Genomic DNA, 55923 nt, shown 5'->3' on the forward strand with positions numbered 1-55923 from the left:
CTGGGTGGGATGAGCGAGGACGGGACGACACCACGGTCGAGCGACGTACCGGGCGCCACCGACGCCGACTCCCCCCTGGCGGCGATGCGGCTCACCGAGCTGCTCGAGGAGGTGCAGGACCGGCTCTCCACGGTGGCCAGCAGCCACGCCCGGGTGCAGGACCTGCTGGACGCCTTCCTCAGCGTCTCGGCCGGGCTGGACCTGGACACGACGCTCCGCAAGATCGTCGAGGCCGCCGCCCGGCTGGTCGACGCCGAGTACGGCGCCCTCGGCGTGCTGCGCCCGGAAGGCGGCCTGGGCCAGTTCATCACCGTCGGCATCGACGAGGAGCAGCGTGCCCGGATGGGGCACCTGCCCGAGGGCAAGGGCGTGCTCGGCCAGCTGATCACCGACCCGCACCCGCTGCGCATCGCCGACCTGGGTGAGCACCCGTCCTCGGTCGGCTTCCCGCCCGGGCACCCCCCGATGCGCACCTTCCTCGGCGTGCCGGTGCTGGTCCGCGGCACGGTGTTCGGCAACCTCTACATGACCGAGAAGCACGGGGGTGGCCAGTTCACCAACGAGGACAAGGCGGTGCTGGTCGCCCTGGCCGGAGCCGCCGGCATCGCGGTCGACAACGCCCGGCTCTACGCGGAGGGCGAGGTCCGCCGACGCTGGCTGACCGCGGTCGGCGACGTCCGCTCCACGCTGCTGGGGGGCCTGGCCCCGGAGCAGGCGCTGCAGCTGGTCGTCGACCGGGTCGCCGCCCTGACCGCGGCCGACGGCGCCTGGTTGCTGTCCGGCCCCGACCCGGTCGACGGCGGCTACGAGGTCCAGGCGCAGTCCGGCACCGAGCTCGCCGACGTCACCGGACACCGCCTGCACCTCGCGGACCCACCCACCCGGCAGACGGTCGTCGGCCGGCGCGCGCTGACCCCCGTGGACCTGACCGGCTTCCCGCTCGCGGGTCCCGACGCCGCCCCCTGGGGCCCCGCGATCGGTGTGCCGCTGCCCAGCACCGACGCGCAGGCCGCCGTGGTGATCGCCGCCCGCCGCGGCGGGCGCCCCGGTTTCGACCCCACCATCGGCCCGCTGATCAGCGAGTTCGCCGACCAGGTGGCGCTGGCGCTGGACATGGCGGCCCGTCAGCAGGTCGCCCGGCGGCTGGACGTCTACGCCGACCGGGACCGGATCGCCCGCGACCTGCACGACCACGTCATCCAGCGACTGTTCGCCGCCGGCCTCAGCCTGCAGGCCGCGGCCACCCGGGTGTCCGACGACGTCGTCGGACAGCGGCTGCGCCAGGTCGTCGACCAGCTCGACGAGACGGTCCGCGACATCCGCACGACGATCTTCGACCTGCACACCACCGACGGGACCGAGCACGCCGAGAGCCTGCGCCGGCAGGTCCTCGACATCGTGACCGAGACCGCCGGCGACGACCTGCAGTCGACCGTGCGGATGTCCGGTGCGGTCGACAGCCTGGTGACCGGCGACCTGGCCGTCGACGTGGCCGCGGTGGTCCGCGAGGGGGTCAGCAACGCCGCCCGGCACGCCGGCGCCCGGCACGTGACGGTCACCCTGGACGTCGCCGACGCCGTCGTCGTCGAGGTCCGGGACGACGGCCGCGGCATCGACCCGACCGTGGCCTGCAGCGGTCTGCGCAACCTGGCCGAGCGGGCGCGGCGGCGGGGCGGGGAGTCCGTCGTCCAGCCGCTGCCCGAGGGCGGCACGCTGGTGCGCTGGCACGCCCCGCTGCCGGTGCGCGCCTCCGGCTGACCGGCGGCCGGGGTCAGCCCCGGGACGTGGTGGGGCCCGATCCCCGGAGCTCGGTCGCCAGGATCGCGGCCTGGGTCCGCCGCTCCAGCCCCAGCTTGGCAAGCAGGTGCGAGACGTAGTTCTTCACCGTCTTCTCGGCCAGGAACATCCGCTCGCCGATCTGCCGGTTCGTCAGCCCCTCCCCGATCAGCTCGAGCACCGTCCGCTCCTGGTCGCTGAGCTTGGCCAGCGGGCCGCTGGGCTCGGCCGCCCGGCGCATCCGCTGCATGACCGCGGCCGCCGCGGCCGGGTCCAGCAGCGACCCGCCACCGGCCACCGTGCGCACCGCGCTCACCAGGTCCTGCCCCAGGATCTGCTTGAGCAGGTAGCCCGAGGCCCCGGCCATGATCGCCTCGAACAGCGCCTCGTCGTCGCTGTAGCTGGTGAGCATGACCGCCTTGAGGTCGGGCAGCCGGGACCGCAGCTCCCGGCAGACCGAGACGCCGTCACCGTCGGGGAGCCGCACGTCCAGGACGGCGACGTCCGGGCGGAGCGCCGGCACCCGGGCCAGTGCCTCGGCGGCGTTCTTCGCCTCGCCCACCACGGTGATGCCCGGGTCGGTCTCCAGCACGTCAGCGACACCGCGCCGGACGATCTCGTGGTCGTCGAGGAGGAACACCCGGATGGGGCCGGACGCAGCGTCCGTGGTCACGCGGTACCTCGTGCTCTCCGCCGGGTCGTGGCGACGCGGCTGGGTCGTCGTTGCCGGCGCGCTCCGACGCACGCCTCCGGAGCGAATCTAGGCGGCCGGGCCGGTGGCCGGTGCAGGGCCCACGGTCCTGCGGCGGCATCGGACGGTGCCGGATGACGACTTCATGACGCACGTGACCACGTCGTCGGTGGCGGGTAGGCGGCGGGGAGCGAGTGGCGGCAACCGGCCGCCCGGACGACCGGGAGGAAGCGACATGACCGCAGCAGCACAGATGCTGGAGACGTACCCGCAGGACCTCGGGGGCATCGACCGGGAGAAGCTCATCGCCTGCATCGAGGCGTGCCTGGAGTGTGCGCAGGCCTGCACCGCGTGCGCGGACGCCTGCCTGGCCGAGGACATGGTCGCCGACCTGCGGACGTGCATCCGGACGAACCTGGACTGCGCCGACGTCTGCGAGGCCACCGGGCGGGTGCTGTCCCGGCACACCGGGTACGACGCCAACCTCACCCGGGCTGTCCTCGAGGCATGCGCGGCCGCCTGCAAGGCGTGCGGGGACGAGTGCAGCGGCCACGCCGAGATGCACGAGCACTGCCGGGTCTGTGCGGAGTCCTGCCGCCGCTGTGAGCAGGCCTGCCGCGAGCTGATCAGCTCGCTGGGCTGACCGTCCGGGCACGCCGCCGACCGGGGACGGTCAGGAGCGGGCGATCCACTCGTGCCCGCAGGCGCGACACAGCATGGTCGCCCACCAACTGTGGTCCTCGGTCGGCTGCGTGGCGTCCACCAGGTCGCGGGAGGTGCAGCCGGGACACCGCAGCAGGACGGCGAGCGCACCGCCCAGCCGTCCCCCGCTCCGCCGCCCACCGTCGGTGGTGGTCGGGCCCGCCGGTGCGATCGAGAGGGTCATCGCCGGCTCACGCGTCGGCCAGCGGCGCACCGGCCGCCACCAGCTGGACGTCAGTGGAGGTCGGGGGTGCGACCTCCCGGACGGTCGCCGTCCGGGCGTGGCCGCGCTGCTCCCGGTGCGCGTACAGCTCGTGCCGGCTGGGCAGCGGGTGCCCACCCCGGCAGCACAGCGTGCCGACCTCTCCCACGAGGACCGGGCGCGGGCGGCCGGGCACGTCGAACCGGCCGGCGCGCTCGATCAGCCGGGTGTCGCACTCCGGGCAGTGGAGGTTGTGCAGAGAGAGGATCCAGACGGAGACCATGCGCACACCCTGAGTGACGAACTCCCTCCGCGGTAGGTCAGCCACTGCGTGTCCGGAGAACCGTCACAGGATCGCAAAACGGCCCGCCGACGCCCAGCGGTCAGGCCGACTCGTCCCCCGCAGCGCCGGCCTCGGCACCGGCGACGCCCTCGAACGCCGACCAGTTCCCGATCTTGCTCCGCGGGATGACGCTGAAAGAGCCGTCGGTCTCCAGCACCACGGCGGCGACGTCGGCCAGGTCGCCGGAGCCGGTGGCCCGGACGGCCTGCCGGATCTCGTCGACCGTCACCCGCTGCTCCTCCATGGGCCCCGGCAGCGGCCGCCCCTCGCGGAGCAGCAGCGTCGGCCGCGCGGTCAGGACGCTGCGCACCCCGCCCCAGCGGGCCGAGGCCCAGGCGACCAACGCCTGCAGTGCGGCCAGCAGGGCCAGTGCGGTGAAGCCCTCGGCCCAGGAGACGTCGGAGCTCAGCAGGATCGTGGCCAGGGTCGAGCCGAGCGCGACGGTGACGACCAGGTCGTAGGCGTTCAGCTTCGCCAGCGTCCGCTTGCCGGAGAAACGCAGCACCACCACCAGGGTGACGTAGGCCGCTGCCCCCACCGCCAGGATCCGGCCCAGGTCCGCCCACGAGTCCCACCACATGCCGCTCTCCTCGTCCTGTTCGCCCGCTCGGCCCGCTCCCCTCCAGCCGTGGGGTTCGCAGGGACGCAGCAGCTGCGCCCGACTGATCCCGCCCCCCGTAGCCAGACCGCCCCGGCCGGAAACACCCCGGCCGGCGCCCCTCGATGACGCCGGTCGACGGCGGCAATGTGACGGGTCCGTGACGGTCCACCCGCAGACCTGTCGGCCACACCGGTCGGGTGCCACTCTCAGATCCCGGCGCGGGTCCGGTGGCCACCACCACTCCCTGCGTCGCCTGCCATCCGCCCCCGCGACCCGTTCCAGACCAGCCCGATGCCGACACACCCGGAGGACGACGTGACCGCCCAGCGCTCACCGCACCCGCTCCCCGGCCCCTCGCTCACCGAGGTGGTCGACGGCCACACCGGCCGGGTCCGGGTCAGCGGGCACCTCACCCCCCAGGGCGCCGACCTGCTCCGGGGCACCGTCGAGGGCCTCCGCCGACTCGGGCACTCGACCGTGGTCCTGGACCTGGCCGACGTGCAGGCCGCCGACGCCGTCGGTCTGCACGTCCTCTCCGACCTGCGCACGACGATGCGGGCCTCCGGTGACGAACTGCTCGTCCGGAACGCACCGCGGGAGGCCGCCGTCCGCTGACGCCGGGGACGGTCAGCCCACCTCGGCCGGCCAGCTCCCGGCCAGCGCCTGGCGCACCTTCTGCCGCCAGGCCCGGGTCTCGGACTCGGGGACGCTGGTGGACTCCAGCGCCCGCTCGGCCACCGCGTCGACGTACCGGCACACCAGGTCGTCGACGCCGCGGCCCTGGGCCCGCCAGGCGAACTCCCGCAACAGCCCCGCCAGCCGGCGGAGCACCGTGGGCTGGCCCTCGGCGAACTGCAACGGCTCCTCGACGGCCAACTGCAGCAGCTCCGGCAGCTGCCACGGCGGCACCACCAGCCGGATGCGCTCCTCCTCGTCCCGGCAGGTGCGGGGCGGCACGGGGCAGTCCGCGAACCGCCCCAGCAGCGACGAGGCGTGCGAGAGGGCATGCACCGCGGTGGTCGGGTCGTTGGTTCCCGGGGACAGCGCGCGGACACAGATGTCGACGACCTTGCGCAGTCCGTAGGCGAGGTCCTGGTCGGGCGTGCGCTCGTAGTGCAGCTGGAAGCTGCGGTGCAGCGCCGCCTCCAGGGGTGCGGTGTCCGGGGCGCCCCCGGGTGCCAGCGCCCAGGCATGGGCCACCGGTGTCCCCTCGACGACGGAGTCACCGATCCGCACGGCCAGCTCGACGGTCACACCGGCTTCGCGGGCCGCGGCGACGGCCACCCGTTCGTCGACGCCGGTCAGGAAGCCGCTGGAGCGCGCCACCAGGGGAAGCGGCTGACCGCCGCCGCGCGGGCCCACCGCCTCGCGGTCGGCTTCCCCCGGGTCGTCGAGCTCCCGCGCGATGGTCTGGGTGGCCTCGTCGTGCACGTCCCGCAACATCGTCTCGACCCGCAGCAGCCGGGACAGGTGGCCCAGGAAGAGCACCAGCCCCAGCACACTGCCCAACGTCAACAGGTAGGCCACCGTGATCGACAGCCGGGGCACGAACGCGCTGTCGTCCTCGGTGGCGCTCTCGGCCCGCACGGTCCGCAGCACGGTGAGGGCGTAGACGAAGGTCAGCACCAACTGGGCCAGGGTCAGCTGTACGACACGGTCGGTGACGAACGTCTGGAGCAGCCGCGGCGTGTACTGGCTGCTGCTCAGCTGCAGCGCGACGACGGTGAGCGAGAAGGTCACGCCGGTCACCGAGATGAGCGAGCCGGCGATCGCGGCCAGCAGGTCCCGCGCGGCCGAGGCGCCGCCACCGAAGGCGAAGGCCAGCGGGTGCCGCCCGGTCGCCCAGTGCTGGTCGAGCTCCGGGAGCGTGGTCCCCAGGACGATGGCCAGCAGGACGCCCAGCGCCGGGATGGGCCACAGTGCACCCCGCAGCTTGCCGGCCAGCCGGCTCAGCAACCCGCCCCGCCGCGAGTCCGAAGTCCGCATGCCGGGAGTCTCCCGCACGTCGCCGTCCCGCGACGGCAGGGACCGACGCGGTCAGTGCCCGGGGTGCTCGGCCGGGTCCTCCAGCTGCATGACCCGCCACAGACCCGTGCGGTGCAGGAGGTCCTCGGTGCGCCGGTTCACCCCGCGCAGGACGACGGCGCCGCCGCGGGCCCGGCAGGTCCGGTGCGCCCACAGGAAGCTGGCCACCGCCGTGCTGGACAGCTGCCGGACGTCGGTGAGGTCCACGACCAGCCGGCGCGCACCGGACAGCAGCGCGTCGTGCAGCAGCCAGCGCAGGTCGGCGAGCCCGTCGGCCAGCAGGTCGTCGGAGAGCCGCACGACCACCTGCCCGTCCCGGCCGGGACGCGCGGGTGCGGCGTCCGAGCCCGTCGGTGGACGGTGGACGGCGGTGGCGGTCATCGGCAGTGCTCCCCGCGGCTCTGCGTGGTCGGGTGGACCCCTCCGAGGATGGGTGTCGCACCTTGCGATCCCCCGCTCGTTGGTTTGCGATCGTGTGACGGGTCCCCGACCGGTTCGGGGCGCGCACCGCGGCGATGGCAGCATGGGCCGCGTGTCGCCGCGTCTGCTGCTGGTCGAGGACGACGACCACATCCGCATGCCCCTGCGCTGGGCCCTCGAGGACGAGGGCTACGAGGTCGCCGAGGCGGCCAGCGGCGAGGATGCCTGCCGGCAGGTGGCGATCGCCGCGCCCGACCTGATGATCGTCGACCTGATGCTCGGCGCCATGGACGGTTACGCCGTCATCCGCGAGGTCCGCCGCGCCAACGACCTGCCGATCGTGGTGGTCAGCGCCCGGGCCGACACGCACGACATCGTCGCCGCGCTCGAGGCCGGCGCCGACGACTACGTGACCAAGCCGTTCCAGGTCAAGGAGATCACCGCCCGGCTGCGCGCTCTGCGTCGCCGGATCGGCGCCAGCTCGGGTGCGGACGAGCGACCGCAGGAACTGGTGCTCGACGGTGACCCGGCGGCACCGCTGGTCCTCCGGCCGGACCGCGGCACGGTGCACCGCGGCACCGAGCAGCTGCACCTGACCCTGACCGAGTTCCGGCTGCTGTGCGAGCTCGCCGCCTCCCCCGGCCGGGTGCTCAGCCGGCAGGCGCTGCTGGAGCGGGTGTGGGAGCACGGGTTCTTCGGCGACGAGCGGCTGGTGGACGTGCACGTGCGCCGGCTCCGGACGAAGGTGGAGCGGGACCCGGGCGCACCGACGCTCGTGGTGACCGTGCGGGGCCTGGGCTACCGGCTGGACCCGCAGTGAGGCTGGCGCTCGCGCCGAGACGGCTGCGGGCGCGGATCGTGCTCGCCTTCGCCGTCGGCGCGCTGCTGGTCTCCGCCGTCCTGGTGACCACCACCTTCGCGCTCGCCCGCAGCTACCTGCTGGACCAGCGGGAGAGCGCCGCCACCCGGCAGGCGTTCGCCGACGCCAACGTGCTGGCCAGCCGGCTCTCCACGGCGGGCAGCGAGGTCGGTGACGAGCTCGACGACCTCGTCCCCTCCGGTGGCGCTGACGTCGTGGTGCGCAGCGGCGGCGCCTGGTACTCCTCACGGCTGGACGTCGGCGCCCGCGACGTCCCGGGTCCGTTGCAGGAGCTGGTGGCCTCGGGGACGGCCAGCACCACCCGGGTCAGCAGCCCGACCGGACCGCACCTGGTGATCGGCATCCCGATCGCCGCGGCGGGTATCGAGTTCTACGAGGTCGCCCCGCTGGTCGAGCTGCAGACCGCGCTGCGCACGCTGGCCGCGGTCCTGGGCGCCGGCGCGGCGACCGCCACCGCGGCCGGGGCGCTGTTCGGGGCCTGGGCGAGCCGGCGCGTCGTCCAGCCGCTGGAGCAGGTCGCCGGGGCGGCGACCCGGATCGCCGGGGGTGAGCTGGACATCCGGCTACCGCCCACGGAGGACCCCGATCTGCTGGCCATCGTCGCGAGCTTCAACAGCATGGTCGATGCGCTGGCCTCCCGGATCGAGCGGGACACCCGGTTCGTCGGCGACGTCAGCCACGAGCTGCGCAGTCCGCTGACCAGCCTGGTCACCAGCGTCGAGGTGCTGGGTGCGCGCCGCGAGGAGCTCTCCCCACGCGGCCAGCAGGCGCTGACGCTCATCCAGGGGGAGCTCGGCCGGTTCCGCCGGATGCTGGACGACCTGCTGGAGCTGGCCCGGGTGGACGGGGACCCGGTGACGGCGCTGGACGAGCCCGTCTCGCTGTCCGCGCTCGTCCGCGAGGTCCTGGCGCACCGCGGCGGGCCGGAGGTCGTGCTCTCCGCCGACCCGGACGAGGAGACGGTCGTGCAGGGTGACAAGAACCGGCTGGAACGGGCGGTGACCAACCTGCTGGACAACGCCGACCGGCACGCCGGCGGGGCGGCGGCGGTGCTGGTGGAGCGTCGGGAGGGCTCGGTGGTCGTGATGGTCGACGACGCCGGCCCCGGTGTGCCCCTCGTCGAGCGGGAGCGGGTGTTCGAGCGGTTCGCCCGGGGCCCGCGGGCGGCCCGGGGCTCGCTGCCCGGCGCCGGTCTGGGGCTGGCGATCGTGGAGGAGACCGCGACCGGGCACGGCGGCGGCGCCTGGTGCTCCGAGAGCCCGTTCGGCGGCGCGCGCTTCACCCTCTCCCTCCCCGGCGCAGCGCAGTGAGCCGGGTCCGCACCCTGCATCGGTCCGGCCCGCTGCGCTGGCCCGGCGCGCTGCTGCTGGCCGGCACGCTGGCGGCCTGCGGCGTCCCGACCGGCGGCGCGCCCGAGCCGATCCCCACCTCGCAGGTGCCCTACGACCTCGGCTCCCCCAGCCCGACGGCCACCGGCGCCCCCTCTGCGTCCGCGCGGATCGACGAGCCGCGCGTCTACCTCGTGGCCGAGGACGGTGCCCTGGTCCCGCGCGGCCGGTCGCTCAGCTCCGGGGCGCTGTCGGAACGGCTCGACCAGCTGCTCGACGACCTGGCGACCGGTCCGACGACCCGTGAGCTGACCGACCGGCTGTCCACCGCGCTGCGGCCGGAGACGTCGCTGTCGGTGGACGAGCTGTCAGACGGGACGGTGACGATCGAGCTGGGTGGGGACGCCGAGGCGCCGGCCGGGCAGGAGAGCCGCCGGGCGGTGGCCCAGATCGTGCTGACGGCGACCAGCCTGCCGGAGGTCGAGGAGGTCCTGCTCACCCGGGCCGGGCAGCCGGTCGAGGCCCCCCTTCCCTCGGGTGAGCTGACCTCCCGCCCCCTCTCAGCCACCGACTACCAGCCCCTGCTCACCCCGACGGCCTCACCCACCACCTGACCGTGCGCCGGCGTCACAGCTGCGGACGGACGCCGGCCTCCTCGGCCAGGGACGCAGGCTCCAGCGGCCCGTCGCCGTCCATCGCGGCCCGACCGGGACCCCGCCGACCGACCGGCAGCACCGTGCTCTCCTGCGCCCCCTCCAACTCGAGGGCCAGCGCGGTGTAGAAGGCCACCGCGGCCAGCAGGATGCCGACCCATCCGGCCACGGCCTCCCAGGCGGCCGAGCCGGTCATCTCGTACACGCCGGTCGTGATGAACCGCGTGCCCGCGACGGTCATCACCAGCGCGGGCATGACCTTGCTCTTGATGGCGGCGGCAGCGGGCACCAGCATCGCGATGCCGGCGACCACCAGCAGCACCCCTAGCCCTGGGCTGGTGCTGCCCGGCGGGATGGTCAGCGTGGTGAAGCCGGCCACCGCCCACGTACCGCTGAGCACGCCCATGCCGGTCGCGGCGACCGGGTCCCGGGTGAGGACCCGAGGGCCGTGCGGGCCGGTGCCCGCCTCGTCGGCACGGGCCTGCCGACCGACGGGCCCGTCCGTCGGCGGATCAGCGGCGCAGCGCCCGGGCCAGCCGTCGGACGACCACTGCGCCGACGCCGGCCCCGGCCACCCACGGGCCGGCCACCAGCAGCGGGTCCACCAGGTGGTGGCGCCGGTCGGAGCGCCCGGCACGGGAGCGCAGGCCGCCGTGCGACACCTCGGTGTGCACTCCGGTCGCCGGCACGTCCGGTCGGGTGGAGCCGAAGGACCGCAGGTGGCTGCCCCAGGCGTCGACCCGGTCACCGGCGACCAGCAGCAGCCAGTGCGCCAGCCGCGCCTCGCTGAACCGCTCGTAGGCCAGCCGCCGGATCGCCCCGGACGGGCCGTGCAGTGGTTGTGCGGTGCCGAACACCGGGGTCACGAACGCGTGCTCGACCGAGCGCTCCCGCCCGGCGGACCCCGGCTGCCGGTCCGGGAAGTCCCAGTGGGCACCGGTGTCGGCGGAGTACTGCAGCTTCGGGGACGACGGCCGGTCGGCGGGATCGAGGTCGACGCCCCAGCCGGGGATGCGGGCACGCAGCTCCTCCCGGCTGGGGGGCGGGGTGCGCCTGTCCCGGACGTAGGCACTGGGGATGTCGGGCTCGGTCATCGTGGTGCTCCCTCAGTTCGCGTTCGGCACGACGAGCGGCTTGATGCAGCCGTCGAGCTTGGCGGAGAAGACGTGGTACGCCTCGGCGATGTCCTCCAGCGGGAACCGGTGGGTGACCATCTGCCGCGGGGTCAGGTGACCGTTGCGCACGTGCTCGAACATCCGGGGCCACTGCCGCTTCACCGGGGTCTGGTTCATCCGCAGGGTCAGGCCCTTGTTCATCGCGTCGCCGAACTTGACCGCGTTCGGGATCGGGCCGTAGGCGCCCACCACCGCGATGGTGCCGCCCTTGCGTGCGGCGTCGATCGCCCAGTTCAGCGCGGTGGCCGACCCGCCCTGCAGCTTGAGCTTGGGCCCGGTGAACTGCTGGAGGGCGTTGCCGTCGGCCTCCGCCCCCACCGCGTCGATGACGACGTCGGCGCCGAGGAAGTCGGTCTGCTGCTTCAGCTCGACCACGACGTCGTCCAGTTCGTCGTAGTCCAGCGTCTCGGCGTGGGCCATCTCCCGGGCCTTGGCCAGCCGCTCGGTGAGGTGGTCGACGACGATGACCCGGCCGGCGCCCATCAGCCACGAGGACTGGGCGGCGATCAGGCCCACCGGCCCGGCGCCCAGGACCACCACGGTGTCGCCCTCGACGATCTCGCCCAGCTGCGCCCCGAAGTACCCGGTCGCGGCGGCGTCGGTGAGCAGCACCGCGTCCTCGTCGTGCATCCACTCCGGGATCAGCACCGGCCCGACGTCGGCGAAGGGCACCCGCACGTACTCCGCCTGGCCGCCGTCGTAGCCGCCGGTGGTGTGTGAGTAGCCGTAGATGCCCCCGACCGCGGTCGCGTTCGGGTTCACGTTGTGGCAGTTGGAGTAGAGGCCGCGGGCGCAGAACCAGCACGAGCCGCAGAAGACGTTGAACGGCACCATCACCCGGTCGCCGACCTGCAGGTGCTGCACCGACGGGCCCACCTCGTCGACGACGCCGATGAACTCGTGGCCGAAGGTGTGGCCGATCCGGGTGTCCGGCATCAACCCGTGGTAGAGGTGCAGGTCGGAGCCGCAGATCGCGGCCAGCGTCACCCGGACGATCGCGTCGTTCGGGTGCTCGATCCGGGGGCGGTCCTTCTCCTCGACCCGCAGCTTGTACGGGCCTCGGTACGTCATCGCGCGCATGGTGCCTCCTGGGGCGGCTCGTCCGCCCGTGGTGCCCCGCGCGCGGCGCCGGCAACCGCCGGGTGTGTGAGGGTGGCCGGCATGCACCTGCTGCTGGAGTACACGCTGGCCGAGGACTACCTGGAGCGCCGGGCGGCCCTGCGGGACGACCATCTCGGCCTGGCCCGGGCTGCCCACGAGCGGGGTGAGCTGCTGCTCGCCGGCGCGCTGCCGGACCCCTTCGACCGGGCGCTGCTGGTGTGGACCGCACCCCGCGAGGTCGTCGAGCGGTTCGTCGAGGCCGACCCCTACGTCGTGCACGGCCTGGTGACCGGGTGGACCATCCGGCCCTGGAACGTGGTCATCGGCGGCTGAGCCGCACCGCGACCTGGCGCGTTCACGGGCTCATCACGGGACGGTCACAGGGACGCCGGGCCCCGTCCGTCTCACCCCGGCACGGTCAGCGGGCCCCACCCCCGCCGCCCGATCCAGGGAGACCCCGTGCGCCGTCCATCCCGCCGTGCCGCTCTGACCCTCACCACCGCCGGCCTGCTCGCCGCCGTCGCCGTCCCGGCTCTCGCCGGCCCCGCCCCCACCGTGCCCCAGGGCAACGGCACGCAGCAGGCCGAGCTGGTCGGCCGCTCGGTCCTGCCGTCGGCCACCTTCGGGGAGCAGGTCCCCTCCGGCGCGCTGGCCAACCCCGCCAACGGCGTCACCCCGCCGTTCGCCGCCCAGCCGATCCAGGGCTTCTCCGGCCTGCTCCGGGACGGCGCGGACTGGCTGGTTCTGGAGGACAACGGCTACGGCACCAAGGCCAACAGCGGCGACTTCCTGCTCCGCGTCATCCGCGTGCACATCGACACCACCACCCAGCAGACGACGGTGCTCGAGGGCGGGTTCAGCCTCTCCGACCCCGACCGCAAGCTGCCCTTCCCGCTGACCCGCAGCGACCGCCGGCTCACCGGCGCCGACCTCGACCCCGAGTCGTTCCAGCGGATGCCCGACGGCACCTTCTGGATCGGTGAGGAGTTCGGCCCCAGCCTGGTGCACGTCGATGCGCAGGGCCGGGTGCTCTCGGCACCGGTCCAGCCCGACGGCGTCCGTGCCCCCGAGGCATGGGACCTGGGCGGCGCGGCCCCGACGCTGGGCGGCAGCAAGGGCTTCGAGGGCATGGCCCTCGGGGTCGACGGCCACACGCTCTACCCGATGCTCGAGGGCGCCGTCGCCGGCGACGACCCGGCCACCCGCCGCATGTACAGCTTCGACACCCGGCGCGGCACGTACACCGGTCTGAAGGCCAAGGTGCGGTTCGAGGTCCCGGGCGACGCCCTCGGCGACATGGTCGCGCTGGACCAGAACCGCTTCCTCATCCTGGAGCGGGACAACGCGCAGGGCCCGGCCTCGCAGCTCAAGGCCGTCTACCTGATCGACACCCGGGACATCGACCGGGACGGCTACGCCGACAAGCGGCTGCTGGTGAACCTGATGGCCATGCCCGACCCGCAGGGCGTGGCCGGCCCGAAGGGCACCTTCGCCACCTTCCCGTTCGTCACCATCGAGCAGATCGCCGTGCTCGACGACCACCACATCATCGTCGGCAACGACAACAACTACCCGGGCTCGGCCGGGCGCACCGCCGGCGTGCCCGACGACAACGAGCACGTCGTCATCCAGGTGGACGAGGACCTGCAGGTCGACCCGGCCCTGGCGTCGATCACCGCCCGCGGCAGCCGCCGCTGACCACCCGCCGTCCGGTCCCGCTCCCCCGGGACCGGACGGCAGGAGGACCTGCTCAAGGCACCTGCACCGTCGTCGTCACCCGCACCACCGACGGCCGCGGGGGCACCGAACCGAACCCGAAGGTGACCGGCGGCCGCACCGGCGACACCGCGCCCAGCGGCTCGCCGTCCCACGTCGCGTCGACCGCGGCCAGGGTGTGCAGGTCCTGCACGCCGTACCACTCGGTGCGCCCGTTGCCGGCCGACCCCGTGGTGCGCAGCCCGGTCAACAGCCGCGCCGGCCGGTCGAGCAGCCCGACCCAGCCGGGCCGCCGGGCCAGCGGCGCGGGCACCGCACGCAGCAGCCGGCCCAGCCCGGGCCGGCGGCCGACCCGGACCGACATCGCCAGCGGGCCGGCGTGCACCGTCCAGGCCGCGCCGTGGTGGGTCACCACCACGTCCACCAGCCGCACCTCGTCGAAGGCGTAGGTCGACCCGACGAACTCGGCGACCTGTCCGCTCGGCGCGAGCAGCACCCGGTGCCCATCGGGCCGCTGCACCATGACGTCGGAGAACGCCCCCAGCGGCGAGGACGGCCAGTGCCCGAGCACGATCCGGGTGCCCGAGGTGGTGCCGGTCCCGAGGATCCAGCCGTCGAACCGCAGCCGCGTCGTCACCGGTGGTCCCTGTCCACGGCCGCGTCCGCTCAACCCGCCGGCAGCACCTTCCCGGGGTTCATCAGCCCCGCCGGGTCGAGCAACGCCTTGACCCCGCGCATCAACTCCAGTTCCAGCGGGTCCTCGTAGTCGGTGAGCAGGTCCCGCTTGGCCACCCCGACGCCGTGCTCGGCGCTGATGCTGCCTGCGAAGGAGGCGGTCGAGTCGTAGACCACCCGGGCCAGTTCGTCGGCCCGGGCGCGGAACGCCGCGTCGTCGGTGCCCTCCGGCTTGCTCAGGTTGTAGTGCAGGTTGCCGTCGCCCACGTGCCCGTAGGCGACCACCCGGACGCCGGGGACGGCGGCGGCCAGCGCGCGGTCGGTCTGCTCGACGAACGCCGGGATGCGGCTGACCGGCACGGTGACGTCGTGCTTGAGGCTGGGGCCCTCCTGGTTCTGCGCCTCGGAGATCCCCTCGCGCAGCGCCCAGAGCGCGGCCACCTGCGCCGAGCCCGAGGCGATGACGGCGTCCAGCGCGAGGTCCCGCTCGAACGCCTCGCCCAGCGCGGTCTCGACCACCTCGTCCAGCCCGGCGTCGGGCAGGGTGTCGCTGAGCTCGACCAGCGCGTACCAGGGGTGCACCTCGGCGAACGGGTCGCGGGCACCGGTCGCGTGCGCGAGCACGAACTCCACGCTCTGCCGGCTCATCACCTCGAAGCCGGTCAGCCGGTCGCCGGCCAACGCGCGCACCACCTCGATCAGCTCGACCGCCGCCGCCGGCCCGGGCAGCGCCACCCAGGCGGTGGCCCGGCTGCGGACGGCGGGGAAGAGCTTGAGCACCGCGGCGGTGATGATGCCGAGCGTGCCCTCGGCTCCGACGAACAGGTGCTTGAGGTCGTAGCCGGTGTTGTCCTTGCGCAGGCCTCGCAGCCCGTGCCAGATGCGCCCGTCGGGGAGGACCACCTCCAGACCCAGCACCAGGTCGCGCATGGTGCCGTAGCGGAGCACCGCCGTGCCGCCGGCGTTGGTGGCCAGGTTGCCGCCGATCGTGCAGCTGCCCTCCGCGCCCAGCGACAGCGGGAACAGCCGGTCGGCGGCCGCAGCGGCCTCCTGCACCGACTGCAGCACCACGCCGGCCTCCACGGTGATCGTCTGGTTGGCCGGGTCGAGCTCCCGGATCCGGCGCATCCGGGTCAGCGACAGCACCACCTGCCGACCCGAGGCGTCCGGCACCGCGCCCCCGCACAGGCCGGTGTTGCCGCCCTGCGGCACCACGCCGACCCCGGCGTCCCGGCACAGCAGGACCACCGCGGCGACCTCGTCGGTGCTGGCCGGTCGGACCACGGCTGCGGCCTCGCCGGAGTACGCGCCGCGCCAGTCGGTCAGGTGGCTGCGCACCTGGTCGGGGTCGGTGACCAGGCCGGCCGGGCCGACGGCGTCGTGCAGCGCCGCGAGCAGGGCCGGGAGGGCATCCGGCGTGGTCATGCGGTGGCCTCTCCGGGCCGGACCGGGGTCAGCTGCAGGACGGCGCGGGCGTGGTGCACGTTCGCCGCGAGCTGGGCGGAGTCCCAGCCGTGCACGGTGTCCGCCGACGGGGCCAGCTCGCGGAGCCGGGGCCCCCACGCCGCCGTCCGCGCCGGGAAGCTCGCCGCCAGCACGTCCACCATGGTCGCCGCGGCGGTCGAGGCCCCGGGCGAGGCGCCGAGCAGCGCCGCCAGGGAGCCGCCGGCCGAGGTCACCAGCTCGGTCCCGAAGCCGACCATGCTGCCGCGGCCCTCCGTGGTCTTGAGCACCTGCACCCGCTGCCCGGCGGTGATCAGCTCCCAGTCCTCGGCACGGACCGACGGGACGAACTCCGCGAGCGCCGCGATCCTGTCCTGCGGGGTCTGGCGCAGCTGTCGCACCAGGTAGGCCATCAGGCTCCGGTTGTCCCGGGCGGCGGCCAGCAGGGTCGGCAGGTTGCCCCGCCGCACGGAGCGCACCAGGTCGGTGAGCCGACCCTGGGTGAGGAACCGCGGGGAGAAGGCGGCGAACGGCCCGAAGAGCAGGTGGTCGCGGCCCTCCACGACCCGCCGGTCCAGGTGGGGCACCGAGATCGGCGGCGCACCCGGCGCCGCGTGGCCGTACAGCTTGGCCCGGTGGGCGGCGACCAGCTCGGGCCGGTCGGTGCGCAGGAACTGGCCGCTGATCGGGAAGACGCCGTACCGGCGCACCTCGGGCACCCGAGCCGCCTGCAGCAGCGGGAGGGTCCCGCCGCCGGCACCCACGAAGACGTACGGGGTGCGCAGCTGCCGCCGTGCCCCGGTGCGCCGGTCGCGCACGTCCAGGTGCCACCGGTCCCCGCTCCGCCGCAGCCCCCGCGTCTCCCGGCCGAACCGGACGTCCGCGCCCCGTGCGGCCAGCGCGGACAGCAGCCGGCGGGTGAGCACGCCGAAGTCGACGTCGGTGCCCTGGGCCGAGCGGGTCGCCGCGATCGGCTGACCCGGGGTCCGCTGGTCGAACACCAGCGGCAGCCACCCGGCGAGCACCGCCGGGTCGTCGGAGAACTCCTGGCCGGCGAACAGCGGGTGGTCGCGCAGGGCCTCCCAGCGCGCCCGCAGGTACGCCACCCCCTCGTCGCCCCGCCCCAGCCCCAGGTGCGGCACCGAGCGGATGAAGTCCCCCGGTGCGCCGAGGAGCCCGCGCTCGACCAGGTGGGCCCACAGGGTCAGCGAGGTGAGGAACTGTGCGCCGATCTGCACCGCGGCCGACACGTCGACGGTCCCGTCGGGACGGAGGGGCGTGTAGTTGAACTCGCAGAGCCCGGCGTGCCCCGTGCCGGCGTTGTTCCAGGCGCTCGAGCTCTCCAGGCCCGCGGCGTCCAGCCGCTCGACCACGGTGATCGTCCAGTCCGGCTCCAGCTCGCTGAGCAGCACGCCCAGCGTCGCGCTCATCACCCCGCCACCGACCAGGACGACGTCCCGGTCCTCTGGTCCAGCGTCGGTCATCGTTCTCCCTCTCATCTCAGCAACACCGCCACACCGAGCAGCACCGGCACCGACAGCACGGTGGTCAGCAGCACCACGTCGCGAGCCACCGCACTGCCCCGGTCGTAGGTCGTGGCGTAGACGAACACGTTCTGCGCGGTGGGCAGGGCGGAGGTGAGCGTGACCGCCAGCAACGGCACCCCCGCCAACCCGACCCCCCAGCGGCCCAGCGCGTAGGCCAGCGCCGGCTGCACCGCCGTCTTGAGCGTGACGGCCAGCCAGACCTGGCCTCCGCCGTCCCCGGACGCCGGCCGCGGCGCCCCGTGCAGACTCGACCCGAAGGCGAGCAGCGCCGCGGGGACGGCGAGGGCGGCGAGCAGCTCGACCGGCTGGAGCACGACCGCGGGCAGCCGCCACCCGGTCTCGGCCAGCAGCAGGCCGACCAGGCAGCCGAGCACCACCGGCGTGCGCACCGGCTGGGTGAGCACCTGCCAGCGGGACGGCGCGCCCGCATCCGGCCCGCGCGAGCCGGCGAGCACCGCGAGCCCCACCGGGGCCATGACCAGCACCTGGAAGAGCAGCACCGGCGCCACGTAGGTGGCGTCACCGAGCACGTAGACGGCGATCGGGAGGCCGAGGTTCCCGGCGTTGACGTAGGAGGACGCGAGCGCGCCGGTCGTCAGCGAGGCCGGGCGCAACCGCCACCACCAGCGGGCGAGCCCGGCGTACAGCGCAGCAGCGAGCAGGGCACTGCCACCGGTGGCCACCAGCGCGGCGGTGAACAGCCCGGCCGGGTCGGCCTCGGCCAACGTCAGCAGCAGCAACGCCGGCGTCGCGACGAAGTAGGACAGCCGGGACAGCACCCCGGCGGCGTCGGGGCCCAGTGCACCGGTGCGGCCGGTGAGCCAGCCGACGGCGATGACCGCGGCCAGGGCGGCGAACCCGCTCAGGACCGCGGTCACGTGGCCGCAGGCCGCACCGTGGCGGTCACCGGATCGCGTCCTCCACCGCGGACACCAGCTGGGCGAGGGCGCCGTCCGGGGCCTGCGGGAGGAAGAGGCTCGGCTCGGCCAGCTCCAGCTCGAGCACCACCGGGGAGCCGCCCGCATCGGCGACCAGGTCGATCCGGGCGTACAGCACCGGGGCGGCGCCGGGCACGAGCGACGGCACCGCGTCGAACACCGCCTGGGCGACCGCCCGCTGCTCCGGGGTCGGCTCGACCGCGCGCAGGTCGCCGCGGCTGTCCCGGTCCTGGCGCACCCCTTCGCCGCGCTGCAGCAGCGGGCCCTTGCGCACGGCGTGGGAGAACCGTCCGCCGAGGAAGAGCATCGCGGTCTCCCCGGCGTCGTCCACGCTGGCCAGGTAGGGCTGCACCATCGCCGTCCGGCCGGCCGCGGTCAGCTCGGCGACGTGCCCGAGCACCGCCGTCGGCTCGGTCCACCGGGCGGTGTCCCGGGAGCCGGCCGAGATCGACGGCTTCACCACCCACTCCCCCGCCTCCGGCAGCGCGGCGACGTCGGTGGGGTCCCAGACGGTCGGGACGACGGGCAGCCCGGCGGCGACGAGGTCCCGCAGGTGGGCCTTGTCGGTGTTCCAGGCCAGCACCTCGACCGGGTTGCGCAGCCGCGGGACGGCGGCGGCCCAGGCCAGGAACTCCGCCCGCCGCCAGGCGTAGTCCCAGCACGAGCGGACGACGGCCAGGTCGTAGCCCGCCCAGTCGACCTCCGGGTCGTCCCAGCGCACCAGGTCGACGGCGAGCCCCGCCGACCGCAGCGCAGGCGCCGCGATCGGCAGGTCGGGGTCGACCCGCAGCCCCCGCTCGCTGCTGACCAGCGCGACCCGCGCGCTCACGCCGGCAGCTGGAGGACGCCGTCGATCCGCCGCGGGATGCTCGTGTGGTCGTCGGTGAGCTCGGCCGGGAGCACGTCGGCCGGGGCGCCCTGCCAGGTGACCGGGCGGAGGAACCGGCGGATCGCCGAGGTGCCGACCGAGGTGTGCTGGGAGTTCGTCGACGGCCACGGCCCACCGTGGTGCTGCGCCCAGGACACCGCGACACCGGTCGGGTAGGCGTCGTAGACGATGCGGCCGGCCCGGGTGCGGAGCTCCTGGGAGACCGCCAGCGGCAGCTGGGTCTCCCCTGCGCCCCGCAGCACCGTGGCGGTGAGCGAGGAGGGCATCTTCGCCAGCGCGGCGAAGAGGTCCGGCTCGCCGTCGTACCGGGCCACGACCGCGACCGGGCCGAAGACCTCCTCGGTGACCTGCTCGGGCAGCCCGGCGGCCGAGGTGCTCAGCAGCAGCGGCGTCGCGGCGAAACCGGTGCCGTCGCCCTCGGTGCCACGGGCGACAGCGGTGACCCCCGGCGCCTCGGCGATGGCGGCGGACAGCTTCCCGAACGACGCCGCGATGCCCTCGTTGAGCAACACCTGCGGGCTGCTGCCGCGCACCGCCTCGGCCATCGCGTCGACGACCTGGTCCCCCTCCGGACCGGTGGGCACGAGCACCAGGCCGGGCTTGGTGCAGAACTGACCGGCGCCGAGGGTGAAGGACCCGACGAGCTCCTGCCCGAGCTGGCTGCCGCGCTCGGCGGCGGCCTGCGTGGTGACCACCACCGGGTTCAGGCTGCTCAGCTCACCGAAGAACGGGATCGGGTCCGGGCGCTGCTCGATGATCTGCAGCAGCGCCCGGCCGCCGTTCACCGAGCCGGTGAAGCCGACCGCGCGGATGGCCGGATGGGCGACCAGGGTCGCGCCGGCCTGCAGGCCGTGCACCAGGCCGAGCGTCCCCTCGGGGGCGCCGGCCTCGCGGGCCGCGGCCACGAACACCTCGAAGACCAGCTGGGAGGTGGCCGGGTGCGAGCCGTGCGCCTTCACCACCACCGGGCAGCCGGCCGCCAGGGCCGAGGCGGTGTCGCCGCCGGGCACGGAGAAGGCGAGCGGGAAGTTGCTGGCGCCGAAGACGGCGACCGGGCCGATCGGGAGCAGCATCCGGCGCAGGTCCGGGCGCGGGCCCATGGGGGTGTCACCGGCGTGGTCGATGGTGGCCTCGAGGTAGCTGCCCTCTCCGAGCACCTCGGCGAAGAGCCGCAGCTGGTAGGCGGTGCGGGTCAGCTCGCCGTTCAGCCGGCCGGTGCCCAGGGCGGTCTCCCGGTCGGCGACGGCGACGACGTCCTCCCGCCGGGCCTCCAGCGCGTCCGCGAGGGCCCGCAGCAGGCCGGCCCGGCCCTCCCGCCCCATCTCCTCCAGGGCCGGGGCAGCGGCCAGGGCCGCCTCGCACAGCCGGGCCACCTCCTCGGGGGTGGTCTCCTGCGCGACCACCTCGGCCGCCTGTCCGGTGCGCGGGTCGATGCTCACGACGTCGGTCATGGGTGCTCCTGTCGGTTCTGGGGGCGGGTCAGTGGGGCAGGTCAGTGGGGCGCGTCGACGTGGACGCGGTCCACGGTCCAGGCGCGCGCCTGCTCGGTCAGGGTGACACCGAGACCGGGGCGGTCGGACAGGTGCATCCGGCCGTCGCGGGTCTCCAGTCGCTCGTTGAACAGCGGGTGCAGCCAGTCGAAGTGCTCGACCCACGGCTCGTGCGGGTAGGCCGCGGCCAGGTGCACGTGGATCTCCATCGCGAAGTGCGGCGCGATCTGCAGGTTCGCGTCGTCGGCGAGCGCGGCCAGCTTCAGGAACTGCGTGATGCCGCCGATCCGGGGGGCGTCGGGCTGCAGGATGTCGACCGAGCCGGCCCGGATGAGCTCGCGGTGCTCGGCGACGCTGGTGAGCATCTCCCCGGTGGCGATCGCGGTGTCCAGCGAGCGGGCGAGCTGGGCGTGCCCCTCGGCGTCGTAGGCGTCCAGCGGCTCCTCGATCCACACCAGGTCGAACTCCTCCAGCCGGCGGCTGACCCGCATGGCCGTGGGCCGGTCCCACTGCTGGTTGGCGTCGACCATGAACGGCACGCCGTCACCCAGGTGCTCGCGGACGGCGCGCACCCGGCGCAGGTCCTCCGCCGAGTCCGGCAGCCCGACCTTGATCTTGATGCCGCCGACGCCGCTCTCCAGCGTCCGCGTGGCGTTGTCCTTGACCTGCTCGACCGTCTCGTGCAGGAAGCCGCCGGAGGTGTTGTAGCAACGCACCGAGTCGCGGTGCGCGCCCAGCAGCTTGGCCAGGGGCAGCCCGGCGCGCTTGGCCTTGAGGTCCCACAGCGCCACGTCGATCGCGGCGATCGCCTGCGTCGAGGCCCCGCTGCGGCCGACCGACGCCCCCGCCCAGACCAGCTTGGTCCACAGCCGGGCGATGTCGTTGGGGTCCTCGCCGATCAGGCCGGGGGCGACCTCCCGGGCATGGGCGAACTGGGCGGGCCCGCCGGCCCGCTTGGAGTAGCTGAACCCCACGCCCTCGTGGCCGGCCTCGGTACGGATCTCGGCGAACAGGAACGCGACCTCGGTCATCGGCCGCTGCCGGCCGGTGAACACCTTCGCGTCGCTGATCGGGTTGGGCAGCGGCAGCGTGACCGAGGAGAGGGAGATCGACTCGATCCGGTCCAGGACGGCCGGGGCGGAGGTGGTCGGGGTCGGGGCGGATGTCGTCGTCATGTCAGCTCCAGGCATCGGGGTCAGCGCACCAGGCAGGGACGCTTGGGGTCGAAGCCCCAGTCGGGCACGAGGTACTGCATGGCGACCGCGTCGTCCCGGGCGCCGAGCCCGTGCTCGCGGTAGAGCTCGTGGGCCGCGGCCAGGGCGTCCCGGTCCAGCTCGACGCCGAGCCCCGGCGCGGTGGGGACGGCGATCGCCCCGTCCCGGATCTGCAACGGCGACCGGGTGAGCGCCTGGCCGTCCTGCCAGATCCAGTGGGTGTCCAGCGCGGTGATCTCCCCCGGCGCGGCAGCCCCGACCTGGGTGAACATCGCCAGCGAGATGTCGAAGTGGTTGTTGGAGTGCGATCCCCAGGTCAGGCCGAAGTCGGCGCACAGCTGGGCCACCCGCACCGAACCGCGCATGGTCCAGAAGTGCGGGTCGGCCAGCGGGATGTCCACGGCGTGCGACCGGACGGCGTGTGCCATCTGCCGCCAGTCGGTGGCGATCATGTTGGTGGCCGTCGGCAGCCCGGTGGCCTGCCGGAACTCCGCCATGACCTCCCGCCCGGAGAAGCCGCCCTCGGCCCCGACCGGGTCCTCGGCGTAGGCGAGCACCCCGTGCAGGTCGCCGAGCAGCCGGACGGCGTCGGCGAGCAGCCAGCCCCCGTTGGGGTCCAGCGTGATCCGGGCGTCGGGGAACCGCTGCGCCAGTGCGCGGACGGCGGCGACCTCCTGCTCGCCGGCGAGCACGCCGCCCTTGAGCTTGAAGTCGGTGAAGCCGTAGCGGGCCTGGGCCGCCTCGGCCAGGGCGACGACCGCCTCGGGGGTGAGCGCGGGCTCCCGACGGAGCCGCTCCCAGTCGTCGGCCGGGGTCGGCTCGGCGACGTAGGGCAGGTCGGTCGCCGTCCGGTCCCCGACGTAGAAGAGGTAGCCCAGCATCGGCACCGCGTCGCGCTGCTGCCCGTCGCCCAGCAGCTCGGCGACCGGGACCCCCAGGTGCTGCCCGAGCAGGTCCAGCAGCGCGGACTCCAGCCCGGTCACCGCGTGGACGGTCGTCCGGAGGTCGAAGGTCTGCAGACCCCGGCCGCCGGCGTCCCGGTCGGCGAAGGTGTCCGCGACCGAGCGGAGCAGCCGGCCGAAGGCGGCCACCGGCCGGCCGACGAGCAGCGGGCCCGCGTCGGCCACCGTCCGCCGGATGTCCTCACCGCCGGGCACCTCCCCCACGCCTTCGCGGCCCTCGCTGTCGGTGACGATCACGATGTTGCGGGTGAAGAACGGGCCGTGCGCGCCGCTGAGGTTCAGCAGCATGCTGTCGTGCCCGGCGACGGGCACCACCTCGACGCGGGCGACGGTCGGCGTGGTGCCGGTCATCGGGTTCCTCTCAGCAGACGGCGGGCAGCGGGTCCGGGAGACCGGGGTTCAGGAGAGCTTGGAGACCAGCGTGGTCAGCTCGCCGAGCTCGGCCTCGGTCAGGTCGGTGAGCGGCGGGCGCACCCGGCCGCCGTCCCGGCCCACCGCGGTGAGACCGGCCTTCACGATCGAGACCGCGTAGCCGCGGGCCCGGTCGCGGATGTCCAGGTACGGGAGGACGAAGTCGTTGAGCATCCCGTACACCGCCACGCGGTCCTGCGCGCGGACGGCGGCGTAGAACCGGAGCGCGAACTCGGGCACGAAGTTGTACAGCGCCGAGGAGTACGTGCTCACGCCCAGCTGCAGCAGCGGGAGCGCGAACGTCTCGGCGGTGGGGAGGCCACCGACGTAGATGAGCCGGTCGCCGACCTTGGCGTAGGTGCGGGTCATCTGCTCGATGTCGCCGACGCCGTCCTTGAGCCCGATGAGGTTGGGGTTCCGGTCGGCGAGCTCGGCGACGGCGCCGTCGGTGAGCACGGCGTTGGCCCGGCTGTAGACGACCACACCGAGGTCGGTGGCCCGGCAGACGGCGCTGACGTGCTCGACCAGACCGGCCTGGCTGGCCTCGGTGAGGTAGGGCGGGAAGAGCAGCAGGCCGTCTGCGCCGGCGGCCTGGGCGGCCTGGGCCTGGGCGATCGAGACGGCGGTGCCGCCGGTGGCCGGGGCGATGACGGGCACCCGGCCGGCCACCTCGTCGACGGCCACCCGGACCACCCGGTCGATCTCGGCGGGGGTGAGCGAGAAGCCCTCCCCGGTGCCGCCCGCGGCGAAGAGGCCGGCCACGTCGAAGCTCGACTGCCAGGCCAGGTGCTCGCGGTAGCGGGGTTCGTCGAACTGCAGCTCGGCGTCGAAGTGGGTGACCGGGAAGGACAGCAGACCGGACTTCAGCCGGTCAGCGAGAGCATCCGGGGGCAGCAGCGTCACAGGTCGTGTCCTTGGGTTCGACGGGTCCGCGCACTGGTCGACCGGAGGTCGCGGGCGGTGGTCGACGTCACCCTAGAAACGGCTGGCGATGCCTGTCCAAGAGCAGTTCCGCATCGCTCGATGCGCGCAGGGCATCATGAAAGCGCTTGCCCGCCCGCCAGGACGTCCAGCGCGCGCCACAGCGCCGGGTTCTTCGACTCCCGAGCCCAGAGCAGGTGCAGCTCGACCGGCTCGGGCACCGGGGTCTCCAGGCGCACGAGCCCGACCCCCGCGATGGTCAGCCCGGCTGCCGACTCCGGGACGAACGCGATCCCCCGGCCGGCGGCGACGAGCCAGAGCATGGTGAGCACCTGACTGACGGTGTGCACCGCGTTCTCCGAGGCTGCCGGCACCAACCCGACCACCAGGTCGTAGAAGTACCGCGCCTGGGTCGGCGAGTGCATCACCACCGGCTCACCGGCCAGGTCGGCCGCGGTGACCGACCGGTCCAGTGCGAGCAGCCGGTGCCCCAGCGGGGCGGCGACCAGCAGGGACTCGCAGTGCAGCAGCCGGGAGCCGAACCGCTCGGCGTCGAACGGCGGCCGGGCCAGCCCGAGGTCGATCTCCTCGGCCAGCAGGCCCGCCACCTGCTCCCTGGTCACCATCTCGGCGAGGTCGACGTCCACGTCGGGCAGGGCGGCACCCAGGTCGTCGAGCAGCCGGCCGAGCACGCCGTAGGCGGACGCCGCGGTGAAGCCGATCCGCAGCACGCCACTGGACCCGGAGGAGACCCGGCGCGCCAGCTCCGGCGCGACGTCGGCCAGGGTGAGCAGTCGGCGGGCCTCGACCAGGAAGACCTCACCGGCGGCGGTGAGGTCGACCCGCCGGTTGTCCCGCTCGAGCAGCTGCGCGCCGACGACCCGCTCCAGCTTCTGGATCTGCCGGCTGAGCGGTGGCTGGGTCATCTGGAGCCGCTCCGCCGCGCGACCGAAGTGGAGCTCCTCGGCGACGGCGACGAAACCGCGGAGCTGCTCCAAGGTGAACGCCATGCAGCCAAGGTATCAATCAATGCCGCAATGGATTTGGACAGGCATGAGCGGGCGTTCCTACTCTTCGGTCGTCCCCGCGTTCGTGACGGCACTCACAGCACCCCAGGCCGGACCGACGGCTTCTCGAAGAGGAGAACCACCATGACCACGAACCACCGCGCCCGTCGTTGGGCTCTGTCCGGCGCCGGACTCACCCTGGCCCTCTCCCTCACCGCCTGCGGGGGGAACGTCGGCGGCGGGTCGGACTCCGACGAAGAGTTCCCGGGCGGCGACCCGATCACGATGCTGGTCGGGCAGGACCCCGGCGGCAGCACCGACCTGATCGCCCGCGCGGCGGCCGACGGCCTCTCCGACGAGCTCGGCGTCCCGGTGACCGTGGAGAACCGGCCCGGCGCCAACGGTGCGCTGGCCGCCCAGCAGCTGGCCGGCGAGGACCCGGACGGCCACACCCTGATGGTCTACAACGGCAGCCTGGCCTACATCACCCCGCTCGCGGTGGGCGAGGGCGAGGCCCCCGACATCGCCGACTTCGACATCGTCACGGGCCTCTCCCTGGACGACTACGTCCTGGTGACCGCGCCGGGCTCCGGCTTCAGCTCGGTCGAGGACCTGGCCGCGGCCGGTCGCCCGATCACCTTCGGCACCACCGGGGTGGGCACCGGCAGCCAGCTGTCCCAGGAGCTGCTGTTCGCCCAGGCCGACATCGACGCCACCGCCGTCCCGTTCGACGGCGGTTCGCCCACGCTGACCGCCGTGCTCGGCGGGCAGGTGGACGTCGGCTCCGTCCAGCTCGGTGAGGCCATCGAGCAGATCGAGTCCGGCGGCCTCACCCCGATCGTGACCTTCGCCGAGGAGCGTCCGAGCTACCTGCCCGACACCCCGACCGCGGTCGAGGCCGGCTACGACGTGCCGGTGCAGCAGTCGCGCGCTGTCTTCGCCCCCCAGGGCGTGCCGGACGACGTCATGCAGACGCTGCGCGACGGTTTCGAGGCCGCGTTCGAGACCGAGGCCTACCAGCAGCTCAACGAGGACAACCTGCTCACCCCCCTCGAGGTCGACGGTGAGGAGATCCGGGAGCGGTGGACCGAGAACCTGGACAACTACCGTGCCGTGGTCGAGGAGTACGGCATCGACCTCGGTGGAGATGCGTGATCCTCGGGTCCCCGATGGTCCGGGACGCGACCTGCGTCCCGACGACCCCGAGCAGGAGCGAGGAGAACTCGTGAGCTCTGCGCACGACGGGGCGCACACCCCGGGGAGCCCCGGCGGCCGCACGGCCGCCGGGGCCACCCCCCAGGGGAACGTGGCCCCCCACCCGACCGACACCGCACCCGCGACCACCGACACCCCCTCGACGCTGCACGACCTCGAGGACCTGACGCAGGAGGTCGAGGAGGAGGCCGAGCACCGCCCGCCACCGGCCGGCCCGGCCACGAACCTGGTGATCGCGGCGCTCGTGGTCGCACTGGGGGCGGCTGCGGCCGTCGGCGCCCTGGCGCTCGGCGCCGGCACCGCCCGCACGCCGGGACCGGGCATCTGGCCCTTGATCCTCGGCGTGCTGCTGGTCGTGCTGGGTGTAGGACTGGCGGCCACCGCCCGCCGGACCAGCGACACCGAGCAGTTCTCGAGGTCGTCCTGGCTGGTCCTCGCCGGGCTGGCCACGATGCTCGTCTTCGTCGCCCTCATCGGCACCATCGGCTTCGAGATCCCTGCCGTGCTGCTGGCCTTCGTCTGGCTCCGCTTCCTGGGCGGCGAGAGCTGGCGGACGTCCGCCATCGTCAGCATCGCCGTGGTGGTCGCCTTCTACCTCGTCTTCGTCGCGGCCCTCTCGGTCCCCGTCCCGCACCTCTTCTGAGGAGAGTCCGTTGGACCTCGCCCCGGTGCTCGACGGCTTCGCCGTCGTCCTGGAACCGACCAATCTGCTCTACTGCCTGATCGGCGTCGTCGTCGGGATGCTGGTCGGCGTGCTGCCGGGCCTCGGCCCCGCCGCCACCATCGCGATCCTGCTGCCGATCACCATCGGCATCGAGCCGGTGACCGCGATCATCATGCTGGCCGGCATCTTCTACGGCGCCCAGTACGGCGGCACGATCACCTCCGTCCTGCTCAAGCTGCCGGGCGAGGCGTCGTCGGTGGTCACCGTCTTCGACGGCTACGCCATGGCCCGCCAGGGCCGGGCGGGGACCGCGCTCGGGATCGCGGCGATCGGCTCGTTCGCCGGCGGCACGATCTCGATCGTCGCCCTGTCCTTCCTGGCTCCGCTCGTGGCCAGCTTCGCGCTGGACTTCGGGCCGCCGGAGTACACCGCCCTGGCGCTGCTCGGCATCCTGCTGGTCGCCACCGTCAGCAGTGGCAGCCGGCTCAAGGCGGTCGTCGCGGCCTGTGTCGGCCTGCTGCTCGCCACGGTCGGCCGCGACGGCTTCACCGCCACCGAGCGGTTCACCTTCGGCAACCTGAACCTGGCCGACGGCCTGGACTTCGTGCCGATCGCGATGGGCCTCTTCGGTCTCGGCGAGATCCTCTACAACCTGGAGCAGCGGCACAACGCCACCCAGGCGCCGACCAAGGTCGCCAACGTCTGGCCCTCCCGCCAGGACCTGCGCCAGTCCTCGGGCGCGATCGGCCGCGGGTCGGTGATCGGCTTCTTCCTCGGCATCCTCCCCGGGGGTGGTGCGACCCTCTCCTCGCTCGCCGCCTACGCGGTGGAGAAGCGGCGCTCCAAGACGCCGGAGCGCTTCGGCAAGGGGGCGGTCGAGGGCGTGGCCGGGCCCGAGACGGCGAACAACGCCGCCGCGACGTCGTCCTTCATCCCGCTGCTCACGCTGGGCATCCCGGCCAACGCGACCATGGCGGTGATCTTCGGCGCCCTGCTGGTGGTGGGGGTCACCCCCGGCCCGCAGCTGGTCACCGAGGAGCCGGAGCTGTTCTGGGGCGTCGTCAACTCGATGTACATCGGCAACATCCTGTTGCTGATCATGAGCATCCCGCTGGTCGGGCTGTTCGTGAAGATCCTCCGGGTGCGGCCGGCCATCCTGGCGCCGATCACCGTGCTCATCACGTTGATCGGCGTCTACACGGTCAACAACAGCGTCTTCGACATCGTGCTGGTCATCGTCTTCGGCGTGCTCGGCTACCTGATGAAGAAGGCCGGCTTCGACCCCGGCCCGCTGTTGCTGGCCTTCGTGCTGGGTGCTCTGCTGGAGGACGGGTTGCGCCGTTCGCTGCTGATCTTCGACGGCGACGCGACCGGCTTCTTCACCCGTCCCATCTCCGGCACCCTGCTCGTCGTCTTCCTGGTCGTGGCGGTGTACCCCTTCGTGGCGAGCCTGCGGAGCCGCCGGCGGCAGGAGCCGGCCCAGGACACCTCCGACCCGAACACCAAGGAGCTCGTGTGACCGTCCTCGTCGGTTTCGTCCCCACGCCCGAGGGCGAGGCGGCCTTCGCGGCCGGTCTCGCCGAGGCCCGCCGCCGGCAGGAGGGGCTGCTGGTGCTCAACACCCCGCGGGGCGGGGCACCGGTCAGCGCGGACGTCGCACCACCGGAGCTGGTCCGCTCGCTGACCTCCCGCGCCGAGGCCGACGGCGTCGCCCTGGAGCTGCGGCAGACCCCGCACACCGGCGACCTGGCCGACGAGCTGCTCCGGGTGGCCGAGTCCGTGGACGCCTCGGTGATCGTGATCGGCCTGCGCCGCCGCTCCCCCGTCGGCAAGCTGCTGATGGGCAGCAGCGCCCAGCGGATCCTGCTGGACGCCGACCGGCCGGTCCTGGCGGTCAAGCCGCACCCCACCGCTGGCTGACCCACCCGGGACGGCACGAGGCCCGCCAGGAGATCTCCTGGCGGGCCTCGTGCTGTGTGGGGCCGGTCTGTCAGGCGGCGGCCTGGAGCGCGCGCCGCACCTTCGGGCCACCGGTGGTCATCTTGTACAGCTTGACGACCTGGGCCGGGGCGTTCGCCGGGGTGGTCTGGGCCAGCCAGCCGTTGGGCAGCGAGAGCCGGATGACCTTGTGCCACGCCGAGCCGACCTGACGGGGCAGGGACGCGGAGTGGTACCGCAGCCCGTAGCGGGCGAAGAGGTCGCGGATCTGCGGGGCGATCTCGGCGTACCGGTTGCTCGGCAGGTCCGGGAACAGGTGGTGCTCGACCTGGTGGGACAGGTTGCCGGTCATGATGTGCATGGCCTTGCTGCCGGAGATGTTGGCCGAGCCGAGCATCTGGCGCAGGTACCACTCACCGCGGGTCTCCCCGTCGATGGACTTCTTCTCGAAGGTCTCCACGCCCTCCGGGAAGTGCCCGCACATGATCACCGAGTGCGACCACACGTTGCGCACCACGTTGGCGGTGAAGTTGGCCGCCAACGTGGGCAGGAACGACGGACCCGACAGCGCCGGGTGGACGACGTAGTCCTTGGTCATCTGCTTGCCGATCTTCTTCAGCACCTGCTTGCCGCGGGCCCGGAAGCCCGGGTCGGCCCGCCGCTCCTTGGTCGCCAGGTTCTTGCCCAGCTCCAGGTCGTAGGCGGCGATCCCGTACTCGAAGAAGCAGGCGTTGACGAAGTTCCACACCGGCTGCAGCAGGTACAGCGGCACCCACTTCTGGTCCTCGTCGACGCGCATGATGCCGTAGCCGAGGTCGTTGTCCTTGCCGATCACGTTCGTGTAGGTGTGGTGCAGCACGTTGTGCGAGTGCTTCCACTGCTCCGACGGGCTGGCCATGTCCCACTCCCACGTCGTGGAGTGGATCTTCGGGTCACGCATCCAGTCCCACTGCCCGTGCAGGATGTTGTGCCCGATCTCCATGTTCTCCAGGATCTTGGCGACCGACAGCCCGGCGGTGCCGAGGACCCAGGCCGGCGGGAACCTGGAGAACAGCAGCACGGCCCGGCTGGCCAGCTCCATCTTGCGCTGCACGTCGATGACCCGGCGGATGTAGGCCGCGTCGTCCTCGCCACGGCTGTCCACGACGGTCTGCCGGATGGCGTCGAGCTCGCGGCCGATGGCCTCGATGTCGGCCTCGGAGAGGTGGGCGATCGGGTTGTGGGACTTCTTCTGCAGGACGGTCATGTGCAGCTCCTCAGCTGGTGGGACAGCGGTTCTGGATCAGTGGTCGATGTCGCAGGCGTCAACGGCGGCGCTGACGCAGGTCTGGATCAGGACGCCGTCACCGGGGGCGGCGGTGGTCAGCTCCCCGTTGCGCAGGTCTCGGACGGCACCCTCACGCAGCGGCAGCACGCAGCCGTAGCAGATGCCCATCCGGCAGCCGCTGGGCATGAGCAGCCCGGCCTCCTCGGCGGCGTCCAGGATCGGGGTCGCGCCGTCGACCTCGAGCGTGCGCTCGGACTTGGCGAAGGTGACGGTGCCGCCCTCGCCGGTGACCAGCACCCGGGGGCGGAAGCGCTCGGTGTAGAGCCGGTCGGCGATGCCCTGGTCGGCCCAGTGCTCCTCCAGCGCCTCGAGCAGGCCGACCGGGCCGCAGGCCCAGGTGGCCCGCTCGGTCAGGTCGGGCACCAGGTCAGCGATCGCCGGGGCGTCCAGGAAGCCGGCGTCCTTGGTGTGGTGCTCGACCAGCCGGATCCGGCCGGCCGCGGCCAGCTCGCGCAGCTCGGCACCGAAGATGACGTCCTCGACGGTGGGCGCGGAGTGCACCAGGACGACGTCGCACCCGGCGTCCTCACCCAGGTTGCGCAGGATGCCCATGACCGGCGTGATGCCCGAGCCCGCCGTCACGAACAGCGCCTTCGCCGGCCGCGCCTCGGGGAGGACGAACTCACCGGTCGCCTGGTCCAGCTGCACGATGGTGCCCGGCTGGGCGCGGTGCACCAGGTGGTTGCTGACCTTGCCGTCGGGGATCGCCTTCACGGTGATGGAGAAGCAGCCGTCGGCGCGGCCGAGCACCGAGGTGATCGAGTACGCGCGCCACAGCCGCACGCCGTCGATGTCGATGCCGATCCGGACGTACTGGCCGGGGGTGTGCGGGAGCCAGTCACGGCCCGGCCGGATCACGATGCTGGCGGCGTCCCGGGTCTCGTGGTGCACCGCCTCGATCCGGCCGCGCAGCGCGGCGCCGGAGCGCAGCGGGTCGACCAGGTCCAGGTAGTCGGCGGGCAGCAGCGGCGTGGTGACCAGCTCGGCCACCTTGAGCACCCGGTCACGCAGCGTGGTCAGCACAGGACGGGCCGGCGACGGACGCGGGACGGTGGCGGTCATGTACTGATCCTTACCCGCACCGAGGGCGAACAACTGTGCCTCGGACGTGAATCGGGCGGTATCTTCTGTTCCCTGCGAACAACGAGAGGGTGAACACCACGAGCGACCAGGTCACGTTCCCGCCGCCGGTCGTCGCCGCGATGCAGGCCCAGCTCCCCGCCGTGGCCCAGCAGACGGTGGCCAGCATCGTCGTCGAGGTGCCCAGCTACGCCGACGCCTTCTCCGGGGAGATGGGCCGGGCCATCTCCAACGCCGTCCAGCTCGCCCTGGGCGGCTTCCTGGAGCTGGCCACCACCGCCGGGGGGGCCGATGCGAGCCGGCCGATCGGCCCGGCGCTGGAGGGCGCGTACTCCCTGGGCCGGGGCGAGGCGCGCAGCGGGCGGTCGATGGACGCCCTGCTGGCCGCCTACCGGGTCGGCGCCCGGGTGTCCTGGCGGCACATGAGCGACACCGCCGTGGGCGCCGGTCTCTCGGTGGGGTCGCTGGCCCGCTTCGCCGAGCTGGTGTTCGCCTACATCGACCAGCTGTCGGCGGCCAGCGTGGCCGGGCACACCGACGAGCTGGAGACCACCGGCCGGGTCCGCAGGCACCACCGCGAGCGGCTGGGCGCGCTGCTGCTGGCCGGGCGGCCGTTGCACGACCTCACCCCGGCCGCGGAGCGGGCCGGCTGGCTCCCGCCGCGGACGCTGACCGCCGTGCTGCTGCCGGAGGTGCGGGCGCGCGGCGCGGTCGCGCTGCTGGACTCCCGCACCCTGCAGCTGGACGACGACCCGCCGGGCCTGGACCCGGCCCTGGAGCTCAGCGTGCTGCTGGTGCCGGACGCCGGCGAGGGTGCCCGGGCCGCCCTGCTGCGCGCCCTGGAGGGGCGGACGGCGGTGGTCGGCCCGGCCCGGCCCTGGTCTGCGGTCGCCGGCTCCTACGCCCGCGCCCTGCGCGCGCTGCGGCTCGGGCTGCGCGCCACCGGGCCCGCGCCGCTGGACACCGAGCAGCGGCTGCCGGAGCTGGTGCTGCGGGCCGACGAGGACGCCCTGGCCGACCTGCGGGCCGCGGCGCTCGCCCCGCTGGACGACCTGACCCCGGCCACCCGGGAGAAGCTGGCCGCGACCCTCCGCTCCTGGCTGCTGCACCACGGCCGGCGCGAGCAGGTGGCCGCCGAGCTCTTCGTGCACCCGCAGACCGTCCGGTACCGGATGGGGCAGCTGCGCGACCTGTACGGCGACCGCCTCGAGGACCCGCAGACGGTGCTCCAGCTGACCATCGCGCTCGGCCCGCAGCCCCCCGCGTCCTGATCGTCCGCCGTCCCCGAGGATGGGGCATGCGGATCGCGGTGGCCGGTGGCACCGGCCTGCTGGGTGCACTGGTCGTCGCGGAGCTGGCACGGCAGGGCGACGACCCGGTCGTGCTCGCCCGCTCGCACGGGGTGGACCTGACCGACGGCACCGGCCTGGCCGCCGCGCTGGACGGCGTCGACGCGGTGGTCGACGTCGCGAACGTGACCACGACCAGCCGGCGCCGATCGGTGGCCTTCTTCACCGCGGCCACCACCCAGCTGCTCGCCGCGGCCGCCCGGGCCGGTGCCGGGCACGTGGTCACGCTGTCGATCGTCGGCGCCGACACCGTCGACCTCGGCTACTACCTGGGCAAGCGGCGGCAGGAGGGGCTGCTGGCCGCCGGTCCGGTGCCCTGGACGCTGCTGCGCGCCACCCAGTTCCACGAGTTCGCCGGCCAGCTGGTCGACCGCTCCCCCCGCCCGTTCGCCGTCGTCCCCCGGATGGCCACCCGGCCGGTCGCCGCCGGCGAGGTCGCCGCCCACCTCGTGCGGCTCGCACAGGGCGCCCCGCAGGGGGTCGCCCAGCCGATCGCCGGACCGGAGGACCACGGCATGGGCGACCTCGTCCGGCGGCTGCTGCGCGCCACCGGGCAGCGCCGGCTCGTCGTCCCGGTGCGGCTGCCCGGCCCGGCGGGTGCGGCGATGGCCGGTGGCGCGCTCGTCCCGCCCGAGCCGTACGTCCGCGGCAGGCGGACGTACGCCGAGCACCTGGAGACGCTCGCGCGCCGGAGCTGAGCCGGGGTCAGCCCTCCCCGTCGGCCACCTGGCGGGAGAGGTCGACGAGCTGCCGCAGGCAGTGCTCCCGCAGCGGCCCCGGGAAGCCGTCGGCCAGGCGGTAGAAGACGACCCGCCCGTCCTTGCGACTGGTGACGAAGCCGGCGGTGCGCAGCAGCCGCAGCGCGTAGCCGACCGCGTCCTCGGTCGCCTCCAGCGCCATCGCCAGGTCGCCCACGCACAGCTCCTCGACCACGTCGAGGGCGTAGAGCACCCGGGCGCGGGTGGGATCGGCCAGCAGGCTCAGCATCGCCGACAGGCTCGTGGCGTCCTCACGGCTGGGCACCCGCGCCCTCGCCGCAGCCACGCGCACGGGATCGACCGGATGGGGATGGTCCGTCACGATCGGTGCGGTTACCCGCACGGCCGCACGGGTATGCGCGCCGTCGGTCAGCCACGGCCTGAGGACGACGCGGACGGAGGACGAGCTGGTGTCGGCCTACCTGAGCCTCGCCGCGATGCTGGGCCTCGCCGTCGGCGGTGTGCTGCTGGCCTACCTGCTGCACCGGCGGACCGCGGTGGCTCCGGGCGCGGTCGCGAGCCTGCCGTTCCTCTCCGGCTGGCGGCCCGCCGAACACGCGCTGTCCCGGTACGAGGCGCGGTACTACCCGATGACCCTGCTCTTCCTCGCCTTCGACGTGGAGATGCTCTACATGTACCCGTGGGCGACCGTGGTCGCCTCGATCGGGACCTCGGCGATCGTCGAGATGTTCGTGCTGCTCGGCGTGCTGATGACCGGCGTGCTGTGGGCCTGGCGCGAGGGTGCGCTGCGGTGGACCTGAACCGGCTGGCCGCCCGCCGCACCGCGGTCCTCGCCGTCGAGGTGCCCGGCTGGAGCCGCACCCGCTGCGCGCTCGAGGAGCACGTCCGGGACCGGGGCTGGCGGCTGGCCGGCTCCCCCGCCGACGCGGACCTGCTGGTCGTGTGTGGACGCCCCGGTGCCCGGTTGACCGCCGCGGTCGACCATGTCTGGAGCCAGCTGCCCGGCCCCCGCGCCCGGGCGGAGGTGACCACCGCCGCCGACGTCCCGGCCACCCTGGATCGTGCCGCGGCCGAGCTCGCCGACGGCGCAGCCCAGCGCCGCGACGCCGCCGACCGGCCGGCCGACCCCGACCCCGGCACCACCGCCACGGGCGACGGCGACATGGGCGACATGGACGACATGGACATGGACGACCACGACATGGACGACTCCGGCGACATGGACATGGGCGACATGGACCACGGCGACATGGACCACGGCGACATGGACCACGGCGACATGGACCACGGCGACATGGACATGCCGATGCCCGCCGGGATCGGCCTGGCCGGCGGCGGGGACGACGACCAGCTGCCCGACCCCGACGCCCTCGACCTCGACGTGCTGCACGTGCCCCTCGGCCCGGTGCTGCCGCACTGGCCGGCCGGCCTGCTGCTGCACACCACGCTCCAGGGTGAGCTGGTGGTCTCCGCCCGGGCGGAGGTCCTGCTACCGGCGGAGGACGCCCCTCCGGACGCGCCGGTGCACGGCACCCCGGCCGGCCGGTGGGACGCGGTGGCCACCCTGCTGGCGCTGGCCGGCTGGGACGACGCCGCCACCCGGGCCGCACGGGTCCGCGACGCCCTGCTCGCCGGGGGGCAGCCGCCCGAGGCCGAGCGGCTGGCTCGCCGGATCACCCGGTCCCGGCTGCTCCGCTGGTCGCTGAGCGGTCTGGGCCGGCTCCCCGAGGGCGATGCGCACGACCGGCTGCGGCACTGGCTGGAGGGGACCGAGCAGCGCCGGTCCACCGAGCTGACCGCGGTGGCCGAGCTGGTCACCGGGCTGGACCTGGCCACCGCCCGGCTGGTGGTCGCCTCGCTCGACCTGGACACCGCCGACCGGGTGACCGTGCCGGCGGAGGCGGGCTCGTGACCGTCACCGAGGTCTCGGTCGGCTGGGTGCCGATGGCGGCCGCACTGCTGCTCGTCGTGGCGGCCGCCGCGGCGAGCCTGGACGGCGCGCTGGCCGCGCGGTCCGCCGGGCAGCCGCTGGGTGGGGGCCTGCTCACCCCGGTGGCCGAGACGACGCGGCTGTTCCGCCAGCGCCGCCGGACCACCGCGGCCGCGGACCTCCCGTTGCAGCGGATCGGCGGCGCCGGCCTGCTCACCGCAGCGCTGCTGATGGTCGCCGTCGTCCCGTTCGGCCGGTGGACCGTCGCCGACCTGACGGTGGGCATCGTCTGGTTCAACGCGATGGACGTGCTGGTGTGGGCGGCGGTCTGGCTGGCCGGCTGGGGCCCGAACAGCGCCCACGCCCTGGTCGCCGGGTACCGGTTCCTGGCCCAGGCGCTGTCCTACGAGCTGCCACTGATGTTCGCGCTGACCGCGCCGGCGGTCGCCGCGGGCAGCCTCCGGCTCGGTGACGTGGTGGCCGCGCAGTCCGGGCTGTGGTTCGTCGTCTGGATGCCGGTGGCATTCGGCGTCTTCTGCGTCGCGGTCGCCGGCTTCTCCGTCTGGGGGCCGCTCGGCGCACCCGCCAGTGGAGTGTTCACCGAAGCGTCCGGGGTCGACCGCTGGCTGCTCTCGACCGGGCGGTACGCGCTGCTGACCGCCGGGGCCGCCTTCGGGACCACCGCCTTCCTCGGCGGTGGACACGGGCCACTGCTGCCGGCCTGGCTGTGGCTGCTGGTCAAGACCGCCGGGCTGCTCGCGGTGCTCGTCGCGCTGCGGCGCCGGCTCCCGGTGGTCGCTCCGGAGCGGTTCGCGGCCCCCGCCTGGCTGGTCGCGCTCCCGTTGGTGCTGCTGCAGCTGCTGTTCGTGTCCGTCGTCGTCGTGGTCCAGGCCTGAGGAGGGTGGACGTGCTGACCGGGATCGTGTTCTGGGTGCTCGCCGTGATCGCCGTGGCCACCGGCGTCGCCGTCTTCCGGGTCGACTCGATGGCCCGGGCGACCTATGCGCTGGCCGCGTCCTTCATCGCCGTCGGCCTGGTGCTGCTGCTCGTCGACCTGGAGTTCCTGGGCGTCATCACCGTGCTGATGATGACCATGGAGATGGCCGTGATGGGCATCTACATGATCATGTTCATGGGGATGAACCCCGCGCTGATGCCGATGGACATGGTGCACGGCAAGCGTCCGGCGCTGGCGGTCGCAATCGGCACGTTCGTCGTGCTGGCCGCCGGGGCGCTGCTGATCCCGTGGCCCACCCGCCGCGGGGCTCCCGCCGCCGACCTGGTGACCTCGCTGGGCGAGGCGGTCATGGAGTCGAAGATGCTGGTGATGATGACCGTCTCGCCGGTCCTCTTCGCCACGATCGTCGCCGCGCTGGTGCTGGCGTTGCCGAAGGGCCGGTACGACCGGCTCGGCGACGACCTGCGCGGTACGGACATGCGCGCGGGGAAGGCCCCGCGATGACGCTGCAGACGATGCTGCTGGTGGCGGCTGCGCTGTTCAGCGTGGGCCTCTACGGCGCCATCTCCCAGCAGGTCGTGGTCATGGTGATGATGGGCCTGGAGCTGATGCTCAACGGCGTCATCCTCGCCGCCGCCGCCTTCTGGTGGTTCCTCTCCCCCACCCCCGACGGCCAGGTGCTGCTGCTCGTGGTGATCACCGCCATGACGGTGGAGATGGCGATGGGCTTCGCCGTGGCCACCCTGCTGCACCGGTCCCGGCAGTCGGACATGACCGACATGGCCACGGACCTGTCCCGGTGACCGGGCTGCTGTGGGCCTGCGCCACGGTGCCGGCGGTCGTCGGCGCCGGGCTGTGCGTCACCGGACGGCGCGCGGACCGGGTGGCGCCGGCGCTCGGGATCGTCACCGCGGGCGTCGTCCTGGTGCTGTCGATCGCGGTGGCGCTGGGCCGGCCGGTCACCTCGGCGCCCTTCCTGCCGGGTGCGGTGTTCGGGCTGGCCGTCGATGCGCTGGCGGCCGTCGTGCTGCCCGCCGTCGCCGCCGTCACGCTGCTGGTGCTGCTGTTCGCCGCCGCCGACATCGCCGGTGCCCGGGCCCGGTTCACCGGTCTGACACTCCTGTTCGCCGCGGCCGTGGTGGTGACCGTCTGCGCCACCACGCTGCCGACGCTGCTGTTCGCCTGGGAGGTGATGGGCGCGACGTCGTACGCGCTGATCGGCTTCCGCTGGCAGGAGCGGCACCGGGTCGGCGCCGGGCTGACCGCCTTCCTCACCACCCGCACCGCCGACCTCGGGCTGTACCTGGCCGCCGGGGCGGCGCTGGCCGGCGGGTCCGGGCTGGCGCTGACCGACCTGCCCGAGCTGCCGGCGCCCTGGCGGGACGTCGCTGCGGCCGGGCTGCTGGTCGCCGCGCTCGGCAAGGCCGCCCAGCTGCCGTTCACCGCCTGGCTCTCCGCGGCGATGCAGGGCCCCAGCCCGGTCAGCGCGCTGCTGCACTCCGCGGCGATGGTCGCGATGGGCGGCTACCTGCTGCTGCGGGTGGCGCCGCTGCTCGGCGCGACGAGCTGGGCCGGGCCGACGGCGGCCTGGGTGGGCGCGCTGACCGCGCTGCTGCTCGGCGCGGTGGCGCTCGCCCAGCGCGACCTCAAGCAGCTGCTCGCCGCCTCCACCGCGGCGCAGCTGGGCTTCGTGGTGCTGGGTGCCGGGGTCGCGGCGGTGGCCGGCGGGACGGCGCACCTGGTCGCGCACGCGGCCACCAAGGCGCTGCTCTTCCTGGCCGCCGGGGCGTGGCTGACCGCGCTGGGCACCAAGCAGCTGCCGGCGCTGCGCGGCGCCGCCCGGCGCTGGCCGCTGGTCGGCGTCTGCGCGGGGGTCGGGGCACTGGCGCTGGCCGGGGTGGCGCCGCTGTCGCTGTGGGCGACCAAGGACGCCGTCCTGGCCGGGGCGCACGAGGAGTCCCTGGCGCTGTACCTGGTCGGGCTGGCCGCCGCCGCGCTGTCGGCGGGCTACGCGGGCAAGGTGCTGTGGCTGGTCTGGCAGCGGCTCCCCGCGGACGCCGACGCCGGTTACGACACCGAGGAGGAGGGCACCCGTGAGGTGCGGGTGCTGCAGCAGGCGCCGCTGGTCGTGCTCGCCGTCGGCGCCGCCGTCCTCGGCCTGCTGGCCCTCCCCCCGGTCGCCGACACCCTGCGCCGGGCCCTCGGCTCCGGCAGCACGCCCACCCCGGGCCTGGTGGAGCTGGCCGTCTCCGCGCTCGTCGCCGTGGTGGTGCTCCTGGTCGTGCGGATCCGGCCGCTGCAGCCGCTCCCCGGGTGGCTCGAGGGATGGCTGGGGCTGGCCCGGGCGACCGACGTGGTCGTCGTCCGGCCGGTGCTGCGCACGGCCGAGGCGCTGGCCCGGTTCGACGACCGGGTGCTCGCCCGCGCGGTGACCGGCGCCGGCCGGGGCGCGCTGCGGACCGCACGCGCGGCGGCCCGGTTCGACGACGGGGTGCTCGACCGGGCGGTGGCCGACTCCGCCACCGCCGGCGTGCGACTGGCCGGCGCCACGGGCCGGGCCGACCTCGCCGGGCCCGACGCCGCCGTGCGGTCGCTGGCCGCCGGCACCCGCTGGCTGGGGGGCTGGGCCCGGCGGACCCAGACCGGCCAGCTGCACCAGTACTACGTCTCCGCCGCCGTGGTGCTCGCCGCCGCGCTGGCCCTCCTCCTGGCAGTGAGGTAGCTCCGTGCTCAGTTCGATCATCTTCCTGCCCCTGGTCGCCGCGGCCCTGCTGGCCGTGCCCCGGGTGCCCGACCGGGTCGCCCGCTGGACCTGGATCGCGGTCACCGCCGCCGAGGTCGTGCTGGTCGGTGTGCTCATCGCCCGGTACGAGACGCCCGCCGACGGCGGTCTCGCCTTCGAGGAGCGCGCCCGCTGGATCCCGTCGGTCAACAGCAGCTGGCACGTCGGTGTCGACGGGCTCTCGGTGCCGCTGCTGGCGCTGACCGCGGTGGTGTTCTGCGCCTGCGCGGTCTACGGGCTGCGCGAGGACCGGCGTCCCCGCCAGCACGCCGCCCTCTTCCTCGCGCTGCAGGCCACCTGCATGGGGCTGTTCGCCGCCCAGGACCTGATCGTCTTCTTCGTCTTCTTCGACCTGTCGATCGTCGGCATGTACGCCGCGATCGCCGGCTGGGGGCACGGCCGGGACGCCGGCCGCTCGGCGCTGCAGTTCTTCCTCTACACGTTCCTGGGCAGCCTGGCGCTGCTGCTGGGCTTCATCGGCCTCTACCTGGCCGCCGACCCGCACACCTTCGACATCCCCGAGCTGATCGCCGCCGCGCCGCTGCAGGACCACCCGGTCGCCGGCGGGTTCGTGCTTGCAGCGCTGCTCCTCGGCCTGGCGGTGAAGACGCCGACGATCCCGTTCCACACCTGGCTGCCCCCGGCGCACACCGACGCCTCGGCGATCGGCTCGGCCGTGCTGGCCGCGGTGCTGCTGAAGATGGGCACCTACGGCTTCGTCCGGATCGCCATGCCCGCCATGCCGGACGCCTGGCGCGGAGCCGCGTGGGTGGTGCTCGGGGTCGGGATCGCCTCGGTGCTCTACGGCGCACTGGTCGCCCTGGCCCAGACCGACGCCAAGCGGATGATCGCCTACACCTCGATCAACCACATGGGCTACGTGGTCCTCGCAGTCGGCGCGGCGGGCCTGCTCGGCGGGGGGACGGCGGCCCGCGAGCTGGCCGTGACCGGCGCCGTCACCCAGATGGTCAGCCACGGCCTGATCACCGGAGCCCTGTTCCTGCTGGCCGGGGTGCTGCACGACCGCACCGGCAGCTACGCCCTGCGCGACTACGGCGGCCTGGCCCGCAGCGCACCCGTCTGGTCGGGCCTGTTCGCGGTCGGCGCGTTCGCCTCGCTGGGCATCCCGGCGTTCAGCGGGTTCATCGCCGAGTTCCAGGTGTTCGCCGGGAGCATCGGCACCACGGCGTGGGCGGCGATCGCGCTGCCCGGGATCCTGATCACCGCCGCGCTGTTCCTCCGCGCGCTGCAGCTGCTGGTCACCGGGCTGCCCGGCGGGCGGTCGATCGGCTTCACCGACGTGCGGGCGGTCGAGGCGGTGCCGGTCACCGGGCTGCTGCTGCTGTCCTTGGCGATCGGCGTCCTGCCCTGGCTGCTGCTGGACCTGATCACCCCGGCGTCCGCCGTCCTCGTCGACCTGGTGGGCAGGTGATGGAGCAGTCGCCGCTGATGCTGCTGCCCGAGCTGTGCCTGCTCGGCGGCGCGGTGGTCACCCTGCTGGCCGGCTCCTTCCTCCCCCGGCAGCGGCAGTGGGTCGCCCGGCTGATCGCGGTCGCCGCCCTCCTCGCCGCCGCCGTCTCCGCCGCCCTCGCCTTCCCAAGCCACCAAGATGGCCATTTTGGTGGTGGTGGAGACATGGAGACGGTGTTCGGGGCGTTCGTGCTGGACACCGCGACCGGGGTCACCCGGCTGGTGGTCGTCGCGGCGGTGCTGCTGGTGATCGGCCTGGGCGTCGACGAGCTGGCCGGGACGGCGCGGGAGAGCGAGACCTACACGCTGCTGCTGCTCGGCGGGCTGGGCGCGATCGTGCTGGCCGCCACCGACGACCTGCTGGTGCTCGCCGTCGGCTTCCTGCTGGCCAGCATCCCGGTGTACGCGCTGGTCGGGATGGTCCGAACCCCCGGCGCAGCCGAGGCCGCACTGAAGACGTACCTGCTCGGTGCACTGTCGGGGATCCTGCTGCTGCTCGGGGCCACGGTGCTGTCCGGCATCGCCGGCGGCACCGCCTACGTGGACCTGGCCGCCGGGCTGGCGGTGGCGCCCGCCGCCGCGGTGGCGGTCGGTGCGCTGGCGGTGCTCGCCGGCTTGTTGTTCGAGGCCGGCGGGGTGCCGCTGCACCAGTGGGTGCCCGACGCGACCCAGGGCGCCGGCACCGCAGCGGCGGCGTTCCTCACCACCGTGCCCAAGATCGGCGCGCTGGTCGCCGCCGCGCGGCTGGTCGACGTGCTGCCGGGCCCGCTGCCCTGGCCGCTGCTGGTCGGGCTGCTCGCCGCCGCCACCATGACGCTGGCGAACCTGGCCGCGCTCGCGCAGACCGACGCCCGCCGGCTGCTCGGCTGGTCGACGGTCAGCCAGGTCGGCTACCTGCTCATGCCGGTGGCCGTGGTGTCCAGCACCTCGGCCGCGGTGCCCGCGCTGCTCGTCTACCTGGCCGGCTACGCGGTCACCAACCTGACCGCCTTCGCCGTGCTCGCCGCCGTCCCCGGGGCCCGGTCGCTGGCCGACTTCCGCGGCCTGGCCCGGCAGCGGCCGGGTCTGGCGGCCGCGCTGGTGATCAGCCTGCTGAGCCTGGTCGGCACCCCGCCGACGGCGGTCTTCCTGGGCAAGCTGACCGTCTTCACCGCCGCCTGGGACGGCGGCCTGGCCTGGCTGGTGGTGGTCGCCGCGGTGAACACCGTGGTCAGCCTCTTCTACTACCTGCGGTGGCTGGTCGAGGCGTTCCGGCCCGGCGAGCCCGCACCGACGGCCGACTGGGCCCGCGGCGCCGCGCTGGCCGGGGCGTTGGGCGTGCTGGCGGTCGGGCTCGGTGCCGGCCTGGTGACCGCTCTGGTCGGCGACGGCACCCTGGGCTGAGCGCCTGCCTGGCCTCCGGCCGCCCGGCACCCGCTGCGGCTCAGTCCCCGGGCTCGGGGGCGACCAGGGCCGCGACGATCGCCGCGCCTGCTGCGGCGGCACCACTGATGGAGGCAGGGCGGCGGTAGTCCGCCCAGGCCAGCGCGGTGGGCACCATGCTGGCCGCGTGGAGCGCGTCGGCGACCACACCCGCCAGCACCAGGCCCCGGGTCGGGCGGAGGAGCACGGCGGTCTGCTGGGCGAGCACCCGGCCACCGAGCAGCCGGACCACCCAGGCGCTCGGCTCGCGCCCGTTCCCGCGGACGGCCCGGAGGACCTGGTCCGGACGCACCAGCAGCACGGCGCCACCCAGGGCCAGCGGGGCGGCGACCACCCGGGTCAGGGTCCGGCGCCCAACGGCGGCGGGCCGGCGGGGCGGGCCGTCGCCCCAGAGCGTGTCGTCGACGTCCATGGGCCGCAGGTGCCCGCCCGCTCCCGCCCGGCAAACCACCACCCGGCGGGGCGGGCGGAAGGGACGGCGGGGTGGACGGCGAGGTGAACGCTGTGGTGGACGACGCGTGGCGGCCTTGATCGACACCGCCGTCCTGCAGTACGAAGACGACATCGACCACCAGCCATCGGGAGGGGTCACCGACCCCACAGCCCGTACCCCCGCGTCCCGGTTCACAGCCCTGCCGAAGTACCCCGTCCCCACCCCGCGGCCGCCCGTCGGCGCGCGGGCGGGTGCGGGGGTGCGGGCCCGGGCGCGCGCCTGGACCGGCAAGCTGCTGGCGCGCCGCATCCAGAAGCGCGGCATCGACCTCTCCAGCCTGACCTTCATCCCCGAGCGGACCAAGGTGCCGTTGCAGCGGGACGGCATCGACCCCGTCCCCCGGCTGGCGCAGCTCCGGGAGCACGACCCGGTGCACCGGCTGAAGCTGCCGTTCGCCTTCTCCGTGTACCTGGTCACCGGCGCGGAGCACGTCAAGGCGGTGCTGGCCGACCGGGACAGCTGGAGCAACGACATCCGGCACCTGCTGCCGGGCCCCGGCCCGAGCGGCGCCGACGAGGTCGGTGGCCTCGGGTTCACCGACCCGCCGCTGCACACCCGGCTACGCAAGATCATCACGCCGGAGTTCACGATGCGCCGGTTGGCCCGGCTCGAGCCGATGATCGAGACGATCGTGGCGCAGCGGCTCGACGCACTGGCCGCCGCGGGCGCTCCGGCCGACCTGGCGAAGCTGGTCTCCTTCCCGGTGCCGTTCCAGACCATCTGTGCACTGCTGGGCCTGGAGCTGGACGACCGGGACGCGTTCGCCCGGCTCGGCGTCCAGCGCTTCGACGCGACCGCCGGCGCCGCCGCGGCCTTCGGTGCGGTCTCGGCGCAGCGCGAGTTCCTCTTCGACGCCGTCGCCCGGCAGCGCGCGGAGCCCGGCCCCGGGCTGATCGGCCAGATCATCCGGGACGAGGGCGACCGGATCTCCGACGTCGACCTCGCCGGCCTGGCCGACGGCGTCTTCACCGGCGGCTACGAGACCACCGCGGGGATGATCTCGCTGAGCACCATGGTGCTGCTGCGCGACCCCGCGCACGCCGCCCTGGTGCGCGACGGCTCGCGCGCGGACGTCGACCGGGTGGTCGAGGAGCTGCTGCGGCACCTGTCGGTCGTGCAGATGGCCTTCCCCCGGTTCGCCAAGCACGACCTGGACCTGTTCGGCGTGCCGCTGAAGGCCGGGGACGTCGTGCTGGCCTCGCTGAGCGGCGCGAACCGCGACCCCCGGTCCGCCGGGGACCAGCCGGAGGTCTTCGACCCCCTGCGCCGACCGAACTCCGGCCACCTGGCCTTCGGCCACGGGATCCACCGGTGCATCGGCGCGGAGCTGGCCCGGATGGAGCTGCGGGTGGTGCTGCCCGCGTTGTTCCGCCGCTTCCCCGACCTGGCGCTGGCCGTCCCGCAGCGGGAGCTGTCCTTCCGCGAGCTGTCCTTCGTCTACGGCCTGGACGAGCTGCCCGTCCGGTTCTGAGACCCGGCCACCAGGTGGCTGTGAGCTGCACCGCGGGTGGCCGCCGGGCGGCATACCGCTGTCCTCGTCGGGTAGTGCCCAACGGAACGCCGGCGACACACATGGAAGAGTCGGCCCTTCTCGAGGACTGGACCCCGCCCATGAGTGGAAACGCCACGCACCGCTTCACCAACACCAGCATCTTGACCGTGCAGACGGCCGATGCCTCCCGCGTCGTCACCTCCGACGCCATCGACGAGCGGCTCGCCGACACCTACAAGCGGGTCGGGCTGCGCCCTGGCCTGCTCGAACGGCTGGCCGGCATCCGTGAGCGCCGGTGGTGGGAGGACGGCGTGACGTTCGTCGACGGCGCGGCCATGGCCGGCGCCAAGGCGATCAGCGAGAGCGGCGTCGACCCGGCCGGCATCGGCCTGATGGTCAACACCTCGGTCAGCCGCCGGTACCTGGAGCCCTCGACGGCCGTCGCCGTCCACCACGCGCTGGGACTGCCGCGTTCGGCGCAGAACTTCGACGTGACCAACGCCTGCCTGGGCTTCGTCAACGGCATGGAGCTGGCCGCGGCGATGATCGACTCCGGGATGATCGAGCACGCCGTGATCGTCAACGGGGAGGACGCCCAGACGGTCCAGGACCGGACCATCGACCGGCTGAACCAGCCCGACACCACCGCCCGCGACGTGATCGCCCAGTTCGCGACGCTGACCCTGGGCTCGGGAGCCGCCGCCATGGTGCTCGGCCGGTCCGACCAGCACCCGGAGGGGCACCGGCTGGTCGGCTCGGTCAGCCGGGCCGGCACCGAGCACCACGAGCTGTGCATCGGCGACAACGACGAGATGCGCACCGACCTCAAGGGCCTGCTGGAGGCCGGGCTGGACCTGTCGATGGACATGTGGGAGGAGGCCGCCGCGGACTTCGACTGGCAGCGCGGCATGGACCGCTACGTCATCCACCAGGTCTCCAAGGTGCACACCGCCGCCATGTGCGAGCGGTTCGGCATCGACGAGTCCCGGGTGCCCAAGACCTTCCCCACCCGCGGCAACCTGGGCCCGGCCTCGGTGCCCTTCACCCTGGCCCACGCCCAGCACGAGCTGGTCGACGGCGACCGGGTGCTGCTGATGGGCATCGGCTCGGGCCTCAACGCCTCCTGCCTCGAGATCGCCTGGTGACGACGCCGACCGACCTCCCGGCCGGGCTCCCCGGGCTCGACCCGGCCTGGTCCCGCCGGGTCACCGTGGCCGACGCCACCGGCACCAAGCACGAGTGGCACCTGCTGGACAACGGGGTTCCCGACCCGGTGGGCACGTTGCTCTGCGTGCACGGCAACCCCACCTGGTCCTACCTCTGGCGCCGGCTGCTCGCCGCCGCCCCGCCCGGGTGGCGGGTGATCGCGCCCGACCAGCTGGGCATGGGCTTCTCGGCGCGGCTCCCCGGGCCCCGGCCACTGGAGCAGCGGGTCGCCGACCTCGGTGACCTGACCGCTGCGCTGGGCCTCACCGGCCCGGTGATCACCGTCGGCCACGACTGGGGCGGGGTCATCTCGCTGGGCTGGGCGCTGGCGCACCGCGACCAGCTGCGCGGCGTCGTCCTGGGCAACACCGCCGTCTCGATGCCCGAGGGCGACCTCGGCCCGGTGCTGATCCGGATGGCGCACGCCCCCGGGGTCCGGTCGGCGGTCACCGTCGGCACCCCGGCCTTCGTCCGGGCGACGACGGCGATGTCCCGGCCGCCGCTGCCGGCCGACGTCCGCAACGCCTTCGCCGCGCCCTACCGGACGGCGGCCCGCCGGCGGTCGGTCGGGGACTTCGTGGCCGACATCCCCTTCTCCCCCGGCCACCCCTCGCGGGCCGCGCAGGAGGAGATCGCCGAGGGCATCCGTTCCCTCGACGTCCCGGCGCTGCTGCTGTGGGGTCCGCGCGACCCGGTCTTCGGCGAGCGGTACCTGGCCGACCTGCGCGAGCGGATGCCCCAGGCCCAGCTGCACCGCTACGAGGGCGCCTCGCACCTGCTGCCCGAGGACGCGCCGCAGTACGCCGATGCGGTCGCCCAGTGGGTCAGTGACCTGTCCACCGGCCGGTACACCGCCGACACCGCCGAGCGCCCGCGCAACGCGCAGCCCCAGCCGCGGGGCCTCGGCTCGGCGCTGGCGGACCGGGCCGCCGACGACTCCCCCGCCGTGGTCGAGGTCGGTGGGGCCACGGTCAGCTGGGCGCAGCTGCACCGCCGGGTCGAGCACCTGGCCGCCGGGCTGGCCGACGCCGGCATCCGCCCGGGGCAGCGGGTCGCCCTGCTGTTCGAGCCCTGCGCCGATCTCACCGCCGCGGTCTACGCCGTCTGGCGGGCCGGTGCGGTCATCGTCGTGGCCGACAAGGGCCTGGGCCTGCGCGGCATGCGGCGGGCGCTGCACAGCGCCCGGGTCGACGCGGTCATCGGCGGTGCCCCCGGGCTCGCGGCCGCCCGGGCCATGCGGCTGACCGCCACCCGGATCGCCGCCACCCCGCTGCCGGCAGCCGCAGCGCGGACGCTGGGGGTGGCCCACACGCTCGAGGAGCTGGAGCGCGCGGGCAGCACCGCGCCGCTGCCCCCCGAGGCCGACCTGGACACCGACTGCGCCGTCCTGTTCACCTCCGGCGCCACCGGGCCGGCCAAGGGCGTCGTCTACACCCGGCGCCAGGCGATGGCCCAGCTGGACCTGGTCGGTGCCACCTACGGGCTGTCCCCCGACGACCGCCTGGTCGCCGGCTTCGCGCCGTTCGCCCTGTTCGGCCCGGCGCTGGGCATCGGCTCCGCAGTCCCCGACATCGACGTGACCGAGCCCGGCTCGCTGACCGCGGCCGCCCTCGCCGACGCGACGGCGGCGATCGACGGCACGGTCGTGTTCGCCTCGCCGGCCGCGCTGCGCCGGGTCGTCGCCACCGCCGGCGAGCTGACCGAGCCCCAGCGGACCGCGCTGGGCCGGGTGCGCCTGCTCATGTCCGCCGGAGCGCCGGTGCCGCTGCCGTTGCTGCAGGAGCTGCGCCGGGTGCTGCCCGCGGCAGCTGCGCACACCCCGTACGGGATGACCGAGGTGCTGCCGGTCACCGACGTCTCCGCGACCGAGGTCGAGGCCGCCGGCCCCGGGAACGGCGTGTGCGTCGGCCGGCCGCTGCCCGGCGTCGAGGTCCGGGTCAGCCCGCTGTCCCCGACCGGGTCGGCCGACGGCGACCTCACCGACGTCCCCGGGACGACCGGTGAGGTCGCCGTGCGGGCCGCGCACGTCAAGGAGCGCTACGACGCGCTGTGGGCCACCGAACGCGCGTCGTCCCGCGACCCGGGCTGGCACCGGACCGGCGACGTCGGGCACCTGGACGCCGAGGGCCGGCTCTGGTTCGAGGGCCGGCTGCCGCACGTGGTGACCACCGCCACCGGGGCGGTCACCCCGGTCGGCGTCGAGCAGCGGGTGCAGCTGCTGGACGGCGTCAGCGCCGCCGCCGTCGTCGGCGTGGGGCCGGTCGGCGCCCAGGTCGTGGTGGTGGTCGTCGTCCCCGCCGACGGTGCACGCCGCCGCACCGGGTTCGAGCTCGCCGGTCCTGCGCTGGCCGACGCCGTCCGCGAGGCCGCCGGCCCCGAGGTCGCCGCCGTCCTGGTCACCGGCCGGCTGCCGGTCGACATCCGGCACCAGTCGAAGGTCGACCGGCGGGAGGTGGCCCGGCGCGCGACCCGCACGCTCGCCGGTGCGCGGGCACGTACCCGATGAGGGTGCTGGTCACCGGGGCCAGCGGCATGCTCGGCCGGGCCACGGTGCAGGGCCTGCTCGACCGGGGCGACGAGGTGACCGTGCTGCAGCGCCGCCCGGCCGGGCTGCCCTGCCGAGAGGTGCGCGGCGACGTCGCCGACCCGGCGGTGGTGGCCCGCGCGGTGGCCGGGCAGGACACCGTGGTGCACCTGGCCGCCAAGGTCGACGTCACCGGACGACGGGCGGAGTACACGCGGGCGAACATCGACGGGACCCGCGCGGTGGTCGCCGGCTGCCGCCGCGCCGGGGTGGGCCGGCTGGTGCACGTCTCCTCGCCGTCGGTCGCGCACGGCGGCTCGGCGCTGGTCGGGGTCGGCGCACAGCCGGCCGACCCGGCGCGCGCCCGCGGGCACTACTCCCGCTCGAAGGCCGTCGCCGAGCAGGAGGCACTGGCCGCGGACGACGCCGCGCTCGCCGTGCTCGCGGTGCGCCCGCACCTGGTCTGGGGGCCCGGGGACACCCAGCTGGTCGGACGGATCGTCGAGCGGGCCCGGACCGGGCGGCTGCCGGTGATCGGCTCGGGTGCCGCGCTGATCGACACCACCTACGTGGACAACGCCGCCGCTGCCCTGGTCGCCGCCGTCGACGCCTGCGGGCCGGTGCACGGGGAGGCACTGGTGGTCTCCAACGGTGAGCCCCGTCCGGTCGCTGAGATCATCGACCGGTTGTGCCGGGCCGCCGGCGTCCGCAGCCCGAGCCGGCGGGTCCCCTTCCCGGCGGCCTGGGCCGCCGGGGGTCTCGTCGAGGGGGTCTGGGCGGCGACGCAGCGCCGGGACACTCCCCCGCTGACCCGGTTCCTGGCCGAGCAGCTGGCGACCGCGCACTGGTTCGACCAGCGCCGCACCCGCGAGGCGCTGCGCTGGACGCCGCAGGTGTCGCTGGACGAGGGCTTCACCCGGCTGGCGCAGGCCTACGCCGCGGCCTGAGACCGGGAGGATCACCGGGGTGGCGGACGACGGAGCAGCGGACTTCGCGCGGTTCGTCGCCGACCGCCGTCCCGGGCTGCTGCGCACCGCGCTGCTGCTGACCGGCGACCGGGCCACCGCCGAGGAGCTGGTGCAACGGGCACTGATCCGCACCCGGCGAGCCTGGCCCACGCCCGATCCGCTGACCACGGCCCGCCGGGCGCTGGTGGCCGGCGCCGACCGGCGGGGGCTGGGCGGTGAGCAAGCGCTCGAGGAGCTGCCCGACCCGCTCGCCCCGGCGGTGGACGACGAGCTGTCCCGCACGCTGCGCGCGCTGTCCCCGCGCGTCCGAGCCGCCACGGTGCTGCGCCACGGCGACGAGCTGGACGGGGCCGCCCTCGCCGCCGTGCTCGGCCGCCCGGTGGCGGAGGCCGAGGCGGCGGCTGCGGCGGGCGCCGGACGGCTGCGACCGGCGGTGCGGCTGGACCCCTACCGGCGCGCGCAGCCCGCGACGGACGACGAGCGGCTGCACGACGGGCTGATCCGGCTGGCCGGGACCCCGGTCCGGTGGCGGCTGGACGCCGCCCAGGCCGTCGCCGACGTCGGGCACCGCCGGACGGAACTGCGGCGGCGGGTGCTCGCCGCGGCGACGGTGGCCGCCGTCGTCCTCGCCGGTGCGGTCGGCGCGCTGACCCGGCCGGCGGCGGACGAACCGCGCCCCACTGCGGCGCCGTCGGCCGTCGCTCCCGCCGGGGCCGGGCCGTCGGTCCGCACCGCGCCCGTGCTCACCGGGCCCGCCCGGGGCTCGCTGGCGGGCGACCCTGCGTTCCTCACCGCCGTCCAGCGGGCCGACTGGGGTGGGCTGGTGGCCCCACCGGTCGCGGACCGGACCGTGGTCTTCGCCGGGGACACCCCCTCCGGGCGCGCGGCGCTGGTCGTCGGCACGGTCGACGAGGACTTCCGCGGCACCTGGCTCATCGGGCCGGTCGGGGCACCGGCGGACGCGCTCGTGCCGCACCTGCCGCCGGGGCTGGGCCGCGGCCGGCCGGTCACCCTGCTGCTGGGCGGACCGGGCCCGGCGTCGCTGGTGGTGGTCGCCGGGCGCGGCGACACGATCGAGGTCTCCGAGCGGCTGCTGGTCGGGCCGCGTGGCACCGTCGGCCGCAGGTACACGCCGGTGGAGACGGTCGAGGGCGTGGCCGTCGTCCCGGCCACCACCACCGAGGACGGCCCGGCGCTGAGCGTCCGGGTCACCCGGGAGGGCCGGCTGCTGCACCGGTCGGCCGTCGACTGGCCCGGCGACCGGCCCGGCCGCACCACCCCCCTCCCGGTGCTGGAGCCGATCCGCCCGGTCACCCAGGAGCCCGACGCCCGGGTGGTCGCAGCCGCGCTGGTCGGGCTGGCCGTGCCGCTGGGGGTCGAGCCGGCCGGGTTGCAGCCGGAGCTGCTGTGGTCGGGCACCCTGCCGCTGAGCCGGGGGGCGGGCACCGTCGCCGTCGTCGTCGGCCGGAGCCCCGGCGGTGCGCTGGTGGTCACCACCTGGGCCGGGGGCGGCGGCGGGGCCCTCGCCTGCGGCACCGTCACCCCGGCCGGCAGCACCCCGGTGTCGTCCCTGACCGTGGCCCGGACGTGCACGGTCGACCTGCCGGGGCTCGGTCGGTCCGGTGACGGCAGCTGGCTGGTCGTCACCGCACCACCGGACGCGACCGCCGTCGAGGTGCTGGGCGCCACCGACCGGGTGGTCGCCCGGCTGCCGCTGACCGGGGGCGGCACGGTCGTCCCCCTCCCCGACGGCGCCCGGACCGTGCGCACCCTGGACGCCGCGGGCCAGCCGCTGAGGCAGGTCCCGGTGGCGCCGATGACCGGCGAGCCGTTCGGCGACTTCGGCTCCGGCGCTCAGGGCTGAGCGGCTCACGCCGGCGCCGGCGGCGCTGTGCGCTCGACCTTGCCGCTCCGTAACGCGGCGCGACGCCGACGGAAACACCGCGTACATAGCTTCGCTCGGCATGGGGCCGCCGTCCCGCAGCACCGCCGCCGTCGAAGGAGCACCCTGCGCATGAGCACCCCCGCCCCGAGCACCCCCGGCCCCCGCCATCTCGTCGTCGTGGGCGGCGGGATGGTCGCCCACCGGCTGGTCGAGGCACTCGTCGACCGGGGCGGGGTCGCCGACGGCGGCTGGCAGGTGACCGTGCTGGCCGAGGAGCCGCGCGCGCCCTACGACCGGGTGGCCCTCACCTCCTACTTCTCCGGCCGGGACCCGCAGGACCTGGCGCTCGGGGACCCGGCCCTCTGGGACACCCCCGGCGTGCAGCTGCGCCGCGGCGAGCAGGTCACCGAGGTCGACCGGCAGGCCCGGCTGGTGCGGACGGCGGGCGGCCGGGAGCACCGCTACGACGCGCTGGTGCTGGCCACCGGTTCCGCGCCGTTCGTCCCCCCGGTCGAGGGCAAGGACCTCCCCGGCTGCTTCGTCTACCGCACGATCGACGACGTCGCCGCGCTCCGCCAGTACGTGACCGAGGTCGACACCCGGCGGCAGGAGGACGGCAGCCACCGCCCCGTCACCGGCGCCGTCGTCGGCGGTGGCCTGCTCGGGCTGGAGGCCGCCGGTGCGCTGACCGCGCTGGGCGTGCAGACCCACGTCGTCGAGTTCGCCCCTCGGCTGATGCCGCTGCAGGTCGACGAGGGCGGCGGTGAGGCGCTGCAGCGGCTGGTCGGCGCGCTGGGCGTGCAGGTGCACGCGGGCACCGCGACGGCCAAGCTCACCGCGGGCCGGGACGGCCGGGTCGCCCGGATGCACGCCGCCGAGGGGTCCGCGGCGGGGTTGACCCACCTGGACGTCGACGTCGTGGTGTTCGCCGCGGGCGTGCGGCCGCGTGACGAGCTGGCCCGGGCGTGCGAGCTGCCGGTGGGCCCGCGCGGCGGGGTGGCGGTCGACCCGACCTGCCGCACCGAGGACCCGGCCGTCTGGGCGATCGGCGAGGTGGCCGCGGTCGAGGGCCGCACCTACGGGCTGGTCGCGCCCGGTTACACGATGGCGGAGATCGTCGCCGACCAGCTGCTCGGCGGGGCCGCCGAGTTCCCGGGCGCGGACCTGTCCACCAAGCTGAAGCTGCTGGGGGTCGACGTCGCCAGCTTCGGCGATGCGTTCGGCACCTCCCCGGGCGCGCTGTCGGTCGTCTACGGCGACCCGGTGGCCGGGGTCTACAAGAAGCTGGTGCTCTCCGACGACGCCCGCACGCTGCTCGGCGGCATCCTGGTCGGCGACGCCGGCGCCTACGCCGGGCTGCGGCCACTCGTCGGCCGCGAGCTGGGTGGTGACCCGGCCGCCTGGCTGCTGCCCGAGGGCGCCGAGGGCGGGCCGGCCTCGGCCGAGCTGCCCGACGACGCCGCGGTCTGCTCGTGCAACAACGTCACCGCCGGGTCGATCCGGGACGCCGTCCGCTGCGACGGCTGCACCGACCTGGGCGCGGTCAAGGCCTGCACCAAGGCCGGCACGAGCTGCGGCTCCTGTCTGCCGCTGGTGAAGAAGCTGGTCACCACCGAGCTGGCGGCCGCCGGGGTGACGGTCAGCTCGGCGCTGTGCGAGCACTTCGACGTCAGCCGGGCGCAGCTGTTCGACGTCGTCCGGGTCACCGGGATCACCAGCTTCAGCGAGCTGGTCGACCGGCACGGCCGCGGCCGGGGCTGCGACATCTGCAAGCCGGTCGTCGCCTCCATCCTGGCCAGCCTGGACTCCGGCCACGTACTGGACGGCGAGCGGGCGACGCTGCAGGACACCAACGACCACGTGATGGCCAACATCCAGAAGGACGGCACCTACTCGGTCGTCCCGCGCATCCCCGGCGGGGAGGTGACGCCGGAGGGGCTGATCGCGATCGGCGAGGTGGCCCGCGACTTCGGGCTCTACACCAAGATCACCGGCGGTCAGCGGATCGACCTGTTCGGCGCCCGGATGGAGCTGCTGCCGGCCATCTGGGAGCGACTGGTGGCCGCCGGCTTCGAGTCCGGGCACGCGTACGGCAAGTCGCTGCGCACGGTGAAGTCCTGCGTGGGCTCGACCTGGTGTCGGTACGGCGTGCAGGACTCGGTGGCCCTGGCGATCGCGCTGGAGCTGCGCTACCGCGGGCTCCGCTCGCCGCACAAGATCAAGCTGGGCGTCTCCGGCTGTGCCCGGGAGTGCGCCGAGGCGCGCGGCAAGGACGTCGGGGTCATCGCCACCGACAACGGCTGGAACCTCTACGTCGGCGGCAACGGCGGCTTCACCCCGCGGCACGCGAAGCTGCTGGCCGAGGACCTGGACACCGAGACGCTGGTGCGCACCATCGACCGCTTCCTCGTCTACTACGTGCGCACCGCCGACCGGCTGCAGCGCACCGCGCCGTGGCTGGAGGAGATCGAGGGCGGGCTGGAGCACGTGCGCGCCGTCGTCCTGGACGACAGCCTGGGCATCGCCGCCGACCTCGACGCGGCGATGGCCGACCACGTCGAGGGCTACACCGACGAGTGGCGCGCCACCCTGGAGGACCCGGAGAAGCTGCGCCGGTTCGCCTCCTTCGTCAACGCCCCCGACTCCCCCGACCCGTCGCTGTCCTACGTCGTGGAGCGGGGTCAGCCCCGGCCGAGCACCGCGGCGGAACGGACGGCCGGCGAGGCCACCGGCGCCGTCCTGGTGGCCGGCCCCCGACTGGAGGTGTTCTCCCGATGACCGCGACCCTGCCCCCGGAGACCCAGCATTCCGAGACGACGGCCCCGACCGGCTGGACGGCCGTCTGCCGGTACGCCGACCTGCAGCCCGAGCGCGGGGTGGCCGCGCTGGTCGGCGACCAGCAGGTCGCGGTGTTCCGGCTCTTCGACGGCGCGCTGCACGCCGTGGGCCACCGCGACCCGGTCAGCGGGGCGCACGTGATCGCCCGGGGCATCGTCGGCACCCGTGGTGACGCGCCGACGGTGGCCTCCCCGATGTACAAGCAGGTGTTCGACCTGCGCACCGGGGTCTGCCTGGACGCACCCGACGACCCGACGGTGCGCCTGCCGGTCCACCCGGTGCAGCTGCGCGACGGCTGGGTGGAGATCGGCACGGGGGCGGTCGCGCCGTAGGCTCCCCCGGTGCCGGAGCCGGTCCCCTCACCCCGGACCCCGCGGGGCGGGGTGCCGGCCGCCCGGCAGGCCCTGGCGCTGCTCCAGGCGCTGGCCCGCTCCCCCGGCGCCGTCCCGGCGGCTGCGCTCGCCCGCGACCTCGGCCTGCCGCGGTCGACGACGTACCACCTGCTCGCCGAGCTGGTCGACGCCGGCTTCGTCGTCCACCTGCCCGAGGAACGCCGGTACGGGCTCGGGGTGAGCGCCTTCGAGATCGGCAGCGCCTACTCCCGCCAGGAGCCGCTGGCCCGGCTGGCCCGCCCGGTGCTCGCCCGGCTGGTCGACGCGGTCGGCCAGTCCGCGCACCTGGCGGTGCTGCACGGCCGGGAGGTGCTCTACGTCGTCGAACAGCGGGCCCCGGGCCGGCCGCCGCTGGTGACCGACGTGGGCGTCCGACTGCCGGCCCAGTTGACCGCCAGCGGCCGGGCACTGCTGTCCGGTCTGCCGCCGGCCCAGGTACGGGCGCTGTTCCCCGACGCGACCGCGTTCGTCGACCGGCACGACCTGGGTCCCCGCCGGCTGTCGGAGCTGCGCCGGCTGCTGGGCGAGGTGCGCCGGGCGGGGTACGCCGACGAGGACGGCGAGGTCACCCCGGGCTTCGCCTCGGTCGCCGCGGGGGTGCACGACCACGCCGGCCGGCCGGCGGCGGCGGTCGCGGTCACCTTCCCCACCGAGGACGTCGACGCCGCGGGGCGGACGAAGCTGGCGCAGCGGGTGGCCCGGGCGGCCGCCGTGCTGACCCGCCGGATCAACGGTCGCCGCCCCGACTGAACGTCTGGGATACCGGACACCACCAGGCTCACGGGCCTGGATCTCCGGATGCCGGCCGGGTGACATGGACCCATGAGCACAGCGGTGGACACCCAGCAGGTCGTCGTCGGCAGCGGACCGGTCACCCCGGAGGACGTCGTCCGGGTGGCGCGGGAGGGCTGCGGCGTGCGGCTGTCGGAGGAGGCGCTGGCCGGGATCGCCGCCACCCGCGAGGTCATCGAACGGCTCGCCGACGACGACCGCCCGCACTACGGCGTCTCCACCGGGTTCGGTGCGCTGGCCACCCGGCACATCCCGGTCGCCCAGCGGGCCCAGCTGCAGCGCAGCCTGATCCGCTCGCACGCCGCCGGCTCCGGCCCGGAGGTGGAGCGCGAGGTGGTGCGGGCGCTGATGCTGCTGCGGCTGTCGACGCTGGCGACCGGGCGCACCGGCGTCCGGCCGGAGACCGCCCGCAGCTACGCGGCGATGCTGGACGCCGGGATCACCCCGACCGTGCACGAGTACGGCTCGCTGGGCTGTTCCGGCGACCTCGCGCCGCTGTCGTCGATCGCGCTGGCGCTGATGGGCGAGGGCACCGTCCGGGACGCCGCCGGGGTGCTGCGGCCGGCCGCCGAGGCGCTCGCCGACGCCGGGCTCGCCCCGGTGCAGCTGGCGGAGAAGGAGGGCCTGGCGCTGGTCAACGGCACCGACGGGATGCTCGGCATGCTGCTGCTCGCGCTGGCCGACCTGCGTCGGCTGCTGAGCACCGCCGACGTCTCCGCGGCGATGAGCGTGGAGGCGCTGCTGGGCAGCGACGCGGTGTTCGCCGCCGACCTGCAGGGGCTGCGCCCACACCCCGGGCAGGGCGACTCGGCGGCCAACCTGCGGGCGCTGCTGGCCGGCAGCGGCGTGATGGCGAGCCACCGCGGGCCGGAGTGCACCCGGGTGCAGGACGCCTACTCGCTGCGCTGCGCCCCGCAGGTGCACGGCGCCGCCCGGGACACCGCGGCACACGCCGCCGTGGTCGCCGAGCGGGAGCTCGCCGCGGCGATCGACAACCCGGTGGTCACCGTCGACGGGCGGGTGGAGTCCAACGGCAACTTCCACGGCGCGCCGGTCGGCTACGTGCTCGACTTCCTGGCGATCGCGGTCGCCGACGTGGCCAGCATGAGCGAGCGCCGCACCGACCGGATGCTGGACGCCGCCCGCAGCAACGGGCTCCCGCCGTTCCTGGCCGCCGATGCCGGGGTCGACTCCGGCCACATGATCGCCCAGTACACCGCCGCCGGCATCGTCAGCGAGCTCAAGCGGCTCGCGGTGCCGGCCAGCGTCGACTCGATCCCCTCCTCGGCGATGCAGGAGGACCACGTCTCGATGGGCTGGGCCGCGGCGCGCAAGCTGCGCCGGGCGCTGGACGGGCTGACCCGGGTGC

Annotated in this window: 55 protein-coding genes (2 of these 55 running past the window's edge); 32 read left to right on the forward strand and 23 right to left on the reverse strand. The window is 74.7% G+C overall.

From position 1 onward, the window contains the following. Both O2V63_RS09215 and O2V63_RS09220 read left to right on the forward strand, forming a co-directional pair. Positions 1–13 carry the final stretch of a pyridoxamine 5'-phosphate oxidase family protein gene (locus O2V63_RS09215; RefSeq protein WP_269167241.1) on the forward strand. It extends 491 nt beyond the left edge of the window, so only the last 13 of its 504 coding nucleotides appear in the window; the start codon falls outside the window, past its left edge; it ends in the stop codon at positions 11–13. Next, complete coding sequence (locus O2V63_RS09220) at positions 10–1758, forward strand: sensor histidine kinase (RefSeq protein WP_269167242.1); 1749 nt, start codon at positions 10–12, stop codon at positions 1756–1758. Before O2V63_RS09215 ends, O2V63_RS09220 begins: the two co-directional genes overlap by 4 nt. Before the next feature lie 13 nt (positions 1759–1771). Here the strand turns inward: O2V63_RS09220 and O2V63_RS09225 are convergent, their stop codons facing one another. After that, positions 1772–2449, reverse strand: coding sequence for a response regulator (locus tag O2V63_RS09225; protein ID WP_269167243.1), 678 nt, complete (start codon positions 2447–2449; stop codon positions 1772–1774). A 253-nt stretch (positions 2450–2702) separates the two neighbouring features. Between O2V63_RS09225 and O2V63_RS09230 the strand changes: the two genes are divergently transcribed. Further along, positions 2703–3110, forward strand: coding sequence for a four-helix bundle copper-binding protein (locus O2V63_RS09230; RefSeq protein ID WP_269167244.1), 408 nt, complete (start codon positions 2703–2705; stop codon positions 3108–3110). 30 nt (positions 3111–3140) lie between these two features. On the opposite strand, the gene O2V63_RS09235 is transcribed toward O2V63_RS09230, so the two are convergent. The 3 genes from O2V63_RS09235 to O2V63_RS09245 form a co-directional block, all read right to left on the reverse strand. Further along, positions 3141–3353 (reverse strand): hypothetical protein, encoded by a 213-nt coding sequence (locus tag O2V63_RS09235; RefSeq protein ID WP_269167245.1) that lies wholly within the window; start codon positions 3351–3353, stop codon positions 3141–3143. A 7-nt stretch (positions 3354–3360) separates the two neighbouring features. Then, positions 3361–3654 (reverse strand): hypothetical protein, encoded by a 294-nt coding sequence (locus O2V63_RS09240; RefSeq protein WP_269167246.1) that lies wholly within the window; start codon positions 3652–3654, stop codon positions 3361–3363. A gap of 100 nt (positions 3655–3754) precedes the next feature. Continuing rightward, a complete protein-coding gene (locus O2V63_RS09245) occupies positions 3755–4294 on the reverse strand; it encodes a DUF421 domain-containing protein (RefSeq protein WP_269167247.1) in 540 nt (179 codons plus the stop codon). 312 nt (positions 4295–4606) lie between these two features. Here O2V63_RS09245 and O2V63_RS09250 point away from each other — a divergent pair, with 312 nt between their 5' ends. Further along, positions 4607–4930, forward strand: a complete 324-nt coding sequence (locus tag O2V63_RS09250) for an STAS domain-containing protein (protein ID WP_269167248.1) — start codon at positions 4607–4609, stop codon at positions 4928–4930. A 12-nt stretch (positions 4931–4942) separates the two neighbouring features. On the opposite strand, the gene O2V63_RS09255 is transcribed toward O2V63_RS09250, so the two are convergent. Both O2V63_RS09255 and O2V63_RS09260 read right to left on the reverse strand, forming a co-directional pair. Then, positions 4943–6301, reverse strand: a complete 1359-nt coding sequence (locus O2V63_RS09255) for a DUF2254 domain-containing protein (protein WP_269167249.1) — start codon at positions 6299–6301, stop codon at positions 4943–4945. Positions 6302–6352: 51 nt separating this feature from the next. Further along, on the reverse strand, positions 6353–6721 hold the full coding sequence (locus O2V63_RS09260) for an STAS domain-containing protein (protein WP_269167250.1): 369 nt from the start codon (positions 6719–6721) through the stop codon (positions 6353–6355). 142 nt (positions 6722–6863) lie between these two features. On the opposite strand from O2V63_RS09260, the gene O2V63_RS09265 reads away from it, so the two are divergent. Genes O2V63_RS09265 through O2V63_RS09275 form a run of 3 tightly spaced genes read left to right on the forward strand, consistent with a single transcriptional unit; the run spans position 6864 to position 9582 of the window. Next, positions 6864–7580, forward strand: coding sequence for a response regulator transcription factor (locus O2V63_RS09265; protein ID WP_269167251.1), 717 nt, complete (start codon positions 6864–6866; stop codon positions 7578–7580). Then, a complete protein-coding gene (locus O2V63_RS09270) occupies positions 7577–8950 on the forward strand; it encodes a sensor histidine kinase (protein WP_269167252.1) in 1374 nt (457 codons plus the stop codon). Before O2V63_RS09265 ends, O2V63_RS09270 begins: the two co-directional genes overlap by 4 nt. Further along, positions 8947–9582: a GerMN domain-containing protein gene (locus O2V63_RS09275; protein WP_269167253.1), complete on the forward strand. Its 636-nt coding sequence runs from the start codon at positions 8947–8949 to the stop codon at positions 9580–9582. Before O2V63_RS09270 ends, O2V63_RS09275 begins: the two co-directional genes overlap by 4 nt. Positions 9583–9595: 13 nt before the next feature. On the opposite strand, the gene O2V63_RS09280 is transcribed toward O2V63_RS09275, so the two are convergent. From O2V63_RS09280 to O2V63_RS09290, 3 genes are all read right to left on the reverse strand, one after another. Next, entirely contained in the window at positions 9596–10021 is a 426-nt protein-coding gene (locus O2V63_RS09280) for a GPR1/FUN34/YaaH family transporter (RefSeq protein ID WP_269167254.1), read from the reverse strand. A gap of 112 nt (positions 10022–10133) precedes the next feature. Continuing rightward, positions 10134–10715, reverse strand: coding sequence for a hypothetical protein (locus O2V63_RS09285; RefSeq protein ID WP_269167255.1), 582 nt, complete (start codon positions 10713–10715; stop codon positions 10134–10136). 12 nt (positions 10716–10727) lie between these two features. Continuing rightward, the gene (locus O2V63_RS09290; RefSeq protein WP_269167256.1) at positions 10728–11867 is read right to left on the reverse strand and encodes a zinc-dependent alcohol dehydrogenase; all 1140 of its coding nucleotides are present in this window, start codon (positions 11865–11867) and stop codon (positions 10728–10730) included. A gap of 90 nt (positions 11868–11957) precedes the next feature. On the opposite strand from O2V63_RS09290, the gene O2V63_RS09295 reads away from it, so the two are divergent. Together O2V63_RS09295 and O2V63_RS09300 are read left to right on the forward strand one after the other, a co-directional pair. After that, positions 11958–12230 (forward strand): YciI-like protein, encoded by a 273-nt coding sequence (locus tag O2V63_RS09295; protein WP_269167257.1) that lies wholly within the window; start codon positions 11958–11960, stop codon positions 12228–12230. A gap of 126 nt (positions 12231–12356) precedes the next feature. Beyond that, the gene (locus O2V63_RS09300) at positions 12357–13595 is read left to right on the forward strand and encodes an esterase-like activity of phytase family protein (RefSeq protein WP_269167258.1); all 1239 of its coding nucleotides are present in this window, start codon (positions 12357–12359) and stop codon (positions 13593–13595) included. A 52-nt stretch (positions 13596–13647) separates the two neighbouring features. On the opposite strand, the gene O2V63_RS09305 is transcribed toward O2V63_RS09300, so the two are convergent. From O2V63_RS09305 to O2V63_RS09350, 10 genes are all read right to left on the reverse strand, one after another. Beyond that, positions 13648–14250 (reverse strand): hypothetical protein, encoded by a 603-nt coding sequence (locus O2V63_RS09305; protein ID WP_269167259.1) that lies wholly within the window; start codon positions 14248–14250, stop codon positions 13648–13650. 29 nt (positions 14251–14279) lie between these two features. After that, positions 14280–15713, reverse strand: coding sequence for an FAD-binding oxidoreductase (locus O2V63_RS09310; RefSeq protein ID WP_269167260.1), 1434 nt, complete (start codon positions 15711–15713; stop codon positions 14280–14282). After that, positions 15710–17215, reverse strand: coding sequence for a malate dehydrogenase (quinone) (gene mqo / locus O2V63_RS09315; protein WP_269167261.1), 1506 nt, complete (start codon positions 17213–17215; stop codon positions 15710–15712). The genes O2V63_RS09310 and mqo overlap by 4 nt, the downstream gene beginning before the upstream one ends. Positions 17216–17226: 11 nt before the next feature. Continuing rightward, entirely contained in the window at positions 17227–18156 is a 930-nt protein-coding gene (locus tag O2V63_RS09320; RefSeq protein ID WP_269167262.1) for an AEC family transporter, read from the reverse strand. A gap of 25 nt (positions 18157–18181) precedes the next feature. Continuing rightward, complete coding sequence (locus tag O2V63_RS09325) at positions 18182–19045, reverse strand: ATP-grasp domain-containing protein (protein WP_269167263.1); 864 nt, start codon at positions 19043–19045, stop codon at positions 18182–18184. Continuing rightward, complete coding sequence (locus O2V63_RS09330; RefSeq protein WP_269167264.1) at positions 19042–20556, reverse strand: aldehyde dehydrogenase (NADP(+)); 1515 nt, start codon at positions 20554–20556, stop codon at positions 19042–19044. The genes O2V63_RS09325 and O2V63_RS09330 overlap by 4 nt, the downstream gene beginning before the upstream one ends. Positions 20557–20597: 41 nt before the next feature. After that, entirely contained in the window at positions 20598–21770 is a 1173-nt protein-coding gene (locus O2V63_RS09335; RefSeq protein WP_269163325.1) for an L-talarate/galactarate dehydratase, read from the reverse strand. A gap of 20 nt (positions 21771–21790) precedes the next feature. Further along, positions 21791–23122 (reverse strand): enolase C-terminal domain-like protein, encoded by a 1332-nt coding sequence (locus tag O2V63_RS09340; RefSeq protein WP_269167265.1) that lies wholly within the window; start codon positions 23120–23122, stop codon positions 21791–21793. 48 nt (positions 23123–23170) lie between these two features. After that, entirely contained in the window at positions 23171–24085 is a 915-nt protein-coding gene (gene kdgD / locus O2V63_RS09345) for a 5-dehydro-4-deoxyglucarate dehydratase (protein WP_269167266.1), read from the reverse strand. 134 nt (positions 24086–24219) lie between these two features. Then, on the reverse strand, positions 24220–25113 hold the full coding sequence (locus O2V63_RS09350; RefSeq protein ID WP_269167267.1) for a LysR substrate-binding domain-containing protein: 894 nt from the start codon (positions 25111–25113) through the stop codon (positions 24220–24222). A 141-nt stretch (positions 25114–25254) separates the two neighbouring features. On the opposite strand from O2V63_RS09350, the gene O2V63_RS09355 reads away from it, so the two are divergent. The 4 genes from O2V63_RS09355 (at position 25255) to O2V63_RS09370 (ending at position 28909) form a co-directional block, all read left to right on the forward strand. Next, positions 25255–26265, forward strand: a complete 1011-nt coding sequence (locus O2V63_RS09355; protein ID WP_269167268.1) for a Bug family tripartite tricarboxylate transporter substrate binding protein — start codon at positions 25255–25257, stop codon at positions 26263–26265. A 70-nt stretch (positions 26266–26335) separates the two neighbouring features. Continuing rightward, positions 26336–26968, forward strand: a complete 633-nt coding sequence (locus tag O2V63_RS09360) for a tripartite tricarboxylate transporter TctB family protein (protein WP_269167269.1) — start codon at positions 26336–26338, stop codon at positions 26966–26968. A 10-nt stretch (positions 26969–26978) separates the two neighbouring features. Continuing rightward, complete coding sequence (locus O2V63_RS09365) at positions 26979–28508, forward strand: tripartite tricarboxylate transporter permease (RefSeq protein WP_269167270.1); 1530 nt, start codon at positions 26979–26981, stop codon at positions 28506–28508. Then, positions 28505–28909, forward strand: coding sequence for a universal stress protein (locus O2V63_RS09370; RefSeq protein WP_269167271.1), 405 nt, complete (start codon positions 28505–28507; stop codon positions 28907–28909). Before O2V63_RS09365 ends, O2V63_RS09370 begins: the two co-directional genes overlap by 4 nt. Positions 28910–28979: 70 nt before the next feature. Here O2V63_RS09370 and O2V63_RS09375 read toward each other — a convergent pair whose 3' ends face one another. Both O2V63_RS09375 and O2V63_RS09380 read right to left on the reverse strand, forming a co-directional pair. Continuing rightward, a complete protein-coding gene (locus tag O2V63_RS09375; RefSeq protein WP_269167272.1) occupies positions 28980–30173 on the reverse strand; it encodes a fatty acid desaturase family protein in 1194 nt (397 codons plus the stop codon). Positions 30174–30209: 36 nt separating this feature from the next. Further along, entirely contained in the window at positions 30210–31316 is a 1107-nt protein-coding gene (locus tag O2V63_RS09380; protein WP_269167273.1) for a ferredoxin reductase, read from the reverse strand. Between the two features lie 89 nt (positions 31317–31405). On the opposite strand from O2V63_RS09380, the gene O2V63_RS09385 reads away from it, so the two are divergent. After that, on the forward strand, positions 31406–32605 hold the full coding sequence (locus O2V63_RS09385; protein WP_269167274.1) for a PucR family transcriptional regulator: 1200 nt from the start codon (positions 31406–31408) through the stop codon (positions 32603–32605). A gap of 26 nt (positions 32606–32631) precedes the next feature. Next, on the forward strand, positions 32632–33381 hold the full coding sequence (locus tag O2V63_RS09390; RefSeq protein WP_269167275.1) for an SDR family oxidoreductase: 750 nt from the start codon (positions 32632–32634) through the stop codon (positions 33379–33381). Between the two features lie 7 nt (positions 33382–33388). Here O2V63_RS09390 and O2V63_RS09395 read toward each other — a convergent pair whose 3' ends face one another. Continuing rightward, positions 33389–33706: an ArsR/SmtB family transcription factor gene (locus tag O2V63_RS09395; protein ID WP_269167276.1), complete on the reverse strand. Its 318-nt coding sequence runs from the start codon at positions 33704–33706 to the stop codon at positions 33389–33391. A 145-nt stretch (positions 33707–33851) separates the two neighbouring features. Between O2V63_RS09395 and O2V63_RS09400 the strand changes: the two genes are divergently transcribed. The 8 genes from O2V63_RS09400 to O2V63_RS09435 are packed head-to-tail and all read left to right on the forward strand — an operon-like array spanning position 33852 to position 41925. Then, on the forward strand, positions 33852–34202 hold the full coding sequence (locus O2V63_RS09400; protein ID WP_269167277.1) for an NADH-quinone oxidoreductase subunit A: 351 nt from the start codon (positions 33852–33854) through the stop codon (positions 34200–34202). After that, complete coding sequence (locus O2V63_RS09405; protein ID WP_269167278.1) at positions 34193–35314, forward strand: hypothetical protein; 1122 nt, start codon at positions 34193–34195, stop codon at positions 35312–35314. The genes O2V63_RS09400 and O2V63_RS09405 overlap by 10 nt, the downstream gene beginning before the upstream one ends. Continuing rightward, a complete protein-coding gene (locus tag O2V63_RS09410; RefSeq protein ID WP_269167279.1) occupies positions 35311–36228 on the forward strand; it encodes an NADH-quinone oxidoreductase subunit H in 918 nt (305 codons plus the stop codon). The genes O2V63_RS09405 and O2V63_RS09410 overlap by 4 nt, the downstream gene beginning before the upstream one ends. An 11-nt stretch (positions 36229–36239) precedes the next feature. After that, positions 36240–36794: an NADH-quinone oxidoreductase subunit J gene (locus O2V63_RS09415; protein ID WP_269167280.1), complete on the forward strand. Its 555-nt coding sequence runs from the start codon at positions 36240–36242 to the stop codon at positions 36792–36794. Then, a complete protein-coding gene (gene nuoK, locus O2V63_RS09420) occupies positions 36791–37093 on the forward strand; it encodes an NADH-quinone oxidoreductase subunit NuoK (protein ID WP_036334437.1) in 303 nt (100 codons plus the stop codon). Before O2V63_RS09415 ends, nuoK begins: the two co-directional genes overlap by 4 nt. Continuing rightward, positions 37090–39012: a proton-conducting transporter transmembrane domain-containing protein gene (locus O2V63_RS09425; RefSeq protein WP_269167281.1), complete on the forward strand. Its 1923-nt coding sequence runs from the start codon at positions 37090–37092 to the stop codon at positions 39010–39012. Before nuoK ends, O2V63_RS09425 begins: the two co-directional genes overlap by 4 nt. Before the next feature lie 4 nt (positions 39013–39016). Next, a complete protein-coding gene (locus O2V63_RS09430) occupies positions 39017–40504 on the forward strand; it encodes a complex I subunit 4 family protein (protein WP_269167282.1) in 1488 nt (495 codons plus the stop codon). Next, positions 40504–41925, forward strand: coding sequence for an NADH-quinone oxidoreductase subunit N (locus O2V63_RS09435; protein ID WP_269167283.1), 1422 nt, complete (start codon positions 40504–40506; stop codon positions 41923–41925). Before O2V63_RS09430 ends, O2V63_RS09435 begins: the two co-directional genes overlap by 1 nt. Positions 41926–41965: 40 nt before the next feature. On the opposite strand, the gene O2V63_RS09440 is transcribed toward O2V63_RS09435, so the two are convergent. Then, positions 41966–42376: a hypothetical protein gene (locus tag O2V63_RS09440; RefSeq protein ID WP_269167284.1), complete on the reverse strand. Its 411-nt coding sequence runs from the start codon at positions 42374–42376 to the stop codon at positions 41966–41968. Between the two features lie 106 nt (positions 42377–42482). Between O2V63_RS09440 and O2V63_RS09445 the strand changes: the two genes are divergently transcribed. From O2V63_RS09445 to hutH, 9 genes are all read left to right on the forward strand, one after another. Further along, positions 42483–43928, forward strand: coding sequence for a cytochrome P450 (locus tag O2V63_RS09445; protein ID WP_269167285.1), 1446 nt, complete (start codon positions 42483–42485; stop codon positions 43926–43928). Positions 43929–44068: 140 nt separating this feature from the next. Continuing rightward, positions 44069–45094 (forward strand): 3-oxoacyl-ACP synthase III, encoded by a 1026-nt coding sequence (locus O2V63_RS09450; protein WP_269167286.1) that lies wholly within the window; start codon positions 44069–44071, stop codon positions 45092–45094. After that, positions 45091–47661, forward strand: a complete 2571-nt coding sequence (locus O2V63_RS09455; RefSeq protein WP_269167287.1) for an alpha/beta fold hydrolase — start codon at positions 45091–45093, stop codon at positions 47659–47661. The genes O2V63_RS09450 and O2V63_RS09455 overlap by 4 nt, the downstream gene beginning before the upstream one ends. Further along, on the forward strand, positions 47658–48626 hold the full coding sequence (locus O2V63_RS09460) for an NAD-dependent epimerase/dehydratase family protein (protein WP_269167288.1): 969 nt from the start codon (positions 47658–47660) through the stop codon (positions 48624–48626). The genes O2V63_RS09455 and O2V63_RS09460 overlap by 4 nt, the downstream gene beginning before the upstream one ends. Positions 48627–48645: 19 nt before the next feature. After that, on the forward strand, positions 48646–50511 hold the full coding sequence (locus O2V63_RS09465; RefSeq protein WP_269167289.1) for a hypothetical protein: 1866 nt from the start codon (positions 48646–48648) through the stop codon (positions 50509–50511). Positions 50512–50661: 150 nt separating this feature from the next. Then, positions 50662–53310 carry a nitrite reductase large subunit NirB gene (nirB, locus tag O2V63_RS09470; protein WP_269167290.1) on the forward strand — a complete coding sequence of 883 codons (2649 nt, stop codon included), beginning with the start codon at positions 50662–50664 and terminating at the stop codon, positions 53308–53310. Then, positions 53307–53702 carry a nitrite reductase small subunit NirD gene (gene nirD / locus O2V63_RS09475; protein WP_269167291.1) on the forward strand — a complete coding sequence of 132 codons (396 nt, stop codon included), beginning with the start codon at positions 53307–53309 and terminating at the stop codon, positions 53700–53702. Before nirB ends, nirD begins: the two co-directional genes overlap by 4 nt. A 9-nt stretch (positions 53703–53711) precedes the next feature. Continuing rightward, positions 53712–54512 (forward strand): IclR family transcriptional regulator, encoded by an 801-nt coding sequence (locus tag O2V63_RS09480; protein WP_269167292.1) that lies wholly within the window; start codon positions 53712–53714, stop codon positions 54510–54512. A 72-nt stretch (positions 54513–54584) separates the two neighbouring features. Next, a protein-coding gene (gene hutH / locus O2V63_RS09485; protein WP_269167293.1) for a histidine ammonia-lyase crosses the window boundary here: on the forward strand, positions 54585–55923 show its 5' portion. Its footprint extends 212 nt past the window's final position; 1339 of the gene's 1551 nt are visible here — the first part of the coding sequence; the start codon lies at positions 54585–54587; the stop codon falls past the right edge of the window.

Origin of the sequence: Modestobacter sp. VKM Ac-2977 (assembly GCF_026968045.1) — a bacterium.
Taxonomy (GTDB): domain Bacteria; phylum Actinomycetota; class Actinomycetes; order Mycobacteriales; family Geodermatophilaceae; genus Modestobacter.

Excerpts from the sequence above, each read along its gene's own strand:
- mqo (WP_269167261.1), bottom strand. The coding sequence starts at position 17,215 with ATGACCGACGCTGGACCAGAGGACCGGGACGTCGTCCTGGTCGGTGGC.
- O2V63_RS09330 (WP_269167264.1), bottom strand. The coding sequence starts at position 20,556 with ATGACCGACGTCGTGAGCATCGACCCGCGCACCGGACAGGCGGCCGAG.
- O2V63_RS09435 (WP_269167283.1), top strand. The coding sequence starts at position 40,504 with ATGGAGCAGTCGCCGCTGATGCTGCTGCCCGAGCTGTGCCTGCTCGGC.
- O2V63_RS09380 (WP_269167273.1), bottom strand. The coding sequence starts at position 31,316 with ATGACCGCCACCGTCCCGCGTCCGTCGCCGGCCCGTCCTGTGCTGACC.
- O2V63_RS09350 (WP_269167267.1), bottom strand. The coding sequence starts at position 25,113 with ATGGCGTTCACCTTGGAGCAGCTCCGCGGTTTCGTCGCCGTCGCCGAG.
- O2V63_RS09255 (WP_269167249.1), bottom strand. The coding sequence starts at position 6,301 with ATGCGGACTTCGGACTCGCGGCGGGGCGGGTTGCTGAGCCGGCTGGCC.
- O2V63_RS09260 (WP_269167250.1), bottom strand. The coding sequence starts at position 6,721 with ATGACCGCCACCGCCGTCCACCGTCCACCGACGGGCTCGGACGCCGCA.
- O2V63_RS09390 (WP_269167275.1), top strand. The coding sequence starts at position 32,632 with ATGCGGATCGCGGTGGCCGGTGGCACCGGCCTGCTGGGTGCACTGGTC.
- O2V63_RS09250 (WP_269167248.1), top strand. The coding sequence starts at position 4,607 with ATGCCGACACACCCGGAGGACGACGTGACCGCCCAGCGCTCACCGCAC.
- nirD (WP_269167291.1), top strand. The coding sequence starts at position 53,307 with ATGACCGCGACCCTGCCCCCGGAGACCCAGCATTCCGAGACGACGGCC.
- nirB (WP_269167290.1), top strand. The coding sequence starts at position 50,662 with ATGAGCACCCCCGCCCCGAGCACCCCCGGCCCCCGCCATCTCGTCGTC.
- O2V63_RS09290 (WP_269167256.1), bottom strand. The coding sequence starts at position 11,867 with ATGACGTACCGAGGCCCGTACAAGCTGCGGGTCGAGGAGAAGGACCGC.
- O2V63_RS09460 (WP_269167288.1), top strand. The coding sequence starts at position 47,658 with ATGAGGGTGCTGGTCACCGGGGCCAGCGGCATGCTCGGCCGGGCCACG.
- O2V63_RS09375 (WP_269167272.1), bottom strand. The coding sequence starts at position 30,173 with ATGACCGTCCTGCAGAAGAAGTCCCACAACCCGATCGCCCACCTCTCC.
- O2V63_RS09230 (WP_269167244.1), top strand. The coding sequence starts at position 2,703 with ATGACCGCAGCAGCACAGATGCTGGAGACGTACCCGCAGGACCTCGGG.
- O2V63_RS09440 (WP_269167284.1), bottom strand. The coding sequence starts at position 42,376 with ATGGACGTCGACGACACGCTCTGGGGCGACGGCCCGCCCCGCCGGCCC.
- O2V63_RS09450 (WP_269167286.1), top strand. The coding sequence starts at position 44,069 with ATGAGTGGAAACGCCACGCACCGCTTCACCAACACCAGCATCTTGACC.
- O2V63_RS09295 (WP_269167257.1), top strand. The coding sequence starts at position 11,958 with ATGCACCTGCTGCTGGAGTACACGCTGGCCGAGGACTACCTGGAGCGC.
- O2V63_RS09340 (WP_269167265.1), bottom strand. The coding sequence starts at position 23,122 with ATGACCGGCACCACGCCGACCGTCGCCCGCGTCGAGGTGGTGCCCGTC.
- O2V63_RS09245 (WP_269167247.1), bottom strand. The coding sequence starts at position 4,294 with ATGTGGTGGGACTCGTGGGCGGACCTGGGCCGGATCCTGGCGGTGGGG.
- O2V63_RS09335 (WP_269163325.1), bottom strand. The coding sequence starts at position 21,770 with ATGACGACGACATCCGCCCCGACCCCGACCACCTCCGCCCCGGCCGTC.
- O2V63_RS09355 (WP_269167268.1), top strand. The coding sequence starts at position 25,255 with ATGACCACGAACCACCGCGCCCGTCGTTGGGCTCTGTCCGGCGCCGGA.
- O2V63_RS09285 (WP_269167255.1), bottom strand. The coding sequence starts at position 10,715 with ATGACCGAGCCCGACATCCCCAGTGCCTACGTCCGGGACAGGCGCACC.
- nuoK (WP_036334437.1), top strand. The coding sequence starts at position 36,791 with ATGACGCTGCAGACGATGCTGCTGGTGGCGGCTGCGCTGTTCAGCGTG.
- O2V63_RS09265 (WP_269167251.1), top strand. The coding sequence starts at position 6,864 with ATGGGCCGCGTGTCGCCGCGTCTGCTGCTGGTCGAGGACGACGACCAC.
- O2V63_RS09235 (WP_269167245.1), bottom strand. The coding sequence starts at position 3,353 with ATGACCCTCTCGATCGCACCGGCGGGCCCGACCACCACCGACGGTGGG.
- O2V63_RS09310 (WP_269167260.1), bottom strand. The coding sequence starts at position 15,713 with ATGACCACGCCGGATGCCCTCCCGGCCCTGCTCGCGGCGCTGCACGAC.
- O2V63_RS09220 (WP_269167242.1), top strand. The coding sequence starts at position 10 with ATGAGCGAGGACGGGACGACACCACGGTCGAGCGACGTACCGGGCGCC.
- O2V63_RS09240 (WP_269167246.1), bottom strand. The coding sequence starts at position 3,654 with ATGGTCTCCGTCTGGATCCTCTCTCTGCACAACCTCCACTGCCCGGAG.